General features: G+C 67.9%; 54 protein-coding genes and 1 pseudogene (1 of these 55 only partly in view). 42 read left to right on the top strand and 13 right to left on the bottom strand.

The window, feature by feature from the left end; all coding sequences use genetic code 11:
- From AB0280_RS10100 to AB0280_RS10045, 12 genes are all read left to right on the top strand, one after another.
- Positions 1-1,469: the 3' portion of an alpha-N-arabinofuranosidase gene (locus tag AB0280_RS10100; protein WP_366367151.1), read on the top strand. It extends 58 nt beyond the left edge of the window; 1,469 of the gene's 1,527 nt are visible here — the last part of the coding sequence; its start codon lies beyond the left edge, outside the window; it ends in the stop codon at positions 1,467-1,469.
- 57 nt (positions 1,470-1,526) lie between these two features.
- Positions 1,527-2,114: an HhH-GPD-type base excision DNA repair protein gene (locus AB0280_RS10095; RefSeq protein WP_307492810.1), complete on the top strand. Its 588-nt coding sequence runs from the start codon at positions 1,527-1,529 to the stop codon at positions 2,112-2,114.
- Positions 2,114-3,118, top strand: coding sequence for a LacI family DNA-binding transcriptional regulator (locus AB0280_RS10090; RefSeq protein WP_224024308.1), 1,005 nt, complete (start codon positions 2,114-2,116; stop codon positions 3,116-3,118). The genes AB0280_RS10095 and AB0280_RS10090 overlap by 1 nt, the downstream gene beginning before the upstream one ends.
- Before the next feature lie 74 nt (positions 3,119-3,192).
- Complete coding sequence (locus tag AB0280_RS10085; RefSeq protein WP_366367149.1) at positions 3,193-3,750, top strand: cysteine hydrolase family protein; 558 nt, start codon at positions 3,193-3,195, stop codon at positions 3,748-3,750.
- Between the two features lie 110 nt (positions 3,751-3,860).
- Positions 3,861-4,163 (top strand): urease subunit gamma, encoded by a 303-nt coding sequence (locus AB0280_RS10080; protein WP_224024310.1) that lies wholly within the window; start codon positions 3,861-3,863, stop codon positions 4,161-4,163.
- A gap of 11 nt (positions 4,164-4,174) precedes the next feature.
- Entirely contained in the window at positions 4,175-4,528 is a 354-nt protein-coding gene (locus tag AB0280_RS10075) for an urease subunit beta (protein WP_307492819.1), read from the top strand.
- Complete coding sequence (gene ureC, locus AB0280_RS10070; RefSeq protein ID WP_366367147.1) at positions 4,525-6,255, top strand: urease subunit alpha; 1,731 nt, start codon at positions 4,525-4,527, stop codon at positions 6,253-6,255. Before AB0280_RS10075 ends, ureC begins: the two co-directional genes overlap by 4 nt.
- Before the next feature lie 34 nt (positions 6,256-6,289).
- On the top strand, positions 6,290-6,775 hold the full coding sequence (gene ureE / locus AB0280_RS10065) for an urease accessory protein UreE (RefSeq protein ID WP_307492823.1): 486 nt from the start codon (positions 6,290-6,292) through the stop codon (positions 6,773-6,775).
- Between the two features lie 207 nt (positions 6,776-6,982).
- Positions 6,983-7,651 (top strand): urease accessory protein UreF, encoded by a 669-nt coding sequence (locus AB0280_RS10060; RefSeq protein WP_307492826.1) that lies wholly within the window; start codon positions 6,983-6,985, stop codon positions 7,649-7,651.
- 12 nt (positions 7,652-7,663) lie between these two features.
- On the top strand, positions 7,664-8,278 hold the full coding sequence (gene ureG, locus AB0280_RS10055) for an urease accessory protein UreG (RefSeq protein ID WP_366367144.1): 615 nt from the start codon (positions 7,664-7,666) through the stop codon (positions 8,276-8,278).
- A gap of 188 nt (positions 8,279-8,466) precedes the next feature.
- Positions 8,467-9,297, top strand: coding sequence for an urease accessory protein UreD (locus tag AB0280_RS10050; RefSeq protein ID WP_307492829.1), 831 nt, complete (start codon positions 8,467-8,469; stop codon positions 9,295-9,297).
- Entirely contained in the window at positions 9,297-10,334 is a 1,038-nt protein-coding gene (locus AB0280_RS10045) for a HoxN/HupN/NixA family nickel/cobalt transporter (protein ID WP_307492831.1), read from the top strand. Before AB0280_RS10050 ends, AB0280_RS10045 begins: the two co-directional genes overlap by 1 nt.
- 57 nt (positions 10,335-10,391) lie before the next feature.
- Here AB0280_RS10045 and AB0280_RS10040 read toward each other — a convergent pair whose 3' ends face one another.
- The gene (locus AB0280_RS10040) at positions 10,392-12,317 is read right to left on the bottom strand and encodes an adenylyl cyclase (RefSeq protein ID WP_307492833.1); all 1,926 of its coding nucleotides are present in this window, start codon (positions 12,315-12,317) and stop codon (positions 10,392-10,394) included.
- Positions 12,318-12,485: 168 nt separating this feature from the next.
- Here AB0280_RS10040 and AB0280_RS10035 point away from each other — a divergent pair, with 168 nt between their 5' ends.
- Positions 12,486-13,538 carry a LacI family DNA-binding transcriptional regulator gene (locus tag AB0280_RS10035; protein ID WP_307492835.1) on the top strand — a complete coding sequence of 351 codons (1,053 nt, stop codon included), beginning with the start codon at positions 12,486-12,488 and terminating at the stop codon, positions 13,536-13,538.
- A gap of 29 nt (positions 13,539-13,567) precedes the next feature.
- On the opposite strand, the gene AB0280_RS10030 is transcribed toward AB0280_RS10035, so the two are convergent.
- From AB0280_RS10030 to AB0280_RS10010, 5 genes are all read right to left on the bottom strand, one after another.
- Positions 13,568-14,017: a DapH/DapD/GlmU-related protein gene (locus tag AB0280_RS10030; protein ID WP_307492837.1), complete on the bottom strand. Its 450-nt coding sequence runs from the start codon at positions 14,015-14,017 to the stop codon at positions 13,568-13,570.
- A gap of 91 nt (positions 14,018-14,108) precedes the next feature.
- Positions 14,109-14,768 (bottom strand): GntR family transcriptional regulator, encoded by a 660-nt coding sequence (locus tag AB0280_RS10025; RefSeq protein WP_159635915.1) that lies wholly within the window; start codon positions 14,766-14,768, stop codon positions 14,109-14,111.
- Positions 14,769-14,887: 119 nt separating this feature from the next.
- Entirely contained in the window at positions 14,888-15,907 is a 1,020-nt protein-coding gene (locus AB0280_RS10020) for a transketolase family protein (RefSeq protein ID WP_159634162.1), read from the bottom strand.
- Positions 15,904-16,827, bottom strand: a complete 924-nt coding sequence (locus tag AB0280_RS10015) for a transketolase (RefSeq protein WP_307492840.1) — start codon at positions 16,825-16,827, stop codon at positions 15,904-15,906. Before AB0280_RS10015 ends, AB0280_RS10020 begins: the two co-directional genes overlap by 4 nt.
- Positions 16,828-16,860: 33 nt before the next feature.
- On the bottom strand, positions 16,861-18,198 hold the full coding sequence (locus AB0280_RS10010) for an MFS transporter (protein WP_307492841.1): 1,338 nt from the start codon (positions 18,196-18,198) through the stop codon (positions 16,861-16,863).
- Positions 18,199-18,384: 186 nt separating this feature from the next.
- Between AB0280_RS10010 and AB0280_RS10005 the strand changes: the two genes are divergently transcribed.
- The 5 genes from AB0280_RS10005 (at position 18,385) to AB0280_RS09985 (ending at position 22,894) form a co-directional block, all read left to right on the top strand.
- Positions 18,385-19,209 (top strand): sugar phosphate isomerase/epimerase family protein, encoded by an 825-nt coding sequence (locus AB0280_RS10005; RefSeq protein WP_366367140.1) that lies wholly within the window; start codon positions 18,385-18,387, stop codon positions 19,207-19,209.
- 101 nt (positions 19,210-19,310) lie between these two features.
- Positions 19,311-20,084, top strand: a complete 774-nt coding sequence (locus AB0280_RS10000) for an SDR family NAD(P)-dependent oxidoreductase (protein ID WP_175317869.1) — start codon at positions 19,311-19,313, stop codon at positions 20,082-20,084.
- A 51-nt stretch (positions 20,085-20,135) separates the two neighbouring features.
- Positions 20,136-21,884, top strand: a complete 1,749-nt coding sequence (locus AB0280_RS09995; RefSeq protein WP_275181915.1) for a dihydroxyacetone kinase family protein — start codon at positions 20,136-20,138, stop codon at positions 21,882-21,884.
- Complete coding sequence (locus AB0280_RS09990) at positions 21,884-22,375, top strand: RpiB/LacA/LacB family sugar-phosphate isomerase (protein ID WP_275181914.1); 492 nt, start codon at positions 21,884-21,886, stop codon at positions 22,373-22,375. The genes AB0280_RS09995 and AB0280_RS09990 overlap by 1 nt, the downstream gene beginning before the upstream one ends.
- Positions 22,376-22,453: 78 nt before the next feature.
- Complete coding sequence (locus tag AB0280_RS09985) at positions 22,454-22,894, top strand: SRPBCC family protein (protein WP_275181913.1); 441 nt, start codon at positions 22,454-22,456, stop codon at positions 22,892-22,894.
- On the opposite strand, the gene AB0280_RS09980 is transcribed toward AB0280_RS09985, so the two are convergent.
- The gene (locus AB0280_RS09980; protein ID WP_275181912.1) at positions 22,872-24,443 is read right to left on the bottom strand and encodes a carboxylesterase/lipase family protein; all 1,572 of its coding nucleotides are present in this window, start codon (positions 24,441-24,443) and stop codon (positions 22,872-22,874) included. The genes AB0280_RS09985 and AB0280_RS09980 overlap by 23 nt on opposite strands.
- 102 nt (positions 24,444-24,545) lie before the next feature.
- Between AB0280_RS09980 and AB0280_RS09975 the strand changes: the two genes are divergently transcribed.
- A complete protein-coding gene (locus AB0280_RS09975) occupies positions 24,546-25,298 on the top strand; it encodes a GAF and ANTAR domain-containing protein (protein WP_366367137.1) in 753 nt (250 codons plus the stop codon).
- Here the strand turns inward: AB0280_RS09975 and AB0280_RS09970 are convergent.
- Complete coding sequence (locus tag AB0280_RS09970) at positions 25,283-25,588, bottom strand: hypothetical protein (protein WP_366367135.1); 306 nt, start codon at positions 25,586-25,588, stop codon at positions 25,283-25,285. The genes AB0280_RS09975 and AB0280_RS09970 overlap by 16 nt on opposite strands.
- Positions 25,589-25,694: 106 nt before the next feature.
- Between AB0280_RS09970 and AB0280_RS09965 the strand changes: the two genes are divergently transcribed.
- From AB0280_RS09965 to AB0280_RS09955, 3 genes are all read left to right on the top strand, one after another.
- A complete protein-coding gene (locus tag AB0280_RS09965; protein WP_366367134.1) occupies positions 25,695-26,417 on the top strand; it encodes an ATP-binding cassette domain-containing protein in 723 nt (240 codons plus the stop codon).
- A gap of 99 nt (positions 26,418-26,516) precedes the next feature.
- On the top strand, positions 26,517-26,801 hold the full coding sequence (locus AB0280_RS09960; protein WP_366367133.1) for a hypothetical protein: 285 nt from the start codon (positions 26,517-26,519) through the stop codon (positions 26,799-26,801).
- A gap of 38 nt (positions 26,802-26,839) precedes the next feature.
- Entirely contained in the window at positions 26,840-27,277 is a 438-nt protein-coding gene (locus AB0280_RS09955; protein ID WP_275181909.1) for a universal stress protein, read from the top strand.
- Here the strand turns inward: AB0280_RS09955 and AB0280_RS09950 are convergent.
- On the bottom strand, positions 27,274-28,158 hold the full coding sequence (locus AB0280_RS09950; protein WP_366367269.1) for a methyltransferase family protein: 885 nt from the start codon (positions 28,156-28,158) through the stop codon (positions 27,274-27,276). The two genes, AB0280_RS09955 and AB0280_RS09950, sit on opposite strands and share 4 nt — an antisense overlap.
- A 210-nt stretch (positions 28,159-28,368) precedes the next feature.
- On the opposite strand from AB0280_RS09950, the gene AB0280_RS09945 reads away from it, so the two are divergent.
- Positions 28,369-29,199: a nucleoside hydrolase gene (locus tag AB0280_RS09945; protein WP_366367131.1), complete on the top strand. Its 831-nt coding sequence runs from the start codon at positions 28,369-28,371 to the stop codon at positions 29,197-29,199.
- A gap of 54 nt (positions 29,200-29,253) precedes the next feature.
- Here AB0280_RS09945 and AB0280_RS09940 read toward each other — a convergent pair whose 3' ends face one another.
- Complete coding sequence (locus AB0280_RS09940; RefSeq protein ID WP_366367129.1) at positions 29,254-30,513, bottom strand: glycoside hydrolase family 1 protein; 1,260 nt, start codon at positions 30,511-30,513, stop codon at positions 29,254-29,256.
- 223 nt (positions 30,514-30,736) lie between these two features.
- Here AB0280_RS09940 and AB0280_RS09935 point away from each other — a divergent pair, with 223 nt between their 5' ends.
- The 7 genes from AB0280_RS09935 to AB0280_RS09905 all read left to right on the top strand — a co-directional run bounded on the left by AB0280_RS09935 (position 30,737) and on the right by AB0280_RS09905 (position 40,853).
- Complete coding sequence (locus AB0280_RS09935; protein ID WP_366367128.1) at positions 30,737-32,293, top strand: ABC transporter substrate-binding protein; 1,557 nt, start codon at positions 30,737-30,739, stop codon at positions 32,291-32,293.
- Between the two features lie 57 nt (positions 32,294-32,350).
- Complete coding sequence (locus tag AB0280_RS09930) at positions 32,351-33,304, top strand: ABC transporter permease (RefSeq protein WP_308209025.1); 954 nt, start codon at positions 32,351-32,353, stop codon at positions 33,302-33,304.
- Positions 33,301-35,415, top strand: a complete 2,115-nt coding sequence (locus AB0280_RS09925) for a dipeptide/oligopeptide/nickel ABC transporter permease/ATP-binding protein (RefSeq protein WP_366367126.1) — start codon at positions 33,301-33,303, stop codon at positions 35,413-35,415. The genes AB0280_RS09930 and AB0280_RS09925 overlap by 4 nt, the downstream gene beginning before the upstream one ends.
- Positions 35,412-36,419 carry an ABC transporter ATP-binding protein gene (locus AB0280_RS09920; protein WP_366367124.1) on the top strand — a complete coding sequence of 336 codons (1,008 nt, stop codon included), beginning with the start codon at positions 35,412-35,414 and terminating at the stop codon, positions 36,417-36,419. The genes AB0280_RS09925 and AB0280_RS09920 overlap by 4 nt, the downstream gene beginning before the upstream one ends.
- Before the next feature lie 34 nt (positions 36,420-36,453).
- Entirely contained in the window at positions 36,454-38,730 is a 2,277-nt protein-coding gene (locus tag AB0280_RS09915; RefSeq protein ID WP_366367122.1) for a glycoside hydrolase family 78 protein, read from the top strand.
- 80 nt (positions 38,731-38,810) lie between these two features.
- Positions 38,811-39,275: a phage tail protein gene (locus AB0280_RS09910; protein ID WP_366367120.1), complete on the top strand. Its 465-nt coding sequence runs from the start codon at positions 38,811-38,813 to the stop codon at positions 39,273-39,275.
- A 90-nt stretch (positions 39,276-39,365) separates the two neighbouring features.
- Positions 39,366-40,853 (top strand): glycoside hydrolase family 43 protein, encoded by a 1,488-nt coding sequence (locus AB0280_RS09905; RefSeq protein WP_366367119.1) that lies wholly within the window; start codon positions 39,366-39,368, stop codon positions 40,851-40,853.
- Between the two features lie 4 nt (positions 40,854-40,857).
- On the opposite strand, the gene AB0280_RS09900 is transcribed toward AB0280_RS09905, so the two are convergent.
- Positions 40,858-41,238: a CBU_0592 family membrane protein gene (locus tag AB0280_RS09900; RefSeq protein ID WP_366367117.1), complete on the bottom strand. Its 381-nt coding sequence runs from the start codon at positions 41,236-41,238 to the stop codon at positions 40,858-40,860.
- A 100-nt stretch (positions 41,239-41,338) separates the two neighbouring features.
- Between AB0280_RS09900 and AB0280_RS09895 the strand changes: the two genes are divergently transcribed.
- Both AB0280_RS09895 and AB0280_RS09890 read left to right on the top strand, forming a co-directional pair.
- Positions 41,339-42,262 carry a LysR family transcriptional regulator gene (locus tag AB0280_RS09895; protein WP_366367115.1) on the top strand — a complete coding sequence of 308 codons (924 nt, stop codon included), beginning with the start codon at positions 41,339-41,341 and terminating at the stop codon, positions 42,260-42,262.
- A gap of 142 nt (positions 42,263-42,404) precedes the next feature.
- The gene (locus tag AB0280_RS09890; RefSeq protein ID WP_159634090.1) at positions 42,405-43,553 is read left to right on the top strand and encodes a cation:proton antiporter; all 1,149 of its coding nucleotides are present in this window, start codon (positions 42,405-42,407) and stop codon (positions 43,551-43,553) included.
- Positions 43,554-43,559: 6 nt separating this feature from the next.
- Here AB0280_RS09890 and AB0280_RS09885 read toward each other — a convergent pair whose 3' ends face one another.
- Complete coding sequence (locus tag AB0280_RS09885; RefSeq protein ID WP_307487448.1) at positions 43,560-44,390, bottom strand: IclR family transcriptional regulator; 831 nt, start codon at positions 44,388-44,390, stop codon at positions 43,560-43,562.
- A 160-nt stretch (positions 44,391-44,550) separates the two neighbouring features.
- Here AB0280_RS09885 and AB0280_RS09880 point away from each other — a divergent pair, with 160 nt between their 5' ends.
- The 3 genes from AB0280_RS09880 to AB0280_RS09870 are packed head-to-tail and all read left to right on the top strand — an operon-like array spanning position 44,551 to position 49,243.
- Entirely contained in the window at positions 44,551-47,295 is a 2,745-nt protein-coding gene (locus AB0280_RS09880) for an alpha-L-rhamnosidase (protein WP_307487450.1), read from the top strand.
- The gene (locus AB0280_RS09875) at positions 47,292-48,281 is read left to right on the top strand and encodes an alpha/beta hydrolase (protein ID WP_366367112.1); all 990 of its coding nucleotides are present in this window, start codon (positions 47,292-47,294) and stop codon (positions 48,279-48,281) included. Before AB0280_RS09880 ends, AB0280_RS09875 begins: the two co-directional genes overlap by 4 nt.
- A complete protein-coding gene (locus tag AB0280_RS09870) occupies positions 48,278-49,243 on the top strand; it encodes an alpha/beta hydrolase (protein WP_224024374.1) in 966 nt (321 codons plus the stop codon). The genes AB0280_RS09875 and AB0280_RS09870 overlap by 4 nt, the downstream gene beginning before the upstream one ends.
- Positions 49,244-49,256: 13 nt before the next feature.
- Here AB0280_RS09870 and AB0280_RS09865 read toward each other — a convergent pair whose 3' ends face one another.
- Entirely contained in the window at positions 49,257-50,006 is a 750-nt protein-coding gene (locus tag AB0280_RS09865; protein WP_366367110.1) for a FadR/GntR family transcriptional regulator, read from the bottom strand.
- A gap of 137 nt (positions 50,007-50,143) precedes the next feature.
- Between AB0280_RS09865 and AB0280_RS09860 the strand changes: the two genes are divergently transcribed.
- The 7 genes and pseudogenes from AB0280_RS09860 to AB0280_RS09830 all read left to right on the top strand — a co-directional run.
- Entirely contained in the window at positions 50,144-51,442 is a 1,299-nt protein-coding gene (locus tag AB0280_RS09860; protein ID WP_159634072.1) for an ABC transporter substrate-binding protein, read from the top strand.
- Between the two features lie 106 nt (positions 51,443-51,548).
- Positions 51,549-52,493 (top strand): carbohydrate ABC transporter permease, encoded by a 945-nt coding sequence (locus tag AB0280_RS09855; RefSeq protein WP_236560915.1) that lies wholly within the window; start codon positions 51,549-51,551, stop codon positions 52,491-52,493.
- Entirely contained in the window at positions 52,490-53,365 is an 876-nt protein-coding gene (locus AB0280_RS09850) for a carbohydrate ABC transporter permease (RefSeq protein ID WP_159634066.1), read from the top strand. Before AB0280_RS09855 ends, AB0280_RS09850 begins: the two co-directional genes overlap by 4 nt.
- A 10-nt stretch (positions 53,366-53,375) precedes the next feature.
- A complete protein-coding gene (gene dgoD, locus AB0280_RS09845) occupies positions 53,376-54,524 on the top strand; it encodes a galactonate dehydratase (RefSeq protein WP_275181900.1) in 1,149 nt (382 codons plus the stop codon).
- A gap of 5 nt (positions 54,525-54,529) precedes the next feature.
- On the top strand, positions 54,530-55,207 hold the full coding sequence (locus AB0280_RS09840) for a bifunctional 4-hydroxy-2-oxoglutarate aldolase/2-dehydro-3-deoxy-phosphogluconate aldolase (protein WP_224024381.1): 678 nt from the start codon (positions 54,530-54,532) through the stop codon (positions 55,205-55,207).
- On the top strand, positions 55,204-56,175 hold the full coding sequence (locus AB0280_RS09835; RefSeq protein WP_366367107.1) for a sugar kinase: 972 nt from the start codon (positions 55,204-55,206) through the stop codon (positions 56,173-56,175). Before AB0280_RS09840 ends, AB0280_RS09835 begins: the two co-directional genes overlap by 4 nt.
- Positions 56,176-56,226: 51 nt before the next feature.
- Positions 56,227-56,427 (top strand): annotated as a pseudogene (locus AB0280_RS09830) (bifunctional D-altronate/D-mannonate dehydratase); the annotation flags it as partial.

Below are 56,427 nucleotides of genomic sequence, written 5' to 3'. Positions count from 1 at the left end.
GCCCCGTCCGCCGTCGAACGTTTGGCGCGTTCGTTGAGCACCTGGGCCGGTGCGTCTACACCGGGATCTTCGAACCCGGACACCCGGACGCCGATGAGGACGGCTTCCGCAAGGACGTCCTGGAACTGACCCGTGAACTTGGCGTTTCCACCGTGCGGTACCCGGGCGGCAACTTCGTCTCCGGCTACCGCTGGGAGGACGGCGTGGGCCCGGTGGACCAGCGTCCCGCCCGCCTGGACCTGGCCTGGCACTCAACCGACCCCAATACCGTGGGCGTGGACGAGTTCGCCAAGTGGTCGGCCAAGGCCGGCGTGGAACCCATGATGGCCGTCAACCTGGGCACCCGCGGCGTGCAGGAGGCACTGGACCTCGTGGAGTACTGCAACATCGACGGCGGGACGGCCCTGTCCGAGCAACGCCGCAGCAACGGGGCAGGCAACGGCTACGGCATCAAGATGTGGTGCCTGGGCAACGAAATGGACGGCCCCTGGCAGATCGGCCACAAGAACGCCCTGGAGTACGGCCGGCTCGCGGCGGACACAGCCCGCGGGATGCGCATGATCGACCCGGACCTGGAACTCGTGGCCTGCGGCAGCTCCGGGCCCAGCATGCCCACCTTTGGGGAATGGGAGCGCGTGGTCCTGGCGGAAACCTACGACCTGGTGGACCTGATCTCGGCGCACCAGTACTTCGAGGACTTCGGCGACCTGCAGGAACACCTGGCTGCCGGGCACAAGATGGAAGCCTTCATCCGCGACATCGTGAGCCACATCGACCACGTGAAGTCAGTCAAGAAGTCCAGCAGGCAGGTGAACATCTCCTTCGACGAATGGAACGTCTGGCACATGAGCCGCGACGAGTCCAAGGTGCCCACAGGCAAGGACTGGCCGGTGGCCCCCGTCCTGCTGGAGGACACCTACACAGTGGCGGACGCCGTGGTGGTGGGGGACCTCCTGGTCACGCTGCTCCGGAACACCGACCGCGTCTACTCGGCCAGCCTGGCGCAGCTGGTGAACGTCATCGCACCCATCATGACCGAGCCCGGCGGCCGGTCCTGGAAGCAGACCACCTTCCACCCCTTCGCCCTGACCTCCCGGCACGCCTCCGGCACGGTGCTGCAGCTCGCCGTCGAATCCCCGCTGGTCAACGGCGGCACCACGACCGGCTTCGCGGCACTGTCCGCCGTCGCCACCTACGACCCGGACAAGGGTGAGGCCACAGTGTTCGCAGTGAACCGATCGGCCACCGATGCCCTCGCACTGGATGCTGCCGTGGCAGGCCTGGGCGATGTCCGGGTGATGGAGGCCGTGACCTACGCCAACAAGGACCCCTACTGGCAGGCCAGCGCCGACGATTCCACCTCCGTCCTGCCCTCGGAAAACGGCACGGTGAAGGTGGAAGGCGGCCGGCTCACCGCTGAGCTTCCGGCAGTGTCCTGGTCCATGATCCGGCTGGCCGTGGAGGCCTGACCCGGCGAAATTTCCCTGGGGGTGTGCTTATGACGACGGCGGTCCGCAGGTGGGAGGATGGACGGCATGGAACTGCACATCACGGGTGATCCCGCCGCGGACAAGTTGTTGAGTGAGGACGACTTCGCCCTCCTGACCGGCATGCTGCTGGACCAGCAGGTGACGATGGAATCCGCGTTCGCCGGGCCGGAAAAGATCCGGACCCGGATCGGGTCGCTCAAGCCCGGGGCCATTGCGGCGCACGATCCTGCGGCGTTCGTGGAGATGTTCAAGGAACGGCCCGCCGTCCACCGTTTTCCGGGCTCCATGGCTGCACGCGTGCAGGCGCTCGCCGAGGCGGTCCAGAACGAGTGGGACGGTGACGCCGCCGCCATCTGGACCCAGGGCTCGCCGGACGGTGCCGAGGTGCTGCGCAGGCTCAAGGCGCTGCCCGGTTTCGGGGAGCAAAAGGCGAAGATCTTCCTTGCCCTGCTGGGCAAGCAGCGCGGCCTGGAGGCTCCGGGCTGGCGCGAAGCGGCAGGCCACTACGGTGAGGATGGCGCCTTCCTGTCGGTGGCCGACATCGTTGACCCGGAATCCCTGGTCAAGGTGCGGGCCAGCAAGCAGGCTGCCAAGGCGGCGGCAAAGGCAGGAAAAGAACGTTAATGGCAGTCACCATGAATGACGTCGCGAGGGCGGCAGGCGTCTCCCTCAAAACCGTTTCGAACGTCCTGAACGACTATGAATTCATCCGTCCCGCCACCAAGCAACGGGTGCAGGATGCCATCGCGGAGCTGGGCTACGAGGCCAACCTCACCGCCCGCAGCCTGCGGTCCGGCAAGACGTCCATGCTGGGCCTGGTCCTGTCCGACCTTTCCGCCCCCTACTATGCCGAGCTGGCGTCCAGGCTGATGAAGGCTGCCGCCCGGCACGGGTACCGGGTGATGGTGGAGCAGTCCGACGCCGAAGCCTCCGCTGAACTTGGCGCCCTCCAGGGGACCTTCCGGCAGCTCACCGACGGCCTCCTGTTCACGCCGCTGGTGGTGGACGCGGATGCTATTGCCGCGCGGGCGGGCAAAAAACCGGTGGTGATGCTCGGCGAGCACATCGTGGATCCCCGGTTCGATCTGGTGACCATGAAGAATGAGGAAGCCGCGGCTGCGCTGACCAGGCATCTGCTGGCCGGCGGCCGCCGTCGTATCGCCGTGGTGGGAGCGAACGCGGGGGAGTCCGCCGGGACTGCGGGCCTGCGCCTGAACGGGTACCGGAGTGCGCTGGCGGAAGCAGGCATCCCCTTCGACGCCGCGCTCGTGGCACCGGCTGAATGGCGGCGCGATACGGGTGCTGCCGCCGTCGCCGGCCTGCTGGATAAGGGCGTGGAGTTCGACGCCGTCTTCGGGCTGAATGACGTACTGGCGCTGGGGGCCATGCACGAGCTGCTGATCCGCGGCGTCAAGGTGCCGCAGGACGTGGCGGTGGCCGGTTTTGACGACATCGACGAGGCGCGGTTCGCGTCCCCCTCCCTGACCACCGTCTCGCCGGGCATGGATGAGATCGCGGAGCGGTCCATCCATCTGCTGCTGGAGCGGATCGCCGGCAGGGAGCCCTCGGAACAGGGCGTGCACGTGGAAGCCGGGTTCGAACTGAAGGTCAGGGAATCCGCACCCTAGGGTTTCGCCGCGCTCCACGCGGGTAACTTTTCCTCACCACCCGGCCCACCGGTTCAACGAGGAAAGGTGCCCACATGATTGCCCTCCTGGTCATCGACATGCAGAACGCATTCTTCGAAACGCCCGAACTGGCGGCGCAGCAGGACCGGGTGGTCAGTGGGTGCAACCGGCTGCTGGAAGGGTTCAAGGCCGCCGGGCACGCCGCGCTCCTGGTCGGCACCGAACACGAGCGGGACAAGTCCACCTGGACCCTCAGCATGCTCGACGACGACCAGGGCTTCATTTTCCGCGGGAGCGCGCAGGCCCAGTCGGTGCCCGGCCTCATCAAGGAGGACCTGCCCCAGTTGAACAAGACCAGGGACAGTGCCTTCGTGGGAACCAACCTGCTGGCCCGGCTGCGGAACTGGGACGCCGGCGAGGTGGTGCTCGCCGGAGTCTCCACGCACAACTGCATCGCCCAGACCGCAGCCGACGCATTCGCGCACAACATCCGGGTCACCTACGCCAAGGACGCGATGGCCTCCGAAGCCGACCAGGACGCTGCCGACATGCTCCGCATCCTCTCCGCCACTTACCGGCAGCCCATCCAGTCCAGCGACGAGATCCTTGCCCGGCTCAGCGGGGCAAACTAGCCTTCCCACCGTTGGGGCATATCCCCAGCTTTTGTTGATACTCCTGAAACCTGGCGGAAACGTGACCCGCTTACGCTGGCAGCACGCCGCAGGCCGTCGAAGGGAACCCCATGCATCTTATGCCGCGTGAGCAGGAGAAACTCCTGATCGTGGTGGCCGCCGACCTGGCCCGCCGAAGGCAGTCCCGCGGCCTCAAGCTCAACTACCCCGAGGCCGTGGCCATCATCAGCTATGAACTGATCGAAGGCGCCCGCGACGGCAGGAGCGTGGCCGACCTCATGAGCTACGGCACCACCCTGCTCACCCGGGCGGACGTGATGGAAGGCGTGCCGGAGATGATCCACGACGTCCAGATCGAGGCCACCTTCCCGGACGGCACCAAGCTGGTCACCGTCCACAACCCCATCCGTTAAGGAGTGCGGCAATGATTCCAGGCGAGTACGTCCTCCGGCCGGAGCCCGTGACGGCCAACGCGGGCAGGGAGGCCATCGAGGTGGCCGTGACCAACACCGGCGACCGGCCCGTCCAGGTGGGGTCGCATTTCCATTTCGCCGAGGCCAACGCGGCCCTGGCCTTCGACCGCGAGGCAGCTTACGGCCGGCGCCTGGACATCCCCGCGGGAACGGCGGCCAGGTTCGAGCCGGGGGATTCGCGGAGCGTGCGGCTTATTGAACTGGCCGGGTCCCGGGAGGTCTACGGGCTCAGCAACGCGGTCAACGGAAGGCTCGACGGCGGGACGCGCCAACGCGGGCCTGTTACGGAAGGGGACGGCGAGTGAGCTTCGACATTCCGCGCCGGCAGTACGCGGACCTCTACGGCCCCACCACCGGGGACAGGATCCGCCTGGCGGACACCGAACTCTTCCTCGAAATCGAAGAGGACCTCACCGTGTACGGCGAGGAAGTGGTGTTCGGCGGCGGCAAGGTGATCCGGGACGGCATGGGGCAGAACGGCCAGGCAACCCGTGATGAGGACATTCCGGACACCGTCATCACCAACGCCGTGATCCTGGACCACACGGGCATCTACAAGGCGGACGTGGCGCTGAAGGACGGCCACATCTTCCGGATCGGCAAGGCCGGCAACCCGCAGATCACCGACGGCGTGGACATCGTGATCGGCTCGAGCACCGAAATCATCGCGGGCGAGCGGAAAATCCTCACCGCCGGCGGCATCGACACCCACATCCACTTCATCTCCCCGGACCAGATCCCCACCGCCCTGGCCAGCGGCGTGACCACGATGATCGGCGGCGGCACCGGCCCCGCCGAAGGCACCAAAGCCACCACCGTGACGCCCGGAAAGTGGCACATCCAGCGGATGCTGCAGGCCGCCGAGGCATTCCCCATGAACATCGGCCTGTTCGGCAAAGGCCACGCGTCCGCCGTCGAACCCCTCGCCGAGCAGATCCGTGCCGGTGCCATCGGGCTCAAAGTCCATGAAGACTGGGGAGCCACCACCTCCTCCATCGACACATCGCTCCAGGTCGCGGACGAGTACGACGTCCAGGTGGCCATCCACACCGACACCCTGAACGAGTGCGGGTTCGTGGAGGACACCATCCGCGCCATCGCCGGCCGGGTCATCCACACTTTCCACACCGAAGGCGCAGGCGGCGGCCACGCTCCGGACATCATCAAGATTGCCGGCATGCCCAACGTCCTGCCGGCCTCCACAAACCCCACGCTGCCGTACACGCGCAACACCATCGAAGAGCACCTGGACATGCTGATGGTCTGCCACCACCTCAACCCGGACATCCCCGAGGACGTGGCCTTCGCTGACTCCCGCATCCGCGCCGAAACCATCGCCGCGGAAGACGTCCTGCAGGACCTGGGCATCTTCTCCATCACCTCCTCCGACTCCCAGGCCATGGGCCGGGTAGGCGAGGTGATCACCCGCACCTGGCAGGTGGCGGACAAAATGAAGAAGCAGCGCGGGGTGTTGGAAGATGCCGACGGCGGGACGCACGGCAGCGCGGACAGCGACAACTTCCGGCTCAAGCGCTACGTGGCCAAGTACACCGTCAACCCCGCCATCGCGCAGGGCATCGCCGATTCCGTAGGGTCAGTGGAAGTGGGCAAGTTCGCGGACCTGGTGCTGTGGGACCCGGCATTCTTCGGCGTCAAACCGGAACTGGTGCTCAAAGGCGGCCAGATCGCCTACGCACTCATGGGCGACTCCAACGGGTCCATCCCCACCCCGCAGCCCCGGACCATGCGTCCCATGTTCGCCACCTTCGGCAAGGCTGTGCAGCAGTCCTCCATCACCTTCCTGTCCAAGGCCGCGATCGACGCCGGCGTGCCCCGGGAACTGGGCCTGGAAAAGGTCATCCGGCCCGTCTCCGGAATCCGCAACCTCACCAAAGCCGACCTCAAATACAACGACGCCACGCCCGACATCCAGGTGGACCCGGAAACCTACCAGGTGACGGTGGACGGCGAGGACGTCACCTGCGAACCGTCCGACGTGCTGCCCATGGCCCAGCGGTACTTCCTCTTCTAGAACCGCGAAATTCCAAACCCCCGAAAGCAACCACATGATCATCGACAAAGTCCTGGGCAACCTGCACGACCTGCCGGACTCCGACCTCGCAGCCTACGCCGGCCTGCACCGCGAAAAAGTCGTCCTGCCCAGCGCCCAGCTGGTCAAACGCATCCAGCGCGCCACCACCGACCACGGCAAGGAAATCGGCATTCGCCTCCCCGCCGGCTCCGGCGACCTCCGCGACGGCGACATCCTCCACGTCGAAGAAGCCAACATGATCGTGGTGTCCGTCCTGCCCACCGACGTCCTGGTCATCGCGCCCCGCACCTTCCACGAAATGGGCGTCACCGCGCACTCCCTCGGCAACCGCCACCTCCAGGCACAATTCTTCGACGCGGACAGCGAGTACGGGGCGGCCGTCATGGTGTGCGCCTACGACCACACCGTCGAGGACTACCTCATCCATGCCGGTGTGCCCTACTCCCGCCAGGAACGCGTCATGCCCGTGCCTTTTCGCCATGCTGAACACTCGCACTAGTAACCCTGTCGCAGCGCTGCGCGCTCCACGGGTGGTGTCACTTGGGTGCGCCGGCCCGGATTGGGGGCCGTGCCCGTCCCCAGGCGCTCCCAACCCTCGCAAGCTCGGGTCGGGGCCCTCGCGCCAGTGGGCCCCCCACGAGGCCCGCCACGCCGCGGCCCCATATCCCTCGCGTCGCTTGGGTTCGTCGCCTTGGGTGCGCCTTTCGTGAGCGGGTATCAGCTGGCGTTGCAGCAGTTGGTTGACTCTGCTCTTCCTACTGGGGCTTTTGCTCACTCCTTTGGGTTTGAGACGTACCTCGATCGGGAGCTCGTTTTTGATGAAGGGTCTTTCGGGCTCTGGCTCGGTGCCTTCGTCGGCCAGCAGCTGACTTACTCCGATGGGCTTGCTGTTCGGCTTTTGTATGAGGGCGGTGATCTTGGGGAGCTGGATGCTCTCCTCTCTGCCTCTTTGTTGCCACGGCAGGTCCGGGAGGCGAGCGTGAAGATGGGCGGCCGGCTGCTCGAGATTGGGGCTGAGGTGTTTCCCTCGCCTGCGCTGGAACTGTACCGGGACCTGGTGGCCACGGGCCGCGCCGCCGGGCACCAGCCGCTGGCGTTCGCCGTCGTCGCCCGCTCCCTGGGAGTACCGCTGCAGGATGCGCTCGCCGCCTATCTCTTCGCCAACGTCACGTCCCTCACGCAGAACGCCGTCCGCGCCATCCCGCTCGGCCAGAACGCCGGGCAGCGCGTGCTGCGGACAGCGCACGACGACGTCGCTGCCGCCATCGATGCGGTCGCGCACCTTACGCCGGACGACCTCGGCGCCGTCAGCCCCGGACTGGAAATTTCGCAAATGCGGCACGAACGCCAGCGTGCCCGGATGTTCATGAGCTAGTAGGAGGACACCATGACTGAACCCATCAAAATCGGCATCGGCGGGCCCGTCGGCGCCGGTAAAACCCAGCTCGTGGAGCGCCTCACCCGGCACATGAGCGGCGACATCTCCATGGCCGCCATCACCAACGACATCTACACCATCGAGGACGCAAAAATCCTCGCCGCCAACGGCATCCTGCCCGTGGACCGCATCATCGGCGTCGAAACCGGGGGCTGCCCGCACACCGCCATCCGCGAAGACACCTCCATGAACACCGCCGCCATCGAGGAACTCAAAGCCCGGCACCTGGACCTGCAGGTCATCTTCGTCGAATCCGGCGGCGACAACCTCTCCGCCACCTTCAGCCCCGAACTGGTGGACTTCTCCATCTACATCATCGACGTGGCCCAAGGCGAAAAGATCCCCCGCAAAGCCGGGCAAGGCATGATCAAATCCGACCTCTTCATCATCAACAAAACCGACCTCGCCCCGCACGTCGGCGCCGACCTCGCCGTCATGGAACGGGACTCCAAGGAATTCCGTGGAAACAAGCCGTTCTGCTTCACCAACCTCAAAACCGACGAAGGCCTCGAGAAGGTCATCGAATGGATCCGGCACGACGTCCTGATGCTCGACCTGGCATGAGTACGAGGGCGGCAGCAAGTTCCGCGCGTCCGTCACCGGGGCCTGCGCCCGCGGGTGGAAGGGGCCGTGCCCGTCCCCAGGCGCTCCCAATCCTCGCAAGCTCGGATCGGGGCCCTCGCGCCAGTGGGCCCTCCGCGGTGCCCGCCACGCCGCGGCCCCTTCCACCCGCGTCCGCTGATCGGCCCCCGATGGGCGAGCTTGAGCTTCGGGTCGCCGTTCGTGGTCGGCGATCCTTTGCCGAGCATCAGTACCATCGGGGTGCCTTGAGGGTTATGCGGCCGCATTACCTCGATGACTCCGGGCAGGTTTGCTACGTCATCGTGAATCCTGGCGGGGCTTATTTAGGGGCGGACCTTTTCCTGCTCGATGTTGAAGTCCAGGACTCTGCTTCTCTGCTGCTGACGACGCAGTCCGCTACGAAGGTCTATCGGACTCCGGGCTCTTTTGCCGAGCAGCGGATGGTTTTGCGGCTGGGGGAGGGGGCGCGGCTGGAACTCATGCCGGACCAGCTCATCGCCTACCGGGAAGCCAGCTACCGGCAGTGGACGTCCGTGACCCTGCGGCCCTCGTCGTCGCTGGTCATGGCCGAGGTTGTGACGCCCGGCTGGTCGCCCGACGGCGCCGCCTTCCGGTATGAGGAAGTGCGCCTGAGGAACCACATCTGTGTGGAAACCGGGGCGGGGACCGAACTGCTGGCGCTGGACAACCTGCTGATCCGGCCGCCGCTCCACGACGTCACCGGGCTGGGGTTCATGGAAGGCTACAGCCACCTCGGATCGCTGGTGGTGGTGGATCCCAGGGTGGACCAGGCGCTTGCCGACGAACTGCACTTGCTGACCGCTGACCACCGGGCCCTGACCGGCATTTCGCTGACGCGCACTGTGTCGGGGACCACCGGGCTGGTGCTGCGGAGCCTCTCCAACAGCACCGACGAACTGAACCGCCTGCTTCGATCCTGCACGGACCTGCTGCGCGGACGCTGGTACCGCCAGGGACCGCTGGACCTGAGGAAGCACTGATGGCCGGCATCGCCGCGCTCTACCGGGACCGGGACTCGCTGCCGCTCCGGACCCGGGCGCTCTTCACCTTTGGTGCCGTGGCCGCGCTGCACGCTGCCGCCGTCGTCCTTTTGCTTGCCGGAACCCGGACCGGGGGCGGCGGGGCGCTCTCCTGGGGTCTTGTCCTTACCGCCTACCTGGCCGGGGTGAAGCACAGCTACGACTGGGACCACCTGGCCGCCATCGACAACTCGACCCGGAAGTTCGTGGCACAGCGGCAGCATCCGGTGAGCGTGGGCTTCGCGTTCAGCCTGGGGCACAGCTCGGTGGTGACCCTGGCGGGGGTGCTGGTAATCGCCGGTGCGTCCATGGTTGGCGGCCTGATGGAGGACGGTACGGCCGGGAACCTGGTGCTGGGGCTGATCGGCAGCGGTGCATCCGGGCTGTTCCTGCTGGCCATGGGGCTGTTCAACGGCTCGGCCTTCACCCGCTCGGCCGCTGCCTTCCGGCGTTCCCGGGCCGGAGCAGCCATTGATCCCCGCGACCTGGAACCGCAGGGACTGGTGGCGCGGCTGCTGGCCAAACCCCTCGCCAGGGTGCGCCGGCCGCGGAACATCTACGTGATTGGCTTCCTCTTTGGGCTGGGTTTCGATACCGCCACCACCATCGGGCTGCTGATGATGACGACGGCGGCGTCCCTGGCCGGGGTGCCCCCGTTTGCCCTTCTCGCCCTCCCGCTCGCCTTCGCCGCCGCGATGACGCTGTGTGATTCGGTGAACGGGATGGCGATGATGCGGATGTACCGCTCGGCACTGGCGGACCCGGGGCGGAAGCTTGGCTTCAATGCTGTGGTGACGGGCATCTCGGCGGTCTCGGCCCTGTTCATTGCCGTGATCACTTTGGCCGGCTTCTTTCACGCCGCATTCGGTTTGCATGATCCGGTGACGGCGTGGCTTTCATCGATCAACCTGGGCGACGCAGGACTGCTGCTGGTGGCGCTGCTGCTGGCCGTCTGGGGCGGGGCCGCGCTGGCGTGGAGGCAGGCCCGGAACGGATAGGGGCGCGGAGCCGGCATCCACTGCCGGCGCCGCGCCCCCCGTTGTGGTGGGCGGCTCCTAGCCGAAATCGGCCACGTAGCTGGGAACTCCGACGGCGTCCGTGGACACCGGCGCTCCGGTGTCATTGACCACGTGGTCCAATGTCCCGGCGCCAAGATTCACGGTCAGCAGGCTGTGCAGCTTCACGCCGGGCGTCACCGGCACCTCGAAGCCGCGGGTGGCGTGGATGGCGGGGTCCACGTTGTTGTACACATAGCTGCCGCCGCCCCAGAGTTCATGGGTTTTGACGGAGTCCGAGACCTTGTAGCCGGCCCAGCCGAGAATCCCGTCATGCTGCCACGCTGCCTGGTTGGGGGCGTCGTATGGCAGTTCGTTCTGGAAGAAGACCGTTTTGCCGTTTTCGCCGTTCCAGATGACGTTGTACTCCTGGTGGTGCTCCACGAACAGCCCGGTGGCGGTGACGTTGTTGCCGTTGACGATCACGCCGTTCCTGCCGGTGTTGGTGGTCCAACCGACACCGTTCCCGTGGTCTGCGCGCCAGGCCCAGATGTGGTCCAGGAGTACGTTGTCGCTGTTGACTTCCAGGCTGACCGAGGCCTTGCCCACATGGGGCCCGCCGATGCGGAAGAACACATCGTGGAGGGCGGTGGGATTGGCCGGATCGCTGCGGACGGCAGAGTTGGCCGCTCCGCCCCCTGCGCCCGGGATTGCCTTGCCGATGCGCATCAGGGCGGGTGAGTTGACCTCACCGGCATCCACGGTGACGGCAGCAATGTCCACGCCGGGGACATCCGCGACTGTCAGGGGAACCGATCCGTTGACGGCGGAAAGTGTTGCCATTCCAAGTCCAAGCACCACTGTTCCTGCGCGCTTGACCTCGATGCTGCGGTCAATGTCGTAGACCCCGGGGGTAAGGAGCAGGTTCTTTCCACGGGCCAGTTGCGTGTTGATGGTCTGCACTGAATCGCCGGGCGATGCGACGTAGAAGTCGGGCAGCGGGATGCTGCGGCCTTCCGTAGGGCCGTTTTCCCACGTGGTCCCCGCTGAGTCCTGGTGCACGGAGGGCACGAACACGCTGTACTGCCCGGCGGGGTCCACCGTCAGGTAGGGCTTCTCGCGGCTGATGGGAGTCGTGTCCAGGGTGGTGTACGGCGGGTCCGGGAAGGAATCTGCAGGTGCCCCGTTGACGCCCGAGAACACCTGGTTCCAGACTCCGTTGGACCAGCTTCCAATGCTGCTGTTGCGCACCAGGTACTGCTGCTGGGAACCGTTGATGACGGCGCCCGTCTTGGAATCAGCGATGAAGCCGCCGCTGGCGTACTGCGGGCCGGCGGTGCAGTAGTCCATCAGGGAAAGGTTGCCGCCGGTGATGTTGACCCGGCGCATCGGCGAAGCCTGGGAGGCGGCCCAGAAGTTTGCCGAGCTGCGGCAGCCTTCGAGGCCGGTGACATTGATGGTGAGGTTGGACAGGGAGCGCCAGAAGTTGTTCAGGGCGATGCAGTTGTCCGCGGTGAGGCAGCGGTTGTAGACGTCGACGTGTCCATTGATGGTGACGTCGGTGGGTGCAGCACCCAGCCCGGCGACCTCCGTGGAATAGCCCACCTGGACAATCAGCGGCTCCTCGGGGGTGCCGTAGGTGCCGGGCTTGAACAGCAGGGAGTAGCGCTTGGTCCCCATTTCGTCATCCACCTGCTGGGCCGCAATGGCGTCCACGGTGGCTTGGATTTGGGCCACGGGCATGCCGGGATCGAAGACGTACGTGTTGGGCCCGAAAGGGTTTTGCGGGGTCTGTGCCGGCGGCGGTGGCGACGCCGGAGCCTGGACTGCGGGCTGCGCGGCTGAGGGTGCGGCCTGTGCCGGAACGGTCGCGCCGGCGGCGAACAGCCCGATGAGGAGGGCGGTGCTTGCGGCAACGATGCCATGGTGGTGCCGGCGCTGCGGCGGAAGGGGTCTGGGTGCATCAGGGCGTGAGGATAGCGGCATTGCTGGTCCTGTCAGTGGTGGGACTGGACGACCATAACGGCTGCGACAGGCAGCCGGGGTCGAGTGGTGGGAGCGCTCCCGTCGGGGAAGCGTAGCATCGGGTTTTTGTCGGGGCAAGGGTTTCGCGGGAGCGCTCCCACGGAGCGGCGGTGTCGTATTGTCGGTGTAATGAACGAAAAGACCAGCCGGGCCGCTCCGGCCGGCCCCGCGCGGCCCAGCCCCACGCTGGAGGACCTGGCATCGGCCGCTGGGGTGTCCCGCTCCACTGCATCCCGCGCCATCAACGGCGGCTCCAAGGTGAGTGCGCAGGCCCAGGCTGCGGTTGATGCCGCGATCGTGGCACTCGGCTACACCCCAAACCGTGCCGCGCGAAGCCTGGTCACGCGGCGCACGGGTTCGGTGGCGCTGGTCATCCCCGAACCCGACGCCCGGGTCATGATGGACCCGTACTTCGCCGCAGTCATTACGGGAGTCAATGAAGCACTGCGTGAGACGGACCTGCAGCTGGTACTGCTGATGTCCCGGGCCGGCGACGACTCGGCGCGGACCATCCGCTACCTGCGCGGGGGCCACGTTGACGGTGCGATCGTGGTATCCCACCACCGTGCTGACGACTGGGTGGAGACCCTGGGCGCTACCGGGTTGCCCACCGTCTTCATCGGAAGGCCGTGGGACACGGAATCCGGGATTCCCTACGTGGACCTGGACAACGTCGAGGGTGGGCGGCTGGCGGCACGGCACCTGGCGGGAACCGGCCGCACCCGGCTCGCCACTGTCGCCGGCCCCACCGACATGACGGCCGCCGTCGACCGCCTGGAAGGATGGCTGCAGGGGCTCAGGGAAGCCGGCCTTGAGCCCGGACCGGTGATGCACGGGGACTTCACGACGGCGGGAGGTGCCGCCGCTGCCAAGAGCCTGCTGGCCGGGACGCCCGGAGTGGACGGGATATTCGCCGCATCAGACCTCATGGCGCTCGGCGTGGTGGACACTCTTCGCGGAAGCGGGCGGCGGGTGCCCGACGATGTGGCGGTGGTGGGCTTCGACAACCACCCCATCCAGGCGGCAAACGGCCTGGGACTCACCAGCGTGGCCCATCCCGTGGCGGACATCGCGGCTGCGGCCGGAAAGCTGCTGGTCAGCGCCATCGGCAACCCCGGAGAGGCCTGGGAGCCCGTCATTTATCCGGCGGAGCTCGTGGTACGCGGAAGCACTGCGGGCTGACCCCTGAGCTTACGCATGGCGCCCGCAACCTAGGCGGCCAGGCCGCCCTTCGCCTTGCGGTGCGTCCGGTGCCTGGCGGGTGCCAGGCGTGAATGGGCGCCCGCGATAACTTCGCTGCCGTCCGGCACGGTGCTGTCCGAATCCAGGTGCACGCCGTGCTCGATCAGGACGCTGGAGCCAATGCGCGAGTGGCTGCCAATGTGGACGCGGTTGCCGATCACCGTGCCCCGGCCGATGCGCACGCCGTCGCCGATGACCGTCCGGTCACCGATGGTCGCGCCGCGGTCGATCCAGCTGCCGTGTCCAATCCGGCAGCCTGAACCCACCTGCGCGCCGTGCTCAACGTAGGTCATGGGGCCGATCCGGGCGCTCTCCGCCACGCTGGCTCCCGGAGCGATGAGGCCGCCGCCGTTGTCATGGCGGCTGTACCGGGTGACCTTTCCGGCGTCGTCCTCGACTGACACAAACTTTGCGGTCATACCATCCCTCGTTACCACCGCGGTTATTTACCGCGCAGTAGGTTAACGGCCGGGAGGCCGCGAGGATTCCCTGGACAGGGCCGCGAAGGGGCTACGCCACCAGGTTGGCGGCGGCGGTATCCATGTGTTCCAGGATGGTCTTCCGGGCCAGGGTGGCATCCCCGGTGTCGATGGCGCCCACGATGTCCTTGTGGCGGTCAACGCTCATGTTGCTGACGCCCTTTTCCAGGCCCGCGAACATGATGGACATCCGGATGGACCCTTCCAATGACTCCCAGGAGTGGAGCAGGGTTTCATTGCCCGTGAGCCGGCAGAGGGTTCGGTGGAATTCGAGGTCGGATTCGATCCGCTCCTCCAGGCTTCCGTTCGTGGCCTCCGTCATGGCGTCGATGGCTTTGTGGAGGGATTCGGTGACGTGCTGCCGGTCCGGGAGCTCGCAGAGTGTCCGGGCGGCGAGGGATTCCAGGGCGGCGCGGACGGCGTAGATGTCCCGGATTTCCTTTTCGTCCAGGTGGCGGACGGAGAGGCGGCCACGGGGTCCGGCGGACAGCAGGCCCTCCTGTTCCAGCTGGCGGAGGGCTTCGCGGAGCGTGCCGCGGCTGATCTGCAGCATCTCGGACAGTTCGGTTTCCACCAGGTGCCGGCCCGGTTCCAGCTCGCCGCTGGTGATGGCGGTCCTCAGTGCCGAGAGCGCCTGCTCGCGCAGGCTTTTCTTTTCCAGTCCCAGCAGCGGGGCGGTCAGTCCGGCCATGGCTTCTGTCCTCAATGTCATAAGTCGACTGTTTACAGTCGGTAGTGGTTTCGATATTACGGCAGAAAGCACGGCACCGGAGGGGACCGGTGCCGTGCTTTCTGCATTGGTTTCGTGCCCTAGCCGAGCTCGGCGAGGACTTTGGCCACGATGCGGTCCACGGCAAGGCCGTACCGGTCGTGCAGGGTGGGCAGGGCGCCGGCGTCCAGGAACTGGTCCGGCAGCGCCACGGGCACCACGCGCTTGCCCACACCGGCGGTGACGACGGCGGAGGCCACGGTTTCGAACAGCCCACCCACCACGGAGTGGTTCTCCAGGGTGACGGCGAGGCGGTCCGTGTTGATTTCCTTGAGGACGGTTTCGGCGTCGAACGGCTTGATGGTGGGGGTGTGCACGACGGCGACGTCCACGTTGTGTGCCGCCAGGGCCTTGGCTGCCTGCAGGGCGCGCATGGTCATCAGGCCGGAGGAAATGAACACCACGTCGTTGCCGCCGCGCAGCACCTTGGCCTTGCCGAGCTCGAACGTGTAGTCGTACTCATCCAGGACGGTGGGCACGTTGCCGCGCAGCAGACGCAGGTAGGTGGGGCCCTCCGAGACGGCGAGCTGCGGCACGGCCTGTTCGATGTCGATCGAGTCGCAGGGGTCAACGATGGTCAGGTTGGGCATGCCGCGGAAGATCGCCATGTCCTCCGTGGCCTGGTGGCTGGGGCCGTACCCGGTGGTCAGGCCGGGCAGGCCGCCCACGATGTTGACGTTCAGGTTCGGTTCGGCCGCGTCCAGGCAGAGGAAGTCGTAGGCGCGGCGCGCGGCGAACACCGAGTAGGTGGACGCGAAGGGCACCAGCCCCGTCTCGGCGAGCCCGGCGGCTGCGCCGAAGAGCAGCTGCTCGGCCATGCCCATCTGGAAGAACCGCTCCGGGAAGGCCTGGGCGAAGATGTGCATGTCCGTGTACTTGCCCAGGTCCGCGGTCAGGCCCACGATCTTGTCGTTCTCCTGTGCGGCCTTGACCAGGGCATGCCCGAACGGTGCGTTGGAGGTCTTCTGGCCCGGGTCGGCGAACGATGCGATCATCGCCGAGGTCTTCAGCTTCGGCTTGGCCGCTGCTGCGGTGTCGGGGGCCTCGGTAGTGGTGCTCATGCTGAAGCCTTTCCTTCGTAGCCGGCCGTGAGCTGCTCGCGGCAGATCTGCCATTCGTTCTCTTCGATGCGCATGAAGTGCGCCTTTTCGCGGTTCTCCAGCAGCGGCACGCCCCGGCCCACCTTCGTGTCGCACAGGATCACGGAAGGACGTCCGACGGTGGCGGCCTGGGCAGCTGCGTTGTCGAACGCCGCCAGCAGCGCCCCGACGTCGTTCCCGTCCACCCGCTGGGTGTACCAGCCGAAGGATTCCCACTTTTCGGTGACCGGTTCGGTGCGCAGCACCGTGTCCGTCTTGCCGTCGGCCTGCAGGGCGTTGATGTCCACCATGGCGGTGAGGTTGCCCAGCTGGTGGTGGTGCGCGCCCATCGCGGCCTCCCAGGTGGAGCCCTCGTCCAGTTCCCCGTCGGAGAGGAAGTTGAACACCCGGGCGGACGAGCCCTGGTAGCGCAGGCCCAGGGCCATGCCGACGGCGATGGTCAGGCCATGGCCCAGCGAGCCGCCGGAGATTTCCATGCCCGGCGTGTAGGTGGACATGCCGGACATCGGCAGGCGGGAATCGTCCGAGCCATAGGTCTCCAGTTCCTCCACCGGGACGATCCCGGCTTCGGCGAGAGCGGCATAGTGGCCGATGGCGTAGTGGCCGGTGGAGAGCAGGAACCGGTCGCGGGCTTCCCAGTGCGGGTCCTCGGCGCGGAAGCGGAGCTGGTCACCGTAGACGGTGGCGAGCATGTCCGCGGCACCGAGGGCCTGGCCCACGTACCCCTGGCCCTGCACCTCGCCCATGTTCAGGGCGTGGTGCCGGATCCGGTACGCGGCGGCACTGATCTTCTCCAGCCGTTCCGGAGTCACCGCAGTCTGCAGTGCTTGTCCCTGCAGTGTTTGTCCCTGCGGGGCGTCCTGGACGGTATCTGTAGGCATTACTGGCTCCGTGGTCGTGTGCGTGGTGGTCATTCAGGCGTTGACGGTGTTCGGGGTGCTTTTGGTGGCCTCGTCAGCCAGCTCACGTTCCCGCTTGCCCCAGGTTTCCCGGGTGGCGACGGCGGCCCAGAGGCCGATCAGGGCGTACGCGCCGAAGAGCAGCGCGGGGCCCATCCAGCCGAAGCTGACGAACAGCAGCGTGGTGATGAACGGGGTGAAGCCGGACACCATGGCCGAGATCTGGTACGCCAGGCTGGCGCCGGAGGCGCGGGTCTTGGCCTGGAAGAGCTCCGGGAACCAGGCGCCCTGGGCGCCGGCCAGGGAGTTCTGGCATACCGCGTAGGAAATCACGATGGTCAGGATGATGGCGATGAACAGGCCGGTGTTGACCAGCAGGAACATCGGGATGGCGAACAGTGCGGCGAAAGCGGTGGACCAGATGTAGAGCGGGCGGCGGCCGATGCGGTCCGTCATTGCTGCCCAGGCCTGGGTGGCAAAGATGCCAATGGCCGAAGCGATGCAGAGGGCGATCAGGGTCTGGCTCTTGTCCGCCAGGTGCTGGCTGTTGATGTAGGAAATCATGTAGGTGATGGAGACGGCGTAGCCGGCGGTCTCGGCGATGCGGAGGCCGATGCCCTTGACGATGTTGCGCCAGTCCGTCTTGATGACCTCCACGATGGGGGCCTTCACGATGGCGCCGCTGTCCTTGACCTCATCGAACACCGGGGACTCGGGGACCTTGGAACGGATGATCAGGCCCACGATGACCAGCAGGATGCTGGCGAGGAACGGGATGCGCCAGGCGAGCTCGCCACCCAGCTGGACGCTGAACAGGAAGGTCAGGTTGGCCAGCAGCAGGCCCACGGGGAAGCCGGCCTGGACAATGCCGGTGTACTTGCCTTTGGCCTTCCAGGGTGCGTGCTCGTAGCTCATCAGGATCGCGCCGCCCCACTCAGCGCCGAAGGCCAGGCCCTGGACGATGCGGACGAAGACCAGCAGTGCCGGGGCCAGCAGTCCGACTGCCGCGTAGGTGGGGAGCAGCCCGATGGCGAAGGTGGCCAGGCCCATCAGGATGAGGGAGGCGACCAGGACCGGCTTGCGGCCCACCTTGTCGCCGAGGTGACCGCCGATGATGCCGCCAAGGGGGCGGGCTGCGAATCCGACGCCGAGGGTGGCGAAGGAGGCCAGGGTGCCGGTCACGGGATCGCTTCCGGGGAAGAATGCGGTGCCGAAGTACAGTGCGGCAGCGGTGCCGAAGCCGATGAAGTCATACGTCTCAATCACGGCCCCCACGCCGGATCCGATGGCAACTCGCCGGGCGTCCTTGGTGCCGTGGACCGGGCCGCGCATGGTCAGAGCATCTTTGCTCATGGTGGTTCCCTTTCGAAAAGCGGCTGAAGGAGGTCCGCCGCTGTCGACTGTTAACAATTGATGGGATCTAGTGTGACCCAGATCATTCCGACTGTCAACAGTCGACTTTTAGAGTTGACTGTTGACAGTTAACTTCCGTATTGTGGTCCCCATCACTACAGCCCGGCACGAACCAAAGGATCAATGATGTTCCATTCCAGACTTGGGTGCTCGTCCATCAGCTTCCGGCACCAGGACCTGGGCACCGCCCTGCGCACCATGAAGGGGCTGGGCTTCGAGGAAATCGACCTGGGCGCGCTGCCCGGCGTCTGTGACCACGTGCCCTACGAGCTGAATGCGGCCGCGGTGGACACTGTTTCCGCCGAGGTCAACGCTTCGGGCCTGCGCGTCCGTTCCGTGAACGGCGACATCGGGGACCTGAACAAAGTGCTCGACGACGTGGGCCGGGCCGGGCGGGAGCGCCACCTTGACGCCCTGCTGACCCTGACGGCAAACATCGGTGCGAAGGCACTGGTCCTGCCGTGCGGCGCCCTGGACCACGCCCCGGTCCGGAGCGTTGACGAGGACCTGGACCTCGTTGCCGCCCAGCTCATTGGTGCCGGGCGGCGGGCGGCGGAGTTCGGCGTCGAACTCTGGACCGAATCCCTGCACTTCCTGCGGTTCTGCTGGAACCTGGAGCGCGCGGGACTCCTGGCCGACCGCCTTGCCGGTTCCGGCGTCGGGATCGTCATGGACTTCAGCCACATTGTGGCGTCCGGCGAGGACATCCAGGCTTACCTGGACCGGCACCAGGGCCGCATCAGCCACGTCCACCTGCGCGACGCCGTGCCGGGGAACATCAACCTCAGCATCGGCAACGGGGACGCCGACTTCGCCGGCGGCCTGAAGCGGCTCGCCGCCGACGGCTACACCGGCCACTTCTCGCTCGAACTGGAAACCCGGGACGTCACCAACGACGAACGTCCCGCCGCCGCCGCCAAGGCAGCAAGCTTCATCACCGACCTCATCTGAACCCACCCCCTCCATCGACTGCTGAGTAGGTGTCGTTTTGAACGTCCAAAACGACACTTACGGAGCAATCGATCTATCAAAACAATTCAAGGAGCACCACCATGACCACCATCCAGCGCACCGCCGTCCTCACCGGAGCAACCTCAGACCGCGGCATCGGCATCACCACCGCCCGCCGCTACGCCCGTGACGGCTGGGGCATCGTCATCCTTGACCTCGACGGCGAGAAATCCGCCAAGGTCGCAGCTGAAATCGGCAACGAATTCAACGTCCCCGCCTTCGGCCACGAGATCGACGTCGCCAACGAAGCCTCCGTGATTGCCGCCCAGGCCGCCGTCGCCGCCGAAGTGGCCGCCGGCAATCTCCCGCCCGTCGGCGCCCTGGCCAACATCGCCGGCATCACCTCGCCCATCCCGTTCCTGGAGACCACCCTTGAGCTGTGGCACAAGGTCATGGACGTCAACGCCACCGGCACCTACCTGGTGACCAAGGCCTTCCTGCCGGACATGATCGACAACGGCTGGGGCCGGATCGTCAACATGTCCTCCGTGTCAGCCCAGCGCGGCGGCGGCGTCTTCGGCAAGGTCCCCTACTCCGCCGCAAAGGCAGCCATCCTGGGCTTCACCAAGGCCCTGGCCCGTGAACTGGGCACCACCGGCGTCACCGTCAACGCCATCACCCCCGGCGCGGTTGACACCAACATCCGCGTGGGCAGCACCGAGGAGCAGGAGGCCGCCATCAACGCCGGCATCCCGCTGGGCCGCAACGCCACCACCGAGGAAGTGGCCGCCGTGATCGCCTTCCTCTCCTCCGAAGACTCGGCCTACCTCACCGGCACCACCATCGACATCAACGGCGGCAGCCACATCCACTAGCAGCCCCTGACAGCCCCAGCACTGACAGCACCCGGACGCCGGAGAACCACCATGACCAAAATCTTCAACGACCCCTCAGAGTTCGCCGAGGAGGCCCTGGCAGGCTTCTGCGACGTCCACTCGGACCTGGTCCGCCAAGTCCCCGGCGGTGCCGTCCGCCGCTACCGGCCCGCGCAGCCCAAGGTTGCCGTCCTGGCCGGCGGTGGATCCGGGCACTACCCGGCGTTCGCCGGGGTGATCGGCACCGGCTTCGCGGACGGCGCCGTGGTGGGCAACATCTTCACCTCGCCTTCCGCCCAGCAGGCCTACTCGGTGGCCAAGGCCGCAGAGTCCGGTGCCGGCGTCGTCTTCACCTACGGCAACTACGCCGGCGACGTGATGAACTTCGGCATGGCCAGCGAGCGCCTGGCCGCCGAGGGCATCGCCGTGGAGAACGTCCTGGTGACGGACGACATCGCCAGCGCCCCGCCGTCGGAATCCGGAAAGCGCCGGGGGATCGCCGGTGACTTCACCGTCTTCAAGGTGATGGGGGCCGCCGCCGAGAACGGCGCGGACCTGGCCGAGGTGGTCCGCCTGGGCCGCAAGGCCAATGACCTGACCCGCACCATCGGGAGCGCGTTCGCCGGCTGCACGTTCCCCGGCGCCGACGCCCCGCTGTTCACCCTTCCGGAGGGGCAGATGGGCCTGGGCCTTGGCATCCACGGCGAGCCGGGCCTGCACGATACCGACCTGCCGTCGGCGAAGGAACTGGGCCGGGAACTGGTGGCCCGGGTACTCTCCGAAACCCCTCCGGATGCCGGCAGCAGGCTTGCCGTCATCCTCAACGGGCTCGGCTCCACCAAGCACGAGGAGCTGTTCGTCCTCTGGGGAACCATTGCGCCGCTGCTGCGCGACGCCGGCTACACGCTGGTGATGCCTGAGGTCGGCGAGCTGGTCACCAGCCTGGACATGGCCGGCGTCTCGCTGACCATCACCTGGCTGGATGAGGAGCTGGAACCGCTGTGGGTTGCCCCTGCCGAGACTCCGGCCTACCGCCGGGGTGCCGTGATCACCCCGGCGGGAACTTCCGCCGGGGAAGAAGCGGCCGACGCCGGCGCCTCCGCGGAGGCATTCGTCGCCACGGACGCCTCCCGTGGGTATGCCGCGGCCTGCGTCGAGGCCATCGGTGCCGCGCGCACCCTGCTGCACGGGGCCGAGGAACGGCTGGGCCGGATGGACGCCATCGCCGGCGACGGCGACCACGGCCGCGGGATGGTCCGCGGGGTGGACGCCGCCGCTGCCGCAGCATCCGCCGCCCTCACCGCCGGTGCAGGTGCCGGCGACGTGCTGGCTGCCGCTGGCGACGCCTGGGCGGACAAGGCCGGCGGAACCTCCGGTGTCCTGTGGGGAGCGGGCCTGCGCGCCTTCGGTGAGACGGTGGGAAACTCCTCCCCACCCGAGGCTCCCGTCCTCGCGGCCGGCGTGACCGCATTCGCGGACCGCATCGTCCAGCTGGGCAAGGCCGAAATCGGCGACAAGACCATGGTGGACGCCCTGCTGCCGTTCGCTTCAACATTCAGCCGCGCGGTGGCTGACGGTGCCGAGCCAGGCCTGGCCTGGCAGGACGCCGCCCGCGAAGCGGCAGCCGCGGCGGAGGCAACCGCCGATTTGCTGCCGCTCAAGGGCCGCGCCCGCCCGCTGGCCGAGAAAAGCCTGGGCACCGCCGACCCCGGCGCCACGTCCCTTGCCATGGTCTTCGCCGTGATGGGGCCTCATGTCACCACCACTACAGCTGGCGCTGCGCCGGCGGGAGCCAAGTAATGACGACGGAAGGACACACCATGGGGCTGCGGCTCATTGTCGGCGCGGACGAAGCCGGCGTTGATTACAAGGACAAGGTCCTGGCGGATCTCCGCAACGACCCCCGCGTCAGCGAGGTGATCGACATCGGCGTCAACAGGACCGACGCCGCGGACGACTTCACCAGGCCCTACCCCTACGTGGGCATCGCGGCCGGCGAGATGATCCGCGACGGCCGGGCCGACCGGGCCATCCTCTTCTGCGGCACGGGCATCGGGGTGGCCATCGCCGCGAACAAGGTGGAAGGCATCCGCGCCACCGCCGCGCACGACTCGTTCTCGGTTGAGCGTTCCATCCTGTCCAACGACTGCCAGGTCCTCACCATGGGCCAGCGCGTGGTGGGCGTCGAACTCGCCCGCCGCCTGGCAAAGGAATGGATCGGGTACACGTTCGATCCGTCGTCGGCCTCGGCGGGCAAGGTCAAGGTCCTCACCGACTTCGAGGGCTGCTAAGGAGCGTCCCGGCGCGGGACGGCGGCTGTTCGGCAACACAGCCGCCGCCCCGTTGCGCGGTGCTCCTAGACTGGGGTGATGATCACAGTCACCGGAAGTGTGGAAACCAACCTGTCCGCCGAGAAGGCCTTTGCCTTCATGCGTGAGTTCGAAAACACCACCAAGTGGGACCCCAACACCCCCGTCATGGACAAAATCACGCCGGGACCCGTAGCTGTGGGGCACAAGTACCACGCCGAGTCCGAGTTCCGCGGGAAACGCCAGACCCTGGTCTACGAGGTCATCGAACTGACGGACAACCACATCAAGCTGCGCGGCGAGAACAAGACCGTCACCTCGTTCGATTCCATCGATGTCAGCCCCAACGGGACAGGCTCGGTGGTGAAGTACACGGCCGAGTTCAGCATCCACGGGCCGGCCAAGATCATCCAGCCGCTCCTGAAGCCTGCCTTCAATTCCCTGCGCGATCCCGCACTGAACGGGATCCGGGACACGCTTAACGCGCTGGCAGCGGCCTGACGGCTTCGAAGAACTCCCGGACCTCCCGGCGCGGATCGTCCTCCAGCCGGATTTTGTCGCCCAGTACCAGGGTGCGGCGTGCCCCGCCGTACTCGGGCCATTCCAGCCCCGCAGTTGCCGGGTTTCCGGTGCCGGCGAAGGCCGCCCAGGCCCCGCTCATAGTGTCGCCGAGGGCTGCCGGTGCCTTGCCCCTGGTGAGGAACGCGGCCTCCGGTGCGTCCAGGTGCCGGAAGACGAAGGGGATGTCCAGTGCGTGGCAGGCACCAAGTTTTCCGCCCATCGCCGGGCTGCGCCACGTGAACAGATAGGCAAAGGTCTTCCCGGCGCCGCCTTGTGCTGTTGAACCGTCCTCTGCAGCCAGTTGGCGCGCTGCCAGGAGCCGGTTGCTGGGTTGGCGGTAGACGGTATCGGCGATGGCGGCCTCCAGCAGTTCCTTGCCGGCAGGCTCGCGGAACAGCACCCGGGCGAGCGCCTGCGGGTAGCCCAAGGCCTGCGCCGACGGCACCCCCGCACCCGCCAGGACGGCGGCGGCGCGGCCAGGGTAGTCCGGATCGCCGGCGGCAGGAGGCCGCATCTCGACCGCGAAGGAGCCCTCGTTGAGGTTGGTCCCGATCAGCAGGTCCACACCGCTGTTGAGCCCGGCCCGGACGCTGTCCAGCGGCGGCACGGGCAGGGACGGCGTCCCCACCGTGGGCTGGAAGGGCAGCGGCACGGCGAAGGTTTCGGCTGCGAGCCGCCGTTCCAGGGCGGCCTGGGCCTCCAGCAGCCGCTCCACAGGGAGGGTGAGCAGCTCCTTCGCGGTCGATTCGTCCAGGCCACACAGCCCCAGGAACCCGGCGCTGATGCGGGCCGAGTCCTCCGGCCGGCGGTACCGTTCCGCCGTGCCGCTCTGCATGATGGCCCGGCGGAGGAGCCCGTCCGACGCCGGCATGCCCAGCAGGGTGCCGATCGCTGCCGCGCCTGCGGACTCGCCGAACACGGTGACGTTGTCCGGGTCGCCGCCGAACGCGCCGATGTTCCGGCGCACCCAGCGGAGGGCCTCCAGCTGGTCCAGCAGGGCGAGGTTTCCGGAGTCTTCATACCCGGCACCCAAAAGATCAGCCAGGTGCAGGAAGCCCAGCGCGCCCAGGCGGTAGTTGATGGACACCAGCACCACGCCCGCCGCGGCGGCGAGCCGGGCGCCGTCGTACATGCCGTCACTGTTGGCGCCCAGAAGGTACGCGCCGCCATGGACCCAAACCATGACCGGCCTGGCGGGACCGTCCGTCCCCGGTGTCCAGATGTTCAGGTTGAGGCAGCCTTCCTCGCTCCAGGTGCGCGGCCTGGCGCCCGGGGGCGCGGGGGATTCGGGGTTCTGCGGCGCAGCGGGTCCCGGTGCCGTGCAGTCCAGCGCTTCGGTCCACGGCGGCACCGGGACCGGGGGCCGGAAGCGGTGGGCGCCCGACGGCGGCGCGGCGTAGGGGATGCCAAGGAACCGGTGGACGGTGGTCCCGTCAGCTTCCAGGGAGCTGCCATGGACGGGTCCGCTGGGCGTGGAGAGGCGCGTCATGGTTGACAGGTTACGGGGTCCGCACAGGTAGGCTGTCATCACCGTTCGGCAGTGGGCGGCCACGATGCTGTGGCGTTTAACCATTGTCCGGAGGTAAGACCCGTGCTGAACGCCGGCGTCCCTGAATACAGGGACTTCGCAGACGTTGCCCTGCATCTCCAGGAGTCGTTCCTGCAGAACCAGGAGGTGGAGGCATTCCTCCGTGACCTGGCGGAGTATGCTGCCGCGCGGCTCGGCTCTCCGGATCATGAGTGTTCGTGTGAAATTACGGTGCTGCGTCCCAAGAAGCCCGCGGCGACCGCCAGCAGCCGGCCGGGTGGAGCGCTCATAACCCCGCTGGAGTCCAAGTACGGCGACGGTCCGGGACTGACTGCCATGGGCAGCGGAGGCACGGTCCTGGTGGGAGACCTGCGGCGGGAGCAACGGTGGCCGGAGTACGTCAAGGCGCTCCGGCGGCAGGGCATCCTTTCGGTCCTGAGCATCCCGGCCGCGCTGGAAGGGGACACCCGGGGTGTCCTGACGTTCTACTGCTCACAGCCCGTTGCCTCCGGCAGCGACGGCGTCCGCGCCGCCGAGGCGTTCGTGCGGCAGGCGTCCAAGGGCCTGAAGCTTGCCCTGCGGATGCTGAAGCTGGAGGAGACGCGGGAGGGCATGAGCGCCGCCATGCAGACCCGCACGGTGATCGACCTGGCCACCGGGGCCATCATGGCGCAGAACCGCTGCAGCCAGGCCGCCGCCTTCAAGTTGCTGCGGGACGCGTCCAACAGCAGGAACATGAAGCTTCGCGACGTCGCCGCCGCCGTGGTCGCATCCGTGGCCGGCGCCGCGGACACCTTCAGCTACTTCGACGAGTAGGGGTCTTTCCGCTCCGGGTCATGCCACTCCGGCCGGAAGAGGAACAAATCGGAGTTGCTGAGGGGAGCCCGCAGCAGCAGGCCTTCGGCGGCACAGTGTTCATTGACGGCCTGGGCCAACGCGTCCCGCTCCTTGGGCGGGAGGGTCCCCTGGCCATCGCAGTAGTCACGGATGAGCTGTTCGGAGGCATCGCCACCCAGCCCAACGAACTCCAGCCACAACTTGGCCAGGTCCAGCCGGTGTTCCTTGATGACAGCCCCGGTCAGGGCCTGCTGGTCCACGGCATCCATCATCCCGTCCTCGCGATTGGCTACACTCCTACGCTTTGTCTTCGGAACCGCTGGCCCGGTGGATGGGAAAGATTTTTAAAATTCTTTTGCCTGCAAGAATGGGTCCATGCCTCTGCGCACTTACCCCGTCCGGCGGCTGGCAGAGGATCCGGGGAACGTTCTGGACCGGGCACTCTGGCCGGCGGTGCTGCCACCGGTGTCCCAGGTCCTTGACCAGGGACTCGACCTGGGGCCCGCCACCATCCTGGCCGGCGAGAACGGGTCGGGGAAATCAACCCTGGTTGAAGCCCTCGCGCTCGCCTACGGGCTGTCTCCAGAGGGCGGCTCCACAGGCGCACGGCATGCCACCCGCCGCACCGAATCAGTCCTGGGCGACCACCTGCAGCTCATCCGGAACGCCGGTGCCACCCGGCGGGGGTACTTCCTGAGGGCTGAGACGCTGCACGGGTTCTACACGTACCTGGAGCAGAACCCCAGCACAGCCCTCCCGGACATTCCGTTCCACGACATGTCCCACGGAGAGTCCTTCCTGCAGCTGGCAGCCGACCGCTTCAACGGTCCTGGGCTGTGGGTCCTTGACGAACCGGAATCCGCCCTGTCCTTCTCGGGCTGCCTGAGCCTGCTGTCCGTCCTGAAGGAACTGCTGGCCGGCGGAGGATCCCAAGTGGTGATGTCCACGCATTCCCCGTTGCTGGCGGCCCTTCCCGGAGCCTCGATCCTCGAAGTGGGGCCCTGGGGATTACGGCCCCGCGCCTGGGAGGAACTGGAACTCGTCGCGAACTGGCGGCGGTTCATGGACTCGCCGGAACGCTACCTCCGCCACATCTAGACCGCTAGCCCCGGGGGACCTTCGCCCCTAGGCAGCGGACCCGCCCCGGCAGTCAACTTGAGTGTCTGGAGCAGGCAAGCACAACAGGAGGCAAGGACCATGGGCGCATGTGACGTCTGCGGCAGCAGCGAGGGCCGCATGTTCACCGTCAGTATGGGGAACCAGACCGGAACATTCGACAGCTTCGAATGCGCCATCCACATGATGGCGCCGGCCTGCGAGCACTGCGGCTGCCGGATCCTGGGCCATGCCGTTGAAAGCGAGGCCGGCATCTTCTGCTGCCTGCACTGCGCAAAGGAAGCGGGGAATCCGCACCAGGCCGCCAAAGCGGAGCACTCGACGGTGGCCGTGCCGGCACAGGGGACCGCAGCGGGCCAGGCCTAGCCCCGCCGGAAGAACTTCACAACAGGAAGAGGGGAACTGTGGCCGGCAGCGGAAGTTTCAGGATCGTGGTGGGCGCGGACGGGTCAGACCAGTCCAAGGCGGCAATGGACTGGGCCATCGAGGAGTCCAGGCTGCGCGGCGGCGAGGTGCAGGCCCTGACAGCCTGGAACTTCCCCTACGTCAGCGATGCCCTCGGCACAGCCTGGGACTACGACATCTTCCAGAAGGACGCCCAGGCCATCCTCGAGGCAGAACTCGAACGCGTCAAGGACCGGGGCGTGCCCATCACGGGGCGCATCGTGGAAGGGAATCCGGCGTCGGCACTTATCGACGCCTCCCGGGACGCGGACCTGGTGGCGGTCGGTTCGCGCGGCCACGGCGGATTCACCGGGATGCTGCTCGGCTCCGTGTCCCACCAGACCATCCACCACGCGCACTGCCCGGTGCTGGTGATCCGCGAACCCGGCTCCGCCTAGGGCGTGCGGGGGGCTCCAGGGAACGTGGGGACCCAGCAGCGCACCGCCTCGCGGTAGTGCTGGAACCCGGCGCCGAACCGCTCCGCGAGGTCTGCTTCTTCCAGGGGCCGGACGGCATAGTTCCACACCAGCGAGCCCAGGACTGCGTAGGCCACCACGAGCCACGACTGCAGCAGCAGGCCCACCGCGGCTCCCTGCACTATGCCTGCCACCGCCATCGGGTTCCGGATCCACCGGTAGGGCCCGGCAATCACCAGGCGGTTGGGCATGGCCGACGGCAATGGCGTTCCATCCCCCAAGGTGGACATCACCACGGCCGACCAAATCCCCAGGGCGCTCGCCAGGACCAGGAAGGCGGCACCGGCGGCCGGAACTGCCAACCAGGGAAAGGGCAGGGAGAGGCCCCAGCGCTGTTCAAGGAAACCCAGGATGGGCGGAACAAGGCCCAGGAAGAAACCCCAGAACACCACGATCTGCGCGAGCGTTCCGGCCATGTGGAGTCCCGGTCGTGGCCGGCTGCGGGCCTGCCGGAAAGCGAAGGGACCGCGCACAATCCACTCGGTAGGTATCCGCCCCAGCAGGACAAGGCAGAGCGCAGCGGCTGAACCTGAGGTGGCAGCTCCCATAACCAGCACACCCAGGCCCGCCTGGGCCGTGGCGGTGGCATAGACGGCCAGGGCGGCGGTGACGAGGACGGTCCACGAGGTACTGACGCCGGCGGCTGTCCGTACTCCGGCAGCCGCGGCAGCGGAGGCAACAACAAACAGGGGAACGTCGAGGGTGGCGGTGAGGACGGGGTCGAGTCCGCCGAGGGTGGCCCGGCGGATCCCGGGCGAGAGGAAAACAGCGGCCCACCAGAGGCCACCAGCCACTGCCTGCAGGGCAAAGTACGCCCGGCCCCACCAAGCCAAATCCCCTCGGGCCAAGCGTGGCACGGATCCCCCGAATCGTTCCAGTGAATGAAAGCTGCCACCCCCCCGACGTGTCGGGCAGCAAGACTTGTTCCTGAGACTACCTGTTGAGCCGGGACTGCCTGTCGGTCCGCGGGATCACTCCCGGCCGGCCGCCCCCGGACCTGTGAAAGGACCAGCATGGACATGATTCGGGTCGAGCCCCGGTGCCGCGTGATAATCGACAACGACTGGGCAGGGGACCCGGACGGGCTGGTGGCCCTGGCCCACCATGCGTTGTCGGCCGCCAACAGGATCGTCGGCGTCACCAGTTCACTGACCAATCCGATGTTTGGACCGCCCGGCGGCATGGCGCAAAGGGGCGCAGACCTCGCGGCCGGTTTGCTGCGGGTCCTGAAGCGGCCGGAAGTGTCCGACGTGAAGGCCGGCTCCGATGCCCCCTTCACCGGGCAAGCCCGGGACAATGCGGCTGCCCGTGCCATTGTGGACGCCGCGGCGGCCGGAGGAGAGCTGCCCCTGATCCTTGTCTGTGCCGGCCCGCTCACCAACGTGGCCGATGCGCTCCTGCTGGATCCCGCCGTCGCCCATTCCCTCACCCTGGCGTGGGTGGGCGGGGCCGCGGCGAATGAGGAGGAATACAACTACTTCACGGATCCTGCCGCCGCGGATTTTGTGCTGGGAAACCAAAGGTTGGCCGTCTGGCAGTTCCCGGCAGAGACGTACAGGCAGGTGGTTGCCCCGGTGGCTGAACTCGATCATGCCTTCAGGAACTCAGGGCCGGCCGGCGCATGGCTGTGGGAGCTCTACAACAGCCTGGAGGTGCCGGATTTCGTGAAGTTCGGGCCGTTGTGGTGCCTGGGCGACAGCGCACCCCTGGTGGTCACCGGGCTCGACGACGTCACGTCCACCTTCACGGAAACGGGCACCCAGCCCTCCCGCCGGACCTACACCTCGGTGGATACGCGGCTGATCATGGCGGACTTCCTCGCGAAGCTGCGCCTGCATCAGTAGCAGGCTAAAACAATGGCCCGGACCGCCCAAGGCGGTCCGGGCCATTGTTTGCCACTATGCGGGCTGCGTGACCGTGGATGCAGTGTGCTGCCGGGCGAAGGTGCCCAGCCAGCGTGCACTGTCCTTCGGGGTCCGTTCCTGGGTGGAGCGGTCGACGGCGATCAGGCCGAACATGGGCCGGTAGCCGAAAATCCACTCGAAGTTATCGAACGCGGTCCAGGCGATGTAGCCCCGCACGTCGATGCCGTCGGCAAGGCAGGAGGCAACGCCGTCGACCGCCGCCTCCAGGAAGGCCACGCGCTGCGAGTCATCCTCCGTGGCCAGCCCGTTCTCGGTGACCATCACCGGGATGCCGGCAACGCGCCAGGCCTCCCGGATGGTTGCTTCCAGGCCCTGGGGGTAGATCTCCTCGCCCATCTGGTTCAACGCCGCTCCCTCCGGAGCGGGAGCGTGGCCGTCCGGGCCGTACACGGTGCGGCCGTAGGTCTGGATGCCCACGAAGTCGTCGCCGCGGGATGCTTCCAGGAACCGCTCGTTGACGTCCCGGCGCACCCGGTCCGCGGTTTCCTCGCCGCCGGGGATGGACTGGATGTCCGAGTTGGCCAGGGTCCAGCCCACCTGCAGCTCCGGTCGGTGCGCCTTGATCGCTGCGGTGGCCGCCTTGTGCGCCGCAAGTTTGACGTTGAAGCCGGCCTCCGTGGAGCAGAACTGGAACGGGGCCACCGTGCTGGCGTCCACGCCAAGGCGTTCCGCCGCGGCTGCCCACATGGGAACCCTCCCGCGGTTCTCCGGTGCTTCCCCGCCGATGCCGAACGATTCCAGCAGCCACGGAAGATTGGGTTCGTTCAGGGTGCAGGCGACGCCGATCAGGTCGCCCAGGTGCGCCATCACACGGTCGCAGTAGCGCGCGAAGAGCTCCGGCGTACGCCCGCCCTCCCAGCCGCCGGACCGCAACAGCCAGAGCGGCGACGCGAAGTGGTGGAACGTGACCACCGGGGTGAGCCCGTGCTCGTGGCAGGCCTCCAGCACCCGCTTGTAGTGCTCCAGCTCGGCCACCGAGAAGTGGCCCTCTTCCGGTTCGATCCGGGCCCACTCCAGGGAAAAGCGGTAGCTGCTGAAGCCCAGGCCGGCGATCAGCGCGATGTCCTCCCGGTACCGGTTGTAGTGGTCCACGGCGTCCCCCGAGGGCTCGGCGAAGATGGTGCCCGGAAGGTGTTCCAGGAACCAGACATCGCTGTTGACGTTGTTGCCTTCAACCTGGTGGCCGGCGGTAGCCACGCCCCAAAGGAAGTCGCGCGGAAACGGGTTGGTCATAGGGGATTCCTCTCATCATGGACGCGCGGAGGCGTCCCAGGCCTCACTGCCTGCATCCATCCTGTCCAGCGGCGTGACCGCCGCCACAATACTTTTTCAATCAATGACATTCTCATGTTTGGTCCCGCAGGCCCCAACGGATTCTTGAAGGGAGCCGGACAGCTCCGGCCCCTCGAATTTCCTCCGTTTGTCACCGTCATAGAAGAATGCGAAGGCGCACCAGATGAAACTTATGACCTCCACCGCACGCGGCAGCGCTGCCGTCCTGACCGGTGCCCTGCTGATGGGTTCCCTGGCCGCCTGCGGCGGCGGCAATTCCCAAGCGTCCGCGAAGGCTGATGCGAGCAGCCTGACCCTGGCCATCGACAGCGATTCGGCCTCCTTCGGCTACGACCCCCTGCGCGTTGCTGCAGCCCAACGCCAGTTCTTCGAGGGCCTCTACGACAGCCTGATGACCCTTCAGCCGGACGGCTCCACGGGCCCCGGCCTGGCCAAGGACTTCAGCTACAACGCGGACAGCACCGTCCTGACGCTCAACCTCAAGGACGACATCACCTTCACGGACGGCTCCAAGCTTGACGCGGCACTGGTCAAGGCCAACCTGGACCGCCGGTCCGACCCCGCCCTGACCGCCTACTCCGCCGTGGCCAAGGGCGGCGCCCAGGAAATCACGTCCGTGGACGTAGTCAGCCCCACCCAGGTGACCCTGACCTTCGCCAAGCCGCAGCCCGGGTTCGAGAAAAACCTGGCCTCCACCACCGGAATGATCGTGGGCAAGAACGGTGTCACGGACACCGCCAGCCTGGCTGCCACGCCGGACGGTTCCGGTCCCTACACCCTTGACCCGTCCACCGTGAAGGGCAACAAGTACATCCTGGTCAAGAACGACAAAAGCGCTGACGCAGCCAGGTTCGCCTACAAGAAGGTTGTCTTCAGCGTCGTCCTGGACCCCCAGGCCCGCGCCAACGCCCTGGTCTCGGGGCAGGCCGACGTCGCGATGCTGACGTCCTCCACGGTGGACTTCGCCAAGTCCAAGGGAGTGGGCGTTTCCCAGGCGGGCGGCACCGTCAACACCATGATCTCGTTCGACAAGATCGGCAAGACCGCGCCGGCGTTCGCACAGGAAAAGGTCCGCCAGGCCATCCAGTACGCCATCAACCGCCAGGCCCTGGTGGATGCCCTGCACAAGGGTGACATCCCCGCCTGGAATGCTCTCCCCAAGGACTCCGCGGGCTTCACCAAGGACCTCGAAACCAGGTTCGCCTACAACCCGGACAAGGCCAAGAGCCTGCTGGCCGAGGCCGGCTACCCCAACGGCTTCGAATTCACCATCATCGCCGGCGCCCAGACCCAGACAGACCTCCAGGCCGTCCAAAAGGACCTCGCCGCCGTCGGCATCACCATGAACGTGAAGATGGCCGCTTCCACCGACGAAGCCTTCGCCGCCGTCGCCACCACGCCCCTGGGGTACGCGCCGCTGAACTGGGACAACCCGGTCGGCGTCATGTACGGCGTCGTCCTCAACGGTTTCACCAACGTCCAGAAGGCCACCGATGACCAGCTCAGCGCCGCCACCGGCGAGCTGGCCGCGGCCAAGGACGACGCTGCCGTGAAGGCCGCCGCCACCAAGCTGAACACGCGGCTGGTGGAGTCCGGCTGGATGATCCCGCTGTACGAGGCGCTGACCAACCAGGGTTTCAACACCAAGAAGGTAGCCCCGGTGAAGTTCGCCGGCACCAACGCCTACCCGCTCCTCTCGTCCTACACGCCGGCAAGCTGATACCCGCACCTTCCCGGGCGGCCGCAGGACCAGGGCCGCCCGGGAGGGGCCTGACCGATGGAGGTCACCATGGCACTATTCATCACCAAGCGCCTGCTGATGGCGCTGGCCACCGTGCTGGTGGTTGCGGTGCTGGCATTCCTGCTGGTGCACGCGATGCCGGGCAGCCCGGGGGCTGTGTCCCTTGGCGCCGGTGCGTCCCAGGAAGCCATTGACGAGGTCAACCAGCGGCTGGGCTGGAACGATCCGCTGCCGGCGCAGTTCATTACCTGGCTCGGTTCCGCAGTACAGGGCGACCTGGGCGTCTCGCTCATTGATGGCCGCTCCGTCAGCACAGACCTCGCCAGCCGCCTGCCCGTCACGGCCTCCCTCGCCGCCGGTGCCACCATCCTCAGCGCCATCCTGGGCATCGCCCTCGGCGTCACGGCCGCGGTCCGCGGGGGAGTGCTCGACCAGGCAATCGGCGGCTTCGTGGGCCTCCTGGTTGCCCTGCCCGCCTTCTGGGTGGGCGTCATCTTCGTGTACCTGTTCGCCGTCCAGTCCTCAATCTTTCCGGCCACAGGTTATGTGCCGTTCGACGTGTCGCCGCAGGACTGGGCTTTATCCCTGGCGCTGCCGGTGATCACACTGGCTGTGGGCGGCGCCGCCTTCATTGCCCGCCAGACCAGGGCGTCCATGCTTGAAGCCCTGCAGCAGGAACACATCCGCACGCTGCGCGCCACGGCCACGCCCACGTGGAAGATCCTGTACGTCCACGCCCTGCGCTACGCCAGCCTGCCCATCGTGGCCGGCATCGCCCTGCAGTTCATCGGCCTGTTCGGCGGTTCCGTCATCGCGGAGCAGCTGTTCGCCATGCCCGGACTGGGGCAGGCCGTCCAGACCTCCGTCAGCACGCACGATGCCCCTGCCGTCCAGGGCGTGGTGGTGATCGCCACCGTGGTGGTGGTCGCCGTCAACCTGGTGCTGGAACTCGCCACCAAGTTCCTCGACCCGAAGTTGCGTGCCTCATGATCCCCACAGTTTCCCCGGCCCCCGCGGACGCGGACCAGGCAGGAAGTACGACGGCGGCAGGCGCCTCCGTGCCCGGCGCAGGCAAGGCTGCACCCACCAGATTGTCCAGGCACCGGCTCCTCAGCTCGCCCGGCGCCGTGGCCGGACTGCTCTGGCTGGCCGTGGTGGTCACCGCGTCCCTGACGGCTCCACTCTGGCTGCCGTTCAAGACCGAGGACCAGGATTTCACCGCCGTCCTGTCCGGCCCCACCGCCGCCCACTGGCTGGGGACCGACGAACTGGGCCGCGACATCCTCAGCCGCATCTTCGCTGCCGCGGCCGGCACCCTGGGAACGTCGATGATCACGGTGATTGTCGGCGTCGGACTCGGAACCGTCCTCGCCATGGCCGCTGCCGGTGCCGGCGAGCGGACCGAAGCCGTGATCAACCGCATCACCGAAATCATGATGTCCCTGCCGGGCACCGTGATCATCCTGGCCGTCATCGGCGCCGTGGGCACCAACATCCCCATGGTCATGGCCATCCTGGGCATCCTGATGTCCGCCGGCATCTACCGCGTCATCCTGGGCCAGGCCAAATCACTGCAGTCACAGCTCTACGTGGACGCGGCCAAGGTGGACGGCGTGGGGCCGCTGGGCATCAGTGTCCGGCACGTCCTGCCCGGCCTTGCCAACACCATCGTGGTCCAGGCGGCCCTCATCTTCGCCGTGGGCATGCTCATCCAGGCAGGCCTGGCGTTCATCGGGTTCGGGCCGCCCATCCCGCAGCCCAGCTGGGGCGGCATGATCCAGGGCGCCTCCCAGCACGTCTATGACGCCCCCTGGATGATGGTGCCCACCGGCGCCGTGCTGGCACTGACGGTCCTGTCCGCCAACGCCATCGGCAATGCGCTCGGCAAGGCGCCCAACGCCGCGGCCCCGCACCTGCCCTCCGCGGCAGCCCGCCGCCAGCGGGCCAGGGCCGTCGCCGCCATCGCCGCGGCTGCCCCGGCGCCCGGGGACGGCGCCCCCGGGGACGCGCCAAAGGGCACCCTGTCCGTGCGCAGCCTGTCCGTCGGCGTCGGCAATGCGGGGACAGGCAACGGCGTCCGGCTGGTCACCGACGTCTCCTTCGACGTCGAACAGGGCACCGTCCTGGGACTGGTGGGCGAATCCGGCTGCGGCAAGACCATGACGGCGCTGTCCCTCCTGGGCCTGCTCCCGTCCGGCGTCTCGGTAACCGGGGGCCAGATCCTCTGGAACGGGAAGAACCTTGCGGCCGCCACGGACAAGGAGATGGAAGGCATCCGGGGCCGTGACATCGCCCTGATCAGCCAGGAGCCCATGCGGGCACTGGATCCGATGTTCACGGTGGGCTACCAGCTCACGGCAACCATCCGGCGGCTCCGCGGCCTGGGCAAGGCCGAAGCCCGGAAGGAGGCCCTGGCCCTGCTGGAGAAGGTGGGCATCGTGGATGCCGCCCGGATCCTGAAGACCTACCCGCACCAGATCAGCGGTGGCATGGCCCAGCGCGTGGCCATCGCCCTGGCCCTTTCCGGCCAGCCCAAACTGCTGGTGGCGGACGAGCCCACCACAGCCCTGGATGTTACGGTCCAGGCCGAGATCCTGTCCCTGCTGCGGGCCCTGGTGAAGGACACCGGCATGTCCGTGGTGATGGTCACCCACGACCTCGGCGTGGTGGCGGACATCTGCGACCAGGTGGCCGTCATGTACGCCGGGCAGGTGGTGGAGAACGGAAAGACCCAGGCCATCCTGGACAACCCGCGCCACCCCTACACCCTGGCCCTGCTCGCCGCCGACCCGCACGCCAACCACGGGGACGCCATGCCGGAGCGGCTTGCCACGATTCAAGGCCAGGTGCCGCAGCCCAAGGACTGGCCCTCCGGCTGCCGCTTCGCCGCACGCTGCCAGTTCGCCGGCTCCGCGTGCACGGAACCGGTCCCGCTGCTGGCGTCCGGCACCGGCGACGGCCTGGTCCGATGCGTCAAAGCTGACCAGCTCGCCGTCGAAGGCATGGACTGGCTGGCCACGGACGTCCCCGCCGCCAGGCTCCTTCCGGTCAGCCCGGTGGCCCCAACGAACACCACCATCGTCGAAAAGGACCTGGCATGATCACCGCAGTCACGGAACGCCGCGATTCACCAGCACCTGCAGCCGGCACCCCCGTCCTGGAGGTCAAGGACCTGGTGGTCCGCTACGGCCGCGGGCGCAAGGCAGCCGCCGCACCCGCCGCCGTCGACCACGTCAGCTTTTCGATTGCGCCCGGCGAGACCGTGGGCCTGGTGGGGGAGTCCGGCTCCGGGAAGTCCACCATCGGCAAGGCCATCCTGGGCCTGCAGAAGGTCTCCGGCGGCTCCATCAGCTACCAGGGCAGGGACATCACGTCCGCCAATGCCGCGCAGCGGCGGGCGCTGGGCGGGGAACTGCGCGCCGTCTTCCAGGACCCCAACTCCTCACTGAACCCCCGCAACACCATCGGCACCTCCCTTGCCGAACCGCTCCGGCTGCGCGGCGTTTCACCCGCTGAAGCAAGGGCCAAAGCGGAGGACATGCTGGAACGCGTCGGGCTCCCGCGGGAGGCCGCGGACCGGTACCCCAGCCAGTTTTCCGGCGGGCAGCGGCAGCGGATCTCCGTGGCCCGCGCCCTGATCTGCGACCCCCAGCTGGTGGTCTGCGATGAGGCCGTCAGCGCCCTGGATCTTTCCACCCAGGCGCAGGTCCTCAACCTGCTGGCCGACCTCCGCGACGAACGCGGCCTGAGCTACCTGTTCATTGCGCACGACATCGCCGTGGTCCAGTTCCTGGCCGAACGGGTGGTGGTGCTCTACCGCGGCCAGGTGATGGAAACCGGGCCGGCCGCCGCCGTCACGGAAAACCCGAAACACCCCTTCACCCAGGCCCTGGTGGCCGCATCCCCGGTGCCCCGGCCTGCCGAGCAGGCCGCCCGGCGGGAAGCCCGCGAATCGCTGGGTGTCCGCACCGGCGCCGCCGCCGTTCCCGGACCCGGCGGCTGCCCGTTCCGGCTCCGCTGCCCGCTCGCCACCGAGCTGTGCGCCACGGAACGGCCGGCCCTGCGCCGCGTGGGTGCCGCCGACGTCGCCTGCCACTACGCCTGATTTTGCTGCCCTACTTCAGAACGGACCATCCCGCATGACATCCACCTGGCACGCCGCCATGATCACCCCCGAGCAGGATTTCGACGGCGCCCCGCGCCTTCGCAAGGCGTTCCGGCTCGACGAGGGCCACGGCGGCGTGGTGAAGGCAACGCTGCGGGCCACCGCCCTGGGCGTCTATGAGGCGTTCATCAACGGCACCCCGGTGGGTGACGACGTGCTGAGCCCGGGCTGGAGCTCCTATGAGTGGCGGGTGCGCTACCGCACCTATGACGTCACCGCGCTGGTTGGCCCGTCCACCGTGATCGGCATCGAGCTGGGCAACGGCTGGTACCGTGGCCGGCTGGCCTGGCACGGCCTGTCCAACCTGTATGGCAGCGAGCTGGGCTTCGCTGGGCAGCTGGACATCGAGTTCGCGGACGGTCATGTGCAGTCGGTCGCCTCGGACACTTCCTGGCAGGCCGGACCTTCCGCCACCACCTTCAACGACCTCTACGACGGGCAGACCATCGACGCCAGACGCGCCCAGCCGGGCTGGGCGGAGCCCGGCTTCGCGCCCGGGACTGACTGGACGGGCGTGCGGGAGCTGGAGTTCGATGCCGGCCGGCTGGCTGAGCCGGTGGGCCCGCCCGTGGTGCGTGCCGGCGTCGTCCGTCCCGTGGCAATCCTCACCTCACCCGCAGGGAAGACGTTGGTGGACTTCGGCCAGAACCTGGTGGGATGGCTGCGTTTCAGCGTGCAGGGCGAGGCCGGACACGTGATCAGCGTCCGGCACGCGGAGGTGCTGGAAAACGGGGAACTGGGCGTCCGTCCGCTGCGCTCTGCAAAGGCCGAGGATATGTTCATCCTCTCCGGCGGCACGGACCTTTTCGAACCCACCAAGACCTTCCACGGCTTCCGGTATGCCGAGGTCACCGGCTGGCCCGGAACCCTGACAGCGGATGATCTCGAGGCCGTGGTGGTCCACTCCGACCTGGAGCGGATCGGCACCTTCGAGTGCTCCAACGACCTCGTCAACCAGCTGCACCGCAACATCGTCTGGGGCCTGCGCGGCAACTTCCTGGACCTGCCCACCGACTGCCCGCAGCGCGACGAGCGGCTCGGCTGGACCGGCGACATCGCCGTCTTCGCCCCCACCGCCGCCTACCTGTACGACGTCAAGGGCTTCCTGCAGGACTGGCTGCTGGACCTCGCAGCGGAGCAGCAGGCACAGGACGGGCTGGTGCCCATCGTGGTCCCGGACGTCCTGAAGTACTGCCCGCAGCCGCCGGAATTCCCGTCGCCCGAGTCCTCCGCGCTGTGGAGCGAAGCCTCGGTGTGGGTGCCTTGGGCGCTGTGGGAGGCGTACGGTGACCTCGGCGTGCTGCGGAACCAGTACGAATCCATGGCTGCGCACACCCGCCGCGTGGAGGGCCTGCTCTCGCCGTCCGGGCTGTGGGATTCCGGCTTCCAGTTCGGCGACTGGCTGGACCCTGATGCCGCGCCGGACCAGCCGTGGGCAGCCAAGGCGGACACCGCCGTCGTGGCCACCGCCTGCATGTACCGCACCGCCCGGCTCACCGCCCAGGCCGCCGGGCTGCTGGGAAAGCACGACGACGAGGCCCACTTCAACGCGCTCGCGGACCGGGTGCGGAACGCCTTCGCCGAGCACTACGTGGCGCCCGGCGGCACCATCCGCAGCGACTGCACCACGGTCTACGCGCTGGCCATCGCCTTCGACGTGCTCCAAACACCGGAACTGAGGGAGTTCGCCGGCAACCGCCTCGCGGAACTTGTCCGGGACAACGGCTACCGGGTGTCCACCGGGTTCGCCGGAACTCCGTTCATCACCCACGCACTCACCGACACCGGCCACGTGGACGAGGCATACCGCCTCCTGCTGGAGGAGGGCTGCCCGTCCTGGCTGTACCCGGTCACCATGGGTGCCACCACCGTCTGGGAACGCTGGGACTCCATGCTCCCGGACGGCACCATCAACCCCGGGCAGATGACCAGCTTCAACCACTACGCCCTGGGCGCCGTGGCGGACTGGATGCACAAGGCCATCGGCGGCATCCGGCCGCTGGAGCCCGGCTATGCGCGCGTCCTCATCCAGCCGCGGCCGGGGGAGGGGATCAGCTGGGCCAGGACGTCCCTGAAGACCCCGCACGGTGAGGTCCGCGTGGCATGGACTTCCGACGACGGGGGGTTCCGCCTCGAGGCGACCGTTCCCGCCGGGGTGGCGGCCGACGTCGTTCTTCCGGATGGCGCGCGGCACACGGTCGAGGGCGGGGAGCAATCCTTCGCGGCAGGGCTGGGCCTGGCGGTGCGGTAGCCGGGGGAAAAGCCGGGGAGTAGTGCAGGCACGGCGCTGATCTGCAACGATGTGCCACAGGACCAAACCCAGGAGGACTCATGCCGTACATCGTGGATTTCAAGAACGTCTCCACCACCGGCTTGGAATCGTCACCGGTGGCGGAGGCGCTGGCCGGGCTGCGCGCAAACGAGGCGCGCTATTACAAGAACAAATACGACCACGACTTCACCGTCACTCCGGCCGAAGACGATCCGGAGACGCTGCAGTTCATCACCAACATCCTGTCCACGGAGCGAAACCTGGTGATCGCGTCCAAGCCCCTGGAGGTGTCCTCCTTCGAGGTGGACGGGCTGCGTATGGCGTATGTGTTCTACGAGTCCGGGCTGTCCATCAACGTCATGTACTCCGTCGAAGAGGGCGGCAAACGGGCCGTGGGCTTCAAGCTGTCCGACGGCATGGAGGTCCCGGAGGAACTGGCCACCAGCTTCAAGTTCGCACGCCAGAAATCCAAGCTCGCCGGTACCATCCGCGGCTCCTACTTTGTGATCAAGGGCCAGTACTAGGGCCAGCACAAGGCCGCAACGCCGAAGAATGCGTTCCAACGATTGAAACCGGGCCCTGCCTGGGGTGCCGCTGGGCGCCACGATAGCGGGATGAACTCCAATCCCATCCTTGCCGGCTTCAACCCCGACCCGAGCATCGTCCGCGCCCCGGACGGTTTCTACCTGGTCACTTCGTCCTTCGAATACCTGCCGGGCCTGCCGGTCTACCACAGCGAGGACCTGGAACGCTGGGAACTGGTAGGCCATGTGGCTACAAGGGAGGAGCAGGTCCGGATTGCCCAGGTCCCCACGCCGGGCGGCGTCTGGGCGCCCACCCTGCGCTACCGGGATGGCGTGTTCTACCTGATCGTCTCAGTGTTCCTTGGCGGCCGAGGCTGCGTGGTGTTCACGGCCACCGACCCCGCCGGGCCATGGAGTGACGGCACCGTCATCGCAGCGGTGGACGGCATCGACCCGGACCTCGCCTGGGACGACGACGGAACTGCGTTCGTGACGTTCGCCCGCCACCCCGATGCCATCCAGCAGGTGCGGGTGGACCTCGCAACCGGAGAAGCGCTCGAGAAGCCGCGGCCGCTGTGGTCCGGCAGCGGCCTGTATTCGCCCGAAGGCCCGCACCTTTACCGGCGCGGTGACTGGTGGTACCTGCTGGCGGCCGAGGGCGGCACGGACAGGGGCCATGCTGTGACCGTGGCACGGTCGCGGCGGCCGGACGGGCCGTTCGAATCCGCTCCGCACAACCCCCTCCTCACCGCCGCGGGAACCGGCTCGCCCGTCCAGAACACCGGGCACGCAGACCTCGTTGAGCTTCCCGACGGCGGAACAGCCATGGTCCTTCTGGGTGTCCGCCCGGTGGGGCTGGCGAAGTCGTTCTCACCGCTGGGCCGTGAGACGTTCCTGACCACCGTGGACTGGATTGACGGCTGGCCGCACGCCCGGATGCCCCAGCCCGGCGTGACGCCGCCGGAGCAGCTTGAGTACGACTTCAGCAACGGTGCCGGGCTGGAGGATCCGCGATGGATCGGTGTCCGCAGGACGCCCGCTGAGTTCTCGGCACCCACCTCCAAAGGGCTTCTGCTCAGGGGCGAAGGCAGCACCATGGGGTCGTCCAGGCCTTGTTTCGTCGCCCAACGCCAGCGCCACCTCGCGATGGAATTCAGGGCCGTGCTGGACGTCGGCTCCGGCGCGGGCGGCATCGCCGTGCGGAACGCCGAGGACAACTGGTTCGGCATCGAGGCCCGCCAGGCCGGCGACGCCGTCAGGATCACGGCGCGTGCCGTTGTCGCGGGCTTTGACCGCACCTGGGAAGCAACTGTTCCGTCCGGAGATGTTGAGCTGGCAATCGAGGCCAGCCCGCCGCCGTCGGACTTCCGCGCCGGCGCCGTGGGCGGCGACAGGATCCGCCTGCTGGTCCGTGACGCCGGGGCGGGCGGCAGCGCTGAAGGCGAGCTGCTCACCGAACTGGACGGACGGCACTGGGCCTTCGAAACTGCCAAGGCCTTCACAGGCAGGGCTTTTGGCGTCTTCGCGGTGGACGGCGAGGTCCTGGTCCGCCGGCTGTCCTACCGCGGCAGGGACTGACCCGCTACGCGGCCACGGCGCCGGGCTGCGCGGCGTGTCCGGCCGGCGCCGTGCATGCGGCCCTCGCCGGATCTACCACGGCAAGCTGGCCGGTCGTGTCCGGGACGCCGGGAAGTTGCACGGGGGGCGCATCAGGGGCCGACGTGCCCCGCGTGCGGCGCATGCGGAGGAGCGACACTGCGGAGATGAGGAACCAGGCGGCGTTCGTCACCACTGATGGCCACGCCTCATGAAAGGCCCCGTTGAGGATGAACGCACAGGCTCCCACCAGATTCGCGGTCTGGAATGCCCGGCCCGCCTTCACCCATCCCATGGATACCGACAGGAACGCACTCAGAATCGTGGCGGCGCCGGCCCAGCCTGCAACTTCCCACAGCAGTTCCATGGTGTCCTTTCGTAAATCGTTACCTGATGGCAATTCTGTGGGGCGCAGGGCGTGTAGTTCAATTGCATTCTTCTGCACTCCTGGTTTAGAAATGCTTAACATGGACATGGATCCCCGCCGGCTGCTCGTGCTGCTGGCCGTCGCCCGGACCGGCGGCGTGCTCGCAGCCGCCGATGAACTGCACCTCACGCCCTCTGCCGTGTCCCAGCAAATCACCAAGCTGGAGCGGGAAACCGGGCATGCGCTGATGGTCCGCACTCCAAAGGGGTCGGTGCTGACTCCCGCGGGCCTTGCCATGGCTGAAGCCGGCGAGGAGATTGAACGCGCCCTCAGCGTTGCCCGGACCCGGATGGAGAGCGGGGCCAACATTTCAGGTGTAGTGCGGCTGGGCGGCTTCACCAGTTTCATCCGCACCGTGGTGATCCCCCGGCTGCCTGAGTGGCGGAGCAAATATCCGCAGCTCCAGATCCGCATCGTGGAGGACGATTTTCCCGCCCTGCTGCGGCTTCTCCGGCAACGCCAGCTCGACGCCGTGGTGGTGGAACACGACTCCACCACCGCCGGCCAGCTTTCACTCGGGGCAGGAATGATCGAGGAACCTCTGCTGGATGAACCGTGGAAGCTGGCGGTGCCCACCGGAGCGCTGCTTAGCACTGAAAGCGTGGACCTTGCCCGGCTGCCGCTTCCCTGGCTCGGGGTGGATTCCGCAGCCGCGAACTCCGCAGTATTGGGGCGGCTGCGCCATTCAACGGGCGCCAGTATGGAGACTTCGCACCAGTACCAGGAGACGCTGACGGCGCTGGCACTGGTCGCTGCCGGCGAAGGGGTTGCCATCGTGCCCACGCTGGCCCTGGCTGGCGTGGCCCATGAAGGGGTGGACATCTTTGACGTTCCCGGGCTGGGGACACGGCGCATCGTCCTGCGGCGGTTCGACGGGCGCCGGCGTTCCAGCACCCCGGTGGACACCGTGGCGCGGCTCCTGCGCGAATCAGCGGCGGCGTTCGATACGCGGTCGGCGTCCTGACCGGCCCTGATGTGCAGTCCGCGGTGCCGTTGACCCCCTGCAGGGGCATGGGTACTGTGGGCGCACAATCCGTCCGCGGCGCCGGCAGGCTGCGGATGCCTGCGGCGGGTATCGGTCCGGGCGCGCCGGCAAAAGGAGGCAGGTGTCGTTCTTCCAGCTTTCGCTGATCGCCGCCGTCGCGCTCCTCGGACCCTTGCTGGCATTTCCCCGGACATGGCACCTTCCCATGGTGCTCGGGCAACTGCTGGCCGGAATCGCCATCGGACGCACCGGACTGGGGCTCGTGGATTCCACAGATCCGACGTTCACGTTCGTTGCCGATGTGGGATTCGCCCTCATCATGTTCGTCGCCGGAACGCACGTGCCGGTACGGGACCAGGCCATCCGTCCCGCCCTGGGCGGCGGCGCGCTGCGGGCTGCCATCGCTGCGGCCCTCGCGGCTGCCGTAGGAACCGTCATTGCGTTCGCCTTCGGCACCGGACATGCGCCGCTCTACATCGTGCTGCTCGCTTCCTCGTCAGCCGCCCTTGTGCTGCCCATTGTCGATTCCCTGCGGCTGGCGGGACCGAAGGTCCTGACGACGACGGCGCAGGTGGCGGTGGCGGATATCGCCTGCATTGTGGCGCTTCCGCTGGCCGTCGATCCGCCCAACGCGCCGAGGGCAGCCATCGGGGCGACCGCCGTCGCGGCGTGTTCGGTGGTGTTGTTCTTCGTGCTTCGCTGGCTGGAGCTCAGCGGCACCCGCGGTCGGGTGCATGACGTGTCCGAGGAACGGAAGTTCGCCCTGGAACTGCGGATCCAGCTTGCCTTGCTCTTCGCGCTGTCCGGGCTTGCCGTGGCGGGCCACGTGTCCGTCATGCTCGCCGGATTCTCCTTCGGACTGGTGGTGGCGGCAGTGGGTGAACCCCGCCGGCTGGCGCACCAGCTCTTCGCAGTCAGCGACGGCTTCCTGGGGCCGGTGTTCTTCGTCTGGCTGGGCGCGTCGCTGGACCTGCGCGCGCTCGCCGGCACCCCGGCCATGGTTCTCCTCGGGGTCTGCCTTGGAGCGGGGACCCTCCTGGTGCACGGCAGCCTGCGCCTGCTGGGCCAGCCGCTGCCGCTCGCCGTCCTGTCGGCATCCCAGCTGGGCGTGCCGGTTGCCGCGGCCACCATCGGCTCCCAGCTGTCCCTGCTGGAACCGGGGGAAGCCTCGGCGTTGATCCTGGGCGCCCTCATCACCATCGGGGCCAGCGCCGCGGCGGGTTCACGGGCTGCCCGCACCTTCGCACGGAACGCCGAGGCGCCGGCGTAGCCGGCGCTACCCCCGGGAGTGGGTCCACACCCCGGTGCTCGCCTGCGCCTGGAAGCCCAGGTTGCGGGACACGGCGCGGGCGGCGGCGCGGACCGCCGGGGCAAGGACGTTGGGCGGCGTGGCACCGTCCGGAACCACGATGGACAGCGACGCCACCACGGCGCCCTGCGCATCGAAGATGGGGGAGGCCACGGATACGGTGCGGGACGGGACGGTCCGCCGGATCATCGCGATACCGGTCCGCCGCACGTCGGACAGGGTCCTGCGCAGCTGGCCTTCGGGCATTTCGGGCACGCCGGGTTCGTTTTCCGGCGGGCGCTTCAGGATGGTCTCCTGGAACTGCTGGTCCGCCCCGGCCAGCAACACCAGGCCGATGGCGGTGGACCTCAGCGGCGCACGGCCGCCCACCCGGTAGGCCACCTCTGTGGCGTCCTTCCCGGACAGGCGTTCGATCAGCACCGCCTCCTCGTTGTCCCGGACCGCCAGCAGCACGTGGTGCCGGGTGACCTCGAACAGGTCCTCAAGGTAGGGGAGTGCGATTTCCCGCACGCCGTGCCCGCGCGGAGAGAGGGATGCCACTTCCCACAGCCGGACCCCCACCACGTACCGGCCGTCGTCGAGCCTCTCCAGGGCACCCCACGCCACCAGCCGGGCGATCAGCCGCAGCGCCGTGGGGGCAGGCATATCCGCGTGGCGGGCCAGTTCGGACAGTGTCAGCGCGCGGCGCCGGTCGGAGAAAACGGCGAGCAGGCTCAGTGCCCGGTCGATGACGGGTTCGCCCTGTTTGGGCCGCTTTCCGCGCGGAGGCGGGGTGTCCGTTTCCGGAGTGGCAGTCATGGCAGTGGTTCCTAGCGCCGTTGGCAGTTCCTGTGGCCCACGGGGAAAGCAGTGAGCTGAACCACAATACTATTCCAACCATTGAAAGCTCCCTGTGGAGGGGAAGTCACGAAACGCAAAGCTGGAACTCCCAGCAACCGCACTTCAGGAGTCCCGCCGCATGACCGCCCCCACCCGGCTTCGGGCCGAACACCTGCCTGCGGCGCTGGGCCTGACCGTCACCACGCCCCGGCTGGGCTGGACGCCGCCCGCCGGCACCAGCAGCCAGACGGCGTACCGGATCACCGCCAGCAACGGCTGGGACACGGGCCGGCAGGAATCAGCCGCGTGCAGCGGCATCCCGTACACCGGCCCCGCGCTGGACTCCCGCAGCCGGTTCGAGTGGCGCGTCCGCACCTGGAACTCCGGCGAAGACGGCACCGAAACACCAACCGGCTGGTCCCAGCCGATGACGGTGGAACTGGGCCTCCTGCACGCCACCGACTGGACAGCGCAGTGGATCGGCGCCGACGAGCCGGAGATCCCGGCGGCGGGGGAACGCCCCGGCTACGCCTTCACCAAAACCTTCACGCTCGACGCAGCCCCGCACAAAGCCCGCGCGTACGCCACCGCCCACGGCATCTACGAACTCTTCATCAACGGCCGCCGCGTGGGCGACCAGCAGCTCACACCCGGCTCCACCAGCTACAACACCACGCTCCAGGTCCAGGCCTACGACGTCATGGACCTGCTCGTCGAAGGTTCCAACACAGTCCGCGCCGTCCTCACCGACGGCTGGTACCGCGGCACCTTCGGGTATGCGCGCGACGCCGGCATGTACGGCACGCGAACAGCTCTCCTTGCGCAGCTCGAGGTGGAGTCCGCGGCCGGCCGGCAGACCATCGGCACCGACGGCTCCTGGCTGGTGTCCGCAACGGAGATCACCAGCGCCGACCTCATGGCGGGCGAGCGGGTTGACTTCCGGATGCACGACGGCGGGAGCACACTGTCCGCAGGCACGGCACCCGGGGCACGTCCCGCCGTCGTCCGTCCCGGCGGCTTTACGGCACTCACCGGACCCCTCGCCCCTCCCACCCGCGTGACCCGGGAACTGGCGCCGGTGTCCATCACCCGCCTTCCCAACGGCCACCAGGTGGTGGACTTCGGCCAGAATATCCACGGCTGGGTCCGGCTGTCCCAGCTGGGTGCCCCGGGAGGAACCGTCACGCTGGAATACGGCGAGGCGCTTGGGCCGGACGGTGACGTCACCCGGGACCACCTGCGGCCGCACAATTTCCGCGCACCGGGGGCCTTCCTTGATGCCGGCCAGGTGGACACCGTCACCGCCTCCGGCGCCCCGGGCGGGGTCTTCGAGCCCCGGCACACCACGCACGGGTTCCAATACGTCTCGGTCCAGGGCCTCGCCACGGGCCTGCAGCCGGCGGACATCTCCGCCTGCCTGGTCCGGACAGACCTGGAACGGATCGGCACGTTCAGCTGCAGCGACGCCCGGCTGAACAAGCTCCATGACATCGTCGAATGGAGCTTCCTGGACAACTCCTGCGAGGTCCCCACCGACTGTCCGCAGCGCGAGAAGGCCGGCTGGACGGGGGACTGGCAGCTGTTCATCCCCACCGCCGCTTACCTGTTCGACGTCACCGGATTCTCCCGGAAATGGCTCCGCGACGTCCGAGCCGACCAGTGGGAGAACGGCGTCATCGCCAACATTTCGCCCTCGCCCGGACCCGCTGCCACCTCCGCGGAGTTCATGGCATTCACCAATGGGTCCGCCGGCTGGGGCGACGCGATCGTCATAGTGCCGTGGGAGGCCTACCTGGCCACCGGGGACGCATCAATCCTCGCCGAAAACTGGGACGCGATGCAGCGCTGGCTGGGCTTCGTCCGGACCACCGCGGAAACCCAGCGGCACGCAGCCCGCGCAGCTCAGGCGCCCCTCCCGGCCGCCCACGAGCAGTACCTGTGGGACACCGGCTTCAACTTCGGCGAATGGATGGAACCGGGCGGCCCCGAACCTGACCTGTTTGCCGCCCGCACCGCGGACAACGGCATCGTGGCCACCGCCTACTACCGGCACACCACGGACCTGATGGCCCGCATCGCCAGGGTGCTGGGGTTCGCCGGGGAAGCCGCCGCACTGGCGGAACTCTCGGCGAACGTCCGGAACGCCTGGGAAACGGAATACCTGGACGCCGCCGGGCAGGTGACCCGAGCCAGCCAGGCCAACTGCGTCCGCGCCCTGGCCTTTGACCTGGTCAGCCCGGAACGCCGCGCCACCGTCACCGCGCAGCTCGCAGGACTGATCCGGGACGCCGGCACGCACCTGGGCACGGGCTTCCTGTCCACGCCCTACCTGCTGCCCGTCCTGGCGGACAACGGCGAACTGGACCTCGCCTACGAACTCCTCATGCAGGACTCCGAACCGTCCTGGCTCGCCATGGTGGACCGCGGCGCCACCACTGTGTGGGAACTGTGGAACGGCATCGACGCCCGCGGCACCGCCCGCCAGTCGCTCAACCACTACAGCAAGGGCGCGGTGGTGTCCTTCCTGCACCGGTATACCGCCGGGCTGCGGCAGGCCCACGACAGTGCGGGCTGGGAACGGCTCGTCATCGAGCCCAGGCCCGGGGCCAGCATCACCTCCGCCACCACTTCCCACCAGGGGCCGCGCGGCCTGATCGAGGTGGCGTGGACCATTTCGGCGGGGACTGCACCGGAGGCGGCAGCGTTTGAAGGCGCACCGGACGACGGCGTGCTGACGCTCACCGCCATGATCCCCGCCGGCACCACCGCCGAGGTGCTGCTGCCCGGCCGGGCGGCCGCCGTCGTCGGGCCCGGACACCATACTTTCCTGGCCGCACCCGGCGGGGACAGCAGCCAACCCGAGCTGATGAGGAGCACACTATGACAGTGGACCGCGCCAACGACGTACTCGACCCTTCCCGCGATGTTTCCCGCCCGGGAGGCCGGACCGTTCCGCCCTTCCCGGTCTACGACGCCCCCGGTGCGCCGGAGCAGGCCGGCGGGGAGTCCCTGGTGTACCGCGAAGTGACGTACGCCCGCGCCCTCGGCTTCCGGCCGCTGAAGCTGGACATCTGGCTGCCCCGCAACACCGCCGGACCCACGCCGCTGGTGCTGTGGGTGCACGGCGGTGCGTTCCAGCTGGGCGACCGCCGGGAGCTGCCGCCCACCTTCGCGCCGGACTCCGTGTTCCGGCTGCTCAACCAGGCAGGCATCGCCTGCGCCACGGCGGACTACCGGCACGCCCTGGAATCCCCCTTCCCGGCGCAACTCCACGACCTCAAAGCCGCCGTCCGGTACCTCCGCGAATTCGCCGCGGAGCTGAACATCGATCCGGAACGGTTCGGCGCCTGGGGCGAATCCGCCGGCGGGCACCTCGTCGCGCTCCTGGGACTCACCGGAAACCGCCAGGACCTCGAGGGCGGCCTCGGCGCGCAGGGGCACCCAAGCAGCGTCAGCGCCGTCGTCGACTTTTACGGTGTCTCCTCCCTGGCGGACATCCCGCCCATGCAGCGGCCGGCCGGGCTGTTCCCCGCCGCACTGACCGCTGCCGTGCCGCCAGGCATGTCCGTGCAGCCGGAATACATGCTGGTGGGCGGCTCGGATGACCGCGACCTGCTCGCGGCTGCCAGCCCCGTCAGCTACGTGACCCCCGGCGCCGCGCCGTTCCTGCTGGTCCACGGCGACTCCGACGGCCTGGTCCCGCACTCGCAGACCGAACTCCTGGCCGCCGCCCTCGCCGAAGCCGGCGTCGAGCACGACGTGGTGACCATCGAGGGCGGGGACCACTGTTTCTTCGGCGCGGAGGACCGGATGGACGCCATCCTGGCAGCCGCCGTCGGCTACTTCTCGCGGAAGCTGGGCGCAGCATGACACCCACCAAACCTGCCGCGTCAGCGCCGGCGGCTGGCCCCGGGAACGACGCCCAGGCGCCCGACGCGGGGTTCGCGGAGTACCTGGCCAGGCCGGAAGGCCCGCAGTTCCTCAACCCGGACGCCGTGCGGTCGCCCGGGCCCGACGTCCCCATCCGAACGGTGACGGCGGACGGCCGGCACGGGCCGGTGGCCATCCGGATCTATGGTGAGGCGGCCGCTGCCGGCAGCCCCGCCCTGGTGTGGCTGCACGGCGGCGGCTTCGTCAGCGGGAGCGTTGACATCCCCGAATCGGACTACCTGGCACGGGTGCTCGCGGCCCAGGGGACGCCGGTGCTGTCCGTAGACTACCGCCTGGCGCGCAACGGCGTGTCCTTTCCCGTCCCGCATGATGACGCCCTGGCCGGATGGTTCTGGGCGCGGAAGAACGCCGCATCCCTGGGCCTGGATCCGGACCTGCTCTGCCTGGGCGGGGCCGGTGCCGGCGGCAACCTCGCCGTGGGCGCCGCGCTCTACCTGATCGACGCCGGCAAGCCACTGCCCGCAAAACTGCTGCTGGCCTATCCCTTCCTGGACGCCGAACTCCCGCCGCCGGCCGGAGGCCTGGACGATTCGGTCATGGCCGGACTGCCGCGGCACCTGCGGTTCACGCTGGAGGACTGCATCCGGACGGCGGAGAACTACGTGGGGGGTCCGGTCAGCATGGCACCGTCCTACGCCATGCCCGGCTACGCGGACCCTGCCGGACTTCCGCCCACCGCTTTGCTTGCCTGCGAGTACGACGACGCCCGCGGCTCAACCGAGCAGTTTGCCTCGGCATTGGAGCGGGCGGGGGTTCCGGTGTCCTACTTCCTGGCCGAGGGCGCAGTGCACGGCCATCTCAACCACACCGCAGGGCTGCCGGAGGGGCAGGCGGCACTGGACTTCCTGGCGGGCCAGCTGGCGGCGGCGCGGAGGCCTTAAGCGCGGAGACGGGTCAGGGCTGCCCTGGCGTTTCTTCGGCCGCGTGGCTGCTGGACCAGATGTCCCCCATTTCCTCGGTGGACTGCTCCACGATCCTGCTCATGGCGGCGTGCGCGGCAGCGGCCTCCCCGCGCTGGATCGCGCTGGCCACATCAACATGCAGCTGCAGCGCCTCGTGGTCCGGAAGATGCGGCATCAGGCCGTGCTGGGTCCGCCCGGCCAGCACCTCCGCCACCAGGTTGTGCAGCTGGGAAAACATCAGGTTGCCGGAGGCATTGAGGACTGCGGCGTGGAAGTCGATATCGAGCCGCAGGAATTCCCCCTGGTCCCCGCGCTGCCCCGTAGCCCACAGCCGGGCTGCCATCGAGACAAGGTCGCTGGCCTCATCCAGGGATGCGCGTTCAGCGGCCAGGCGCGCGGCCTGCGGCTCAATGGCGCCACGCAGTTCGTTCAAGGCCCGCAGCTGCTCCAGCCGCTTGGCCGATGCCAGCCGCCACCGGATCACCTGCGGATCGTAGAGGTTCCAGCTCGCCTCGGGCTGGACCACCGTGCCCAGGCGGCGGCGGGACTCGAGCATCCCCATGGACGACAGGACGCGGGTGGCCTCCCGGATCACGGACCGGGACACCTTGTGCTGCGCCTCCAGCTCATCCAGCCGCAGGATGGAGTTCGGTGCCAGCGTTCCCTCGGCAATGGCGAGCCCCAGGTTCTCGACCAGCGATGAATGCAGGTCAGGGGACAACGCCGCCTTTGGGATGGTCATGAATAAATCATATGGGGGCATAGCAAGGTCTTGTATATGTCTGCCTTATTTGTCTATGCTCGCTGAACAGAGCAGACGTAACGAGGCGTTTGTAACCAGCCCGCGCTGATGCGGGCCCAAAGGCAAAGGGAGTCGTAATGAAGCGGCGTTCAATTGTGAAGTACGCGGCCGTGGCCGCGGCGATGTCGCTGGGGCTCACCGCCTGCAGCGGCGGCGGAGGCGGCAGCGACCAGGCGAAGGAGTCCGGCACCGTCCGCGTCACCCTCGCCAACCACGTGTGGACCGAAGGCATCAAGGCCGCCATTCCGGAGTTCGAGAAGTCCAGCGGCCTGAAGGTCGAACTCACCCAGCTGGGCGAAGACCAGCTCTCGGACCAGTACAACGTCAAGCTCAACGCAGGCAGCGACGAAATCGACGTCATGATGTACCGCCCGCTGCAGGAGGGCAAGGCCTTCGCCAAGAACGGCTACCTGGCGGACCTGACCAAGAACGTCTCCTCCGACTCCAACTGGGACTGGAAGGACTACCAGGAGGGCCCGGTCAAGGCCACCACCGTTGACGGCAAGGTGGTCGGCGTGCCGATCATCACCGAGCGCGAGGTCCTGTACTATCGCAAGGACCTGCTGCAGGCCGCGGGACTCCAGGTGCCCAAGACCATGGATGAACTGGAAGCGGCCGCCAAGGCCATCAAGGCTTCCTCCCCGGAGACCGCAGGGTTCGTGGCCCGCACCGGCAAGTCCGCCGCCGTCACCCAGTTCTCCAGCTTCCTGTACAGCTTCGGCGGCGACTTCATGGACTCCAGCGGCAAGGCCTCGGTCAACACCGATGCAGCCAAGAAGGCCTACGCCTACTACGGCGGCCTGATCAAGAACTACGGCCCCGCCAATGTCAGCACGGACATGAGCTGGCCCGAGGCCATGGCCATCTTCACCCAGGGCGGCGCCGCCTTCTACACCGAGGCTGACTCGCTCTACAAGAACGCCACGGACCCCGCCAAGTCCAAGGTGGCGGACAAGGTCGGGTTCGCACCGCTGCCCGCCGGCCCCGCCGGTTCCAAGCCGTACAACATCCCCTCCTGGGCCCTGGGCGTGAACCAGAACTCCAGCAACCAGGAAAACGCCTGGAAGTTCATCCAGTGGGCCACCAGCAAGGAGCGCACCCTGGCAGCCCAGAAGGCCGGCGTCCCGGGCCCGCGTACCTCCGTCTGGTCCAACCCCGACGGGACCTCCACCTACCCCAAGGACCTGGCTGAGGCGATCTCCGCCAGCGCCAAGAACGGCGTGGGCCACGACCGGCCCGAGGTTGTCACGGTAGGCAAGGCCCGCGAAATCGTGGGCGCCCCGATCGTTGCCACCATCACCGGCGCGGATTCCGCGGCCGCGGCAAACGACGCCCAGACTGCTTTCCAGACCTTCCTGGACAGCGAAAAGAAGTAGGACGCCTGGCGCGGATGCGCCGTACCAGCCCGCCGGGACGGCCCCCAACGCCGTCCCGGCGCGGCCCACTTCACCCCCAAAACTCCTTAGGTGAACCATGTCTGTAATGAACCCACCCCGCAGCGCCCGCACCCGCCGGGCCGGTGGCCCCGCCCGTGCCGGGGGGAGCTTGTCCGCCTGGGCCAACCGGCACCGGAAGTGGCTTTTCGCGGCGCCCGCCATGATCTTCGTCGGCGTCCTGATCATCTTCCCCCTGGCCTGGACCCTGTACCTCAGCCTCACCGACTCCCAGGGCTCCGTCCGGGCCGCCACGGAATTCATCGGGCTGCAGAACTACCTCACGGTCCTCAGTGATTTCGAGCGTTTCTGGCCTGCCGTGGGACGCACGCTTGCCTTCACCGGCGTCGCGCTGGCCTTCGAAGTGGTCCTCGGAATGGGCGTGGCCCTGCTCCTGTGGCGGCCCTTCCGCGGGGAAAAGTGGGTCCGCGTGGCCATCCTGCTGCCGCTGGTGGCCACCCCCGTGGCCGTCGGCATGATGTGGCGGCTGATCTTCGATCCCAACATCGGCTTCGTCAACCAGCTCCTGGGCATGGTGGGCATCCCGCCGCAGCCGTGGCTGTCCGGACAGGACACCGCACTGGGCACCACCATCTTCATGGACGTCTGGCAGTGGACCCCCATGGTGGTCCTGATCCTGCTGGCCGGCCTGACCTCCCTGTCCGATGAACCGGACGAGGCCGCCCGCGTGGACGGCGCCAACGCCTTCCAGCGGTTCTTCTACATCACCCTGCCCCTCATGATGCCCACCGTGATCGTGGCCATCCTGCTGCGCGGCATCGATGCCCTGAAGACCTTCGACATCCTCTACGCCACCAAGGGCAAAGGCGGCGGCTCGTTCCACGAAGTGGAGACGCTGAACGTCTACGCCTACGGGCTGAGCTTCGACTACAACCAGTACGGGCTCTCCTCGGCGGTGCTGATCCTGTTCTTCATGATCATCATCGGCTCCATGTGGCTGCTCACCATGCGCAAGAAAGCGGTAAGCAAATGACCGTCATGACAGATTCCGCCGCCACCGCCACCAGCAGGGCCCCGCGCCGACGCAAGCCGCTGGGCACCCGCGCCTACAAGGTGTTCCGGGTGGTGGCCCTGATTGTGGTGGTGCTGTTCCTGCTGGCACCGCTGTTCTGGATGCTCCTGGCGTCGCTGAAGACCAACGTGGACATCTACGACACGGGCAAGGCGTTCCTGTTCTCGCCCACGTTCGAGAACTACGCCAACGTGCTGCAGCGCAACAACTACTTCGTGTTCATCGTCAACAGCTTCTGGGTGGCCTTCGTCTCCACCGCGCTCTCGATCGTCCTGGGCGTCCCCGCTGCCTACGCCATGAGCCGGTTCAGCATGCACCGTTCCGCACTGGTGGTCCTGATGGCCCGCGTCATCCCGGGCGTTTCCCTGCTGGTGCCCTGGTACTACGTCTTCTCCAACCTGCGCATGGTGGGCAAGTTCGAGGTGCTGATCCTCAGCCACATGTTCGTCGCGCTCCCGCTGATCGTCTACATCATGATGAGCTACTTCGACTCACTGCCCCTCGAACTGGAGGAATCGGCTGAGGTGGACGGGCTCACGCCGATCGGGGCGTTCCGGCTGATCACGCTTCCGCTGGCGGTGTCCGGCATTGCCACGGCCGGCATCCTGTCCTTCATCTTCTCGTGGAACAACTTCATGTTCGCCCTGGTGCTCTCCGGCGCCAAGACCAAGACCCTGCCGGTGGCGATCTTCGACTTCGTCTCCTACGCCAGCATCGACTGGGGCGGGCTGATGGCCGCGGCCACCGTTGTGACCATCCCCATCATGATCATTGCGCTCTTCACGCAGAAGTACATCGTCTCCGGCCTGACCGCCGGCGCCACCAAGGGTTAGGAACCGCCGCGTGACCGTCATCAGCCGGATCGAAACATTCCTCGTTGCCCCCCGCTGGCTCTTTGTCCGGATCGAAACCGACAGCGGCATCGTGGGCTGGGGCGAGGCCACCTGCGAGGGCCGCAGCGAAACGGTGCGTGCCGCCGTCGGGCAACTCTCGGAGCTGCTCATCGGAAGGGACGCCCTCCGGATCGAAGACCACTGGCAGGTCATGACCAAAGGGTCCTTCTACCGCGGCGGCCCCATCCTGGCCAGTGCCGTGTCCGGCCTGGACCAGGCGCTGTGGGACATTGCCGGCAAGCACTTCAACACCCCCGTGCACCAGCTCCTGGGCGGTCACGTCCGTGACCGGATCCGGATGTACGGCTGGGTGGGAGGCGACGAACCGAACGAGGTGGCTGACCAGATCAGCGCGCAGCTGGAGGTGGGCCTCACCGCCGTCAAAATGAACGCCAGCGGCCGGATGAGCCCGGTGGCGTCAGTCGCCGAGATCGACGGCGTCGTCCGCCGTGTCGCGGCGGCCCGCCAGGTGCTGGGCGACCACCGGGACGTCGCCGTCGATTTCCACGGCCGCTTCAGCCTGGCCAACGCCAGGCGGGTGGCGCCCCTGCTGGAGCCGTTCCGGCCCTTCTTCCTCGAGGAACCGGTGGTCCCGGAAAACACCCACCTGCTGCGCGAATTCACCTCCTCCACCACCACCCCGGTGTCCACGGGGGAGCGGCTCTACAGCCGGCAGGAATTCCTGCCCGCGCTGCAGGCAGGCATCGCCGTGGCGCAGCCGGACCTCTCGCACGCCGGCGGGATCACCGAGGTCCGCAAGATCGCCGCGCTGGCCGAAGTGTATGAAGTCCAGCTGGCGCCGCACTGCCCGCTGGGCCCCCTGGCGCTCGCGGCCTGCCTGCAGGTGGGCTTCGCCACGCCCAACTTCCTCATCCAGGAACAGAGCATCGGGATCCACTACAACCAGGGCGCCGAAGTCCTGGACTACGTGGTGGACAAGACGCCGTTCAAGTTCGTCGATGGCCACATCGAGCGGCTCACCGGGCCCGGACTCGGCGTCGAAATTGATGAGGCCGTGGTGCGGGCAGCGGACAAGCGCGGCCACGCCTGGCGCGGACCGGTGTGGCGCCACCCCGACGGATCCTTCGCAGAATGGTGAACCCCATGACATCGCAAAATGCAGCTGTTACGCCAGCCGAATTGTTGGCCGGCATCCGGCAGGCGCGCCTCGTCGGCATCGTCCGCGGGAACGACGGCGGTGCTGCCGCCAAGGCCGCGCTGGCCGCCATGGAGGAGGGATTCCAGTACGTGGAGATCGCCCTCACCACACCCAACGCGCTGGAGGCCATCCGGGAAGTCCGCGCGGCTGCCCCGGCCGGCTGCCTGGTGGGCGCCGGCACCGTCCTCAGCCAGGCCGACGTCGAACACGTCACCGCAGCGGGCGGCCAGTTCATCGTCACCCCCTCCCTGGCCCCCTCGATCAGCGAGGCCGCCAACGCCGGCATCCCCGTCCTTGCCGGGGCGCTGACGCCCAGCGAGGCCTATGAGGCGATGGAACGCGGCGCCACCGCCATCAAACTGTTCCCCGCCTCGATCGGGGGCCCCGGTTACCTGAAGGCCGTCCGCGATCCCTTCCCGGACATCCCCTTCATCGCCGTCGGCGGCGTGGGCCTGGACGAAGCCGCCGGGTACTGGGAAGCCGGGGCCATCGCCGTCGGCCTCGGTGGTCCGCTCTTTGGCACGGCGGCCTCGGGGGGCGACCTTTCGGACATGCGGGACCGCGCCCGCCGTTTCCTGGGCCTTGCTTCTGAATTCGCGGCCCGTACCGGGACCCCTTCGTGACGGTGGACCTGCTGACCTTCGGCGAGTCCATGGTCTCGCTTCGGTCCACCGGCCCGCTGGCCTCCGGCGGGACCCTGAACATGCAGGTGGCCGGGGCGGAATCGAACGTCGCCATCGGCGTTGCCCGCCTTGGCCACACGGCGGCCTGGGCCGGGTGCGTGGGGGCGGATCCCCACGGCGAGTTCATCCTGAAGCAACTCCGGGGCGAAGGCGTCCAGCTGCACCACAGCGTCCACCCGGAGCGGAGCACTGGGGTGATGTTCCTGGAGCAGCGCACCGCAGACCTCAGCCGGGCCTTCTACTACCGCGCAGGGTCCGCGGGGTCCACCATCTCGCGTGGGCACGTGTCCGCCGCGCTGGATGGCGGCGCCCGGATCCTGCACCTCACCGGCATCACCGCAGCGCTCAGCCCGGAAGCCCGGGGCGCCGTGGAATACGCCGCGGAACGGGCGGCCGGTGACGGTGTAGTGGTCAGCCTCGACGTGAACTACCGCAGCAAGCTCTGGTCCCGGGACCAGGCGAAGGCGGTGCTCGGCCCCCTGGCGCGGCACGCCACCATCGTCATCGCGTCCGACGACGAACTGGACCTGATTGCCCCGGCGGACGAGGGGAGCGGGGCGGCAGGGACTGCTACTTACGAAGCTTCCGCCGCGGCCCGGCTGCTCGACGCCGGAGTCAGCGACGTGGTGGTGAAGCGCGGCGCAGCAGGCGCCGCCGTCTATACCGCTGAAGGATGCCTGGAAGCACCGGCCCTCGCCGTGACCTGCGTGGACACCGTGGGGGCCGGGGACGCCTTCACCGCCGGCTACCTCTCCGCGCGGCTCGACGGCGTCGATACCGCCGGCCGCCTGCACCACGGCATCCTGGCAGGCGCCTTCGCCGTCAGCACGCGAGGCGACTGGGAAGGGCTGCCCCGGACCGACGAACTTGCCCTGCTTGATGCCGCCCGGGGCAGCACCGTGCGCTGACCCCAGCCTTTGACATTCCAGACCTTCAGAAACCCGACCCGAAAGCCAGCCATGAAAATCGTTGCCGCCGATGTGTTCGTTACCAGCCCGTCCCGGAACTTTGTGACCCTTCGGATCACCACCGAGGATGGTGTGACGGGTATTGGTGATGCCACGCTGAACGGCCGGGAGTTGGCTGTTGCCGCGTATTTGAAGGAGCATGTGGCGCAGTTGCTGATCGGGAAGGATCCGCACCGGATCGAGGATACGTGG

The organism is Pseudarthrobacter sp. 902506025 (assembly GCF_040702325.1).
In the GTDB taxonomy this organism is placed as follows: Bacteria; Actinomycetota; Actinomycetes; order Actinomycetales; family Micrococcaceae; genus Arthrobacter.
The sequence above is the reverse complement of the archived record's forward strand: the minus strand, read 5'-3'. Positions and strand labels throughout refer to the sequence as shown.

Coding starts and splice junctions, on each gene's coding strand:
- AB0280_RS10095 (WP_307492810.1), top strand. CDS start 1,527: ATGGACGGCATGGAACTGCACATCACGGGTGATCCCGCCGCGGACAAG.
- AB0280_RS10090 (WP_224024308.1), top strand. CDS start 2,114: ATGGCAGTCACCATGAATGACGTCGCGAGGGCGGCAGGCGTCTCCCTC.
- AB0280_RS10085 (WP_366367149.1), top strand. CDS start 3,193: ATGATTGCCCTCCTGGTCATCGACATGCAGAACGCATTCTTCGAAACG.
- AB0280_RS10080 (WP_224024310.1), top strand. CDS start 3,861: ATGCATCTTATGCCGCGTGAGCAGGAGAAACTCCTGATCGTGGTGGCC.
- AB0280_RS10075 (WP_307492819.1), top strand. CDS start 4,175: ATGATTCCAGGCGAGTACGTCCTCCGGCCGGAGCCCGTGACGGCCAAC.
- ureE (WP_307492823.1), top strand. CDS start 6,290: ATGATCATCGACAAAGTCCTGGGCAACCTGCACGACCTGCCGGACTCC.
- ureG (WP_366367144.1), top strand. CDS start 7,664: ATGACTGAACCCATCAAAATCGGCATCGGCGGGCCCGTCGGCGCCGGT.
- AB0280_RS10050 (WP_307492829.1), top strand. CDS start 8,467: ATGGGCGAGCTTGAGCTTCGGGTCGCCGTTCGTGGTCGGCGATCCTTT.
- AB0280_RS10045 (WP_307492831.1), top strand. CDS start 9,297: ATGGCCGGCATCGCCGCGCTCTACCGGGACCGGGACTCGCTGCCGCTC.
- AB0280_RS10040 (WP_307492833.1), bottom strand. CDS start 12,317: ATGCCGCTATCCTCACGCCCTGATGCACCCAGACCCCTTCCGCCGCAG.
- AB0280_RS10035 (WP_307492835.1), top strand. CDS start 12,486: ATGAACGAAAAGACCAGCCGGGCCGCTCCGGCCGGCCCCGCGCGGCCC.
- AB0280_RS10030 (WP_307492837.1), bottom strand. CDS start 14,017: ATGACCGCAAAGTTTGTGTCAGTCGAGGACGACGCCGGAAAGGTCACC.
- AB0280_RS10025 (WP_159635915.1), bottom strand. CDS start 14,768: ATGGCCGGACTGACCGCCCCGCTGCTGGGACTGGAAAAGAAAAGCCTG.
- AB0280_RS10020 (WP_159634162.1), bottom strand. CDS start 15,907: ATGAGCACCACTACCGAGGCCCCCGACACCGCAGCAGCGGCCAAGCCG.
- AB0280_RS10015 (WP_307492840.1), bottom strand. CDS start 16,827: ATGCCTACAGATACCGTCCAGGACGCCCCGCAGGGACAAACACTGCAG.
- AB0280_RS10010 (WP_307492841.1), bottom strand. CDS start 18,198: ATGAGCAAAGATGCTCTGACCATGCGCGGCCCGGTCCACGGCACCAAG.
- AB0280_RS10005 (WP_366367140.1), top strand. CDS start 18,385: ATGTTCCATTCCAGACTTGGGTGCTCGTCCATCAGCTTCCGGCACCAG.
- AB0280_RS10000 (WP_175317869.1), top strand. CDS start 19,311: ATGACCACCATCCAGCGCACCGCCGTCCTCACCGGAGCAACCTCAGAC.
- AB0280_RS09995 (WP_275181915.1), top strand. CDS start 20,136: ATGACCAAAATCTTCAACGACCCCTCAGAGTTCGCCGAGGAGGCCCTG.
- AB0280_RS09990 (WP_275181914.1), top strand. CDS start 21,884: ATGACGACGGAAGGACACACCATGGGGCTGCGGCTCATTGTCGGCGCG.
- AB0280_RS09985 (WP_275181913.1), top strand. CDS start 22,454: ATGATCACAGTCACCGGAAGTGTGGAAACCAACCTGTCCGCCGAGAAG.
- AB0280_RS09980 (WP_275181912.1), bottom strand. CDS start 24,443: ATGACGCGCCTCTCCACGCCCAGCGGACCCGTCCATGGCAGCTCCCTG.
- AB0280_RS09970 (WP_366367135.1), bottom strand. CDS start 25,588: ATGGATGCCGTGGACCAGCAGGCCCTGACCGGGGCTGTCATCAAGGAA.
- AB0280_RS09965 (WP_366367134.1), top strand. CDS start 25,695: ATGCCTCTGCGCACTTACCCCGTCCGGCGGCTGGCAGAGGATCCGGGG.
- AB0280_RS09960 (WP_366367133.1), top strand. CDS start 26,517: ATGGGCGCATGTGACGTCTGCGGCAGCAGCGAGGGCCGCATGTTCACC.
- AB0280_RS09945 (WP_366367131.1), top strand. CDS start 28,369: ATGGACATGATTCGGGTCGAGCCCCGGTGCCGCGTGATAATCGACAAC.
- AB0280_RS09940 (WP_366367129.1), bottom strand. CDS start 30,513: ATGACCAACCCGTTTCCGCGCGACTTCCTTTGGGGCGTGGCTACCGCC.
- AB0280_RS09935 (WP_366367128.1), top strand. CDS start 30,737: ATGAAACTTATGACCTCCACCGCACGCGGCAGCGCTGCCGTCCTGACC.
- AB0280_RS09930 (WP_308209025.1), top strand. CDS start 32,351: ATGGAGGTCACCATGGCACTATTCATCACCAAGCGCCTGCTGATGGCG.
- AB0280_RS09925 (WP_366367126.1), top strand. CDS start 33,301: ATGATCCCCACAGTTTCCCCGGCCCCCGCGGACGCGGACCAGGCAGGA.
- AB0280_RS09920 (WP_366367124.1), top strand. CDS start 35,412: ATGATCACCGCAGTCACGGAACGCCGCGATTCACCAGCACCTGCAGCC.
- AB0280_RS09915 (WP_366367122.1), top strand. CDS start 36,454: ATGACATCCACCTGGCACGCCGCCATGATCACCCCCGAGCAGGATTTC.
- AB0280_RS09910 (WP_366367120.1), top strand. CDS start 38,811: ATGCCGTACATCGTGGATTTCAAGAACGTCTCCACCACCGGCTTGGAA.
- AB0280_RS09905 (WP_366367119.1), top strand. CDS start 39,366: ATGAACTCCAATCCCATCCTTGCCGGCTTCAACCCCGACCCGAGCATC.
- AB0280_RS09900 (WP_366367117.1), bottom strand. CDS start 41,238: ATGGAACTGCTGTGGGAAGTTGCAGGCTGGGCCGGCGCCGCCACGATT.
- AB0280_RS09895 (WP_366367115.1), top strand. CDS start 41,339: ATGGACATGGATCCCCGCCGGCTGCTCGTGCTGCTGGCCGTCGCCCGG.
- AB0280_RS09885 (WP_307487448.1), bottom strand. CDS start 44,390: ATGACTGCCACTCCGGAAACGGACACCCCGCCTCCGCGCGGAAAGCGG.
- AB0280_RS09880 (WP_307487450.1), top strand. CDS start 44,551: ATGACCGCCCCCACCCGGCTTCGGGCCGAACACCTGCCTGCGGCGCTG.
- AB0280_RS09875 (WP_366367112.1), top strand. CDS start 47,292: ATGACAGTGGACCGCGCCAACGACGTACTCGACCCTTCCCGCGATGTT.
- AB0280_RS09870 (WP_224024374.1), top strand. CDS start 48,278: ATGACACCCACCAAACCTGCCGCGTCAGCGCCGGCGGCTGGCCCCGGG.
- AB0280_RS09865 (WP_366367110.1), bottom strand. CDS start 50,006: ATGACCATCCCAAAGGCGGCGTTGTCCCCTGACCTGCATTCATCGCTG.
- AB0280_RS09860 (WP_159634072.1), top strand. CDS start 50,144: ATGAAGCGGCGTTCAATTGTGAAGTACGCGGCCGTGGCCGCGGCGATG.
- AB0280_RS09855 (WP_236560915.1), top strand. CDS start 51,549: ATGAACCCACCCCGCAGCGCCCGCACCCGCCGGGCCGGTGGCCCCGCC.
- AB0280_RS09850 (WP_159634066.1), top strand. CDS start 52,490: ATGACCGTCATGACAGATTCCGCCGCCACCGCCACCAGCAGGGCCCCG.
- AB0280_RS09840 (WP_224024381.1), top strand. CDS start 54,530: ATGACATCGCAAAATGCAGCTGTTACGCCAGCCGAATTGTTGGCCGGC.